The following is a 40,558-nucleotide window of genomic DNA, read 5'->3' as shown; positions in this document are numbered from 1 at the left end:
TTCTGGTTGTCGGACGGCTGGGCCACGGTACAGCGGGAAGGGTGGCAAGGGCCCGCGTACTGGATGCCCGACGACGACGATGCGACCGCCACGCGCGTGCGGCGTACGTTCGGCCTGCACGGCGTCGCGCCGCACCGCGCACCCGCGCCGTCACGGCCACCGGAACGTGTCGCAGAAGGTATCGCGCTCTATGACGGTGAGCGCCGCGCGCCGCGTTTGCCGGCCGCGTGCCTGGCGGCCGTCACATCGAACTGCTTCACTCACGGCGCAATGAACCCCGTCTTGTCGCAAGCGAGCGTCGTGCCCGACTGGTTGCACGACGCGAGCAGCTTGCCGGCTGCCGAATACGCGTGGAATATCCAGCCGGTCGCCGGGGCGGCGCGGCGTTCCATGATCAGGAAGCCGAAGCTGTTGTTGTGCGACAGCCGCTCGATCACGGCGCCCGGTGCAGGCGTCAGCCCGGCCGGGAACGGGTCGGGCAGCGCGACGTCGAGATTGTCGCCGCCGTTGCCGGACACGATCGTCGCCGGATGCCCGGACGAGAAGTTGATCGCCTGGAAGTCGTGCACGTGCCCGTGCAGCGCGACGTGCACGCCGGGCGGGTAGTACGCCTGCGCATTGAGGCTCGACATCACCGACTGCAGCGCGAGGTTGCCCGGCGCGGGCGTGCTGCCGGCGATCGGCGCGAACGCGAGGATCGGATGATGGTTCGTGAAGATCGTCGTCGTCATGCCGGCCTTCGACGCGAGCGCGGCGACCGTCTGGAACTGCTTCTGGTAGATGCCGAATTGCGCGTCGGTCGTCTTGAGCGGCGTGCGGCCGACCTTCGCGGTGTCGAACACGATCACCTGCGAGCCGCCGCCGAGCGACACCGCATAGGGTTCCGAATAGTTCGCGTTGTTGTCGTTGGCCGGATCGTCGCACGAGCGCGCGGCCGAATACGGACGCGGATCGAGGAAGCGGAACCAGCCCTGGCCCGCCCGCGCGCATTCCTCGTGGTTGCCGCGCACGACGACCCACGGCGCCTTCGCGAGCAGCGGGGCGGCCGGGCGGAACAGGTCGGCCTGCCACGTATCCCAGCCATAGCCCCACGGGCTGTCCTTGCAGCCGGCGATGTCCGGCGGGCATGCGTTTTCGCGATAGTGGTAGTCGCCGATGTGCATCACCAGATCGGGCGACAGCTTCGCGACGCTGGCCGCGATCGTGTCCAGCGGCCACACCGTCGCGTCGTTGCACGCCTGCCACGCGTTGTCGGCTTTCTTCATGCGGCAGCCGGTGTCGGCGATGATCGCGATGCGTTGCGGCTGCGCCTTCGGCAGCGGCAGCGTGCGGCCCGCGACGCTCGCCGCCTGCGCGTCGGCCGGCAGCGTCGCCTCGCAGACCGACACCGGAAAGCTCGACGGCTTCGAATCGGACGGGTCGCTGGCGGTCGGCCGCAGGGCGATGGTCGCGGCGCCCGCGCGCAGGGACATGCGCGACAGCTTGCCGTCGACGGTCAGTTGCGGGCACAGCGGATCGCCGGCCGACGCGGGCGTGTAGTTCGTGATGACGCGCGCGATCGCCTGGTTCGACTCGCCGATCTCGACCCATGCGGCCTGGACGTTGACCGACGCGCTCGCCGGATCGTCCGGCGAATCGATGTGGTTCGAGCACGCGGACAGCGCGGCGAGGGCAACAAGGGGAGCGCAGCGCACGAGCAAGGCACGCGGGAGGAGTCGTCGCATGGGAGGCACCGTAGGAAAGTCGTCAACGATACGCAACGCGAATGTAAGAAATGTGAACAAAACGGGGCGCGACGAGGGGGGCGTGGACGCGGGCCGGGTGTCGGCATGGCGGCGGCAGGTCGCGGCACGGGGGCCTTGACCTCAAGCCGGCTTGAGGCAGCACAGTGCGATGCACGATCAATGAACCAGAAGGGGAATCGACCATGGAAACCAGCCGGCCCAACGACGAACAATCCGCGCTGTGGAACGGCCCGTCGGGGCGCGCGTGGGTCGATACGCAGGCGCCGATCGACCGGATGTTCGAACCGCTGGAGAAGTTGCTGGTGGATGCGGCGACCACGTCGTCCGCGCGCAGCGTGCTCGACGTCGGCTGCGGTACGGGCGCGGTCACGCTCGCGCTCGCGCGGCGGCTCGGTGCGAACGCGCAATGCACGGGCATCGATATCTCGGCGCGGATGATCGATGCCGCGCAGGCGCGCGCCGAACGCAGCGGCGTTCGCGCCCGCTTCGTGCGCGCGGATGTGCAGACGCACGCGTTCGAGCCCGCGAGCGTCGACCTGATCGTGTCGCGCCTCGGCGTGATGTTCTTCGACGATCCGGTTCGCGCTTTTGCGAATCTGCGGCATGCGGCGCGGCCGAAGGCGCAGATGCGGTTCGTCGCGTGGCGCGGCGCGGCCGACAATCCGTTCATGACGATCGCCGAGCGGGCCGCCGCGCCGTTGCTGCCGAACCTGCCCGCGCGGCGGCCCGGCGCGCCGGGGCAATTCGCGTTCGGCGACCGGCAGCGGATCGCGTCGGTGCTGTCGGACAGCGGCTGGGCCGACATTGCGATCGAGCCGGTCGATCTGGCGTGCGCGTTGCCCGCGCCTGCGCTGGACGACTACATCACGCGGCTGGGCCCGGTCGGGCTTGCGTTGCTGGAGGTGGACGAGGCGACGCGGCGGCGCGTGGTCGACACGATGCGTGCCGCGTTCGAACCCTACGCCGAGGGTGCGGATGTGCGCTTCGACGCGGCATGCTGGCTCGTGACGGCGCGCGCACCGTCCGCATAACGCAGTGCCGTAACAAGGCGGATCACGGAGGGGGCGGCCGGTTCGCTCCGCGCGTTGCCGTTTGCGCGGGACGAAGCCGGGGCGTGTGACGTACGCGCGTCAGCGTCGCCGCGCGCGCAGCATCAGCCACGCGCAACCGCCGGCGACCAAGGCGAGGCCGAGCAGGACGGCCTCGACGCCGAGCGCAAACCCGGGCGGCATATCCCCGGTGTCCGGCATCGGCGACAGGTTGATGCCCATCGCGATGGCGCCGCCGGCGAGCAGCGCCGCGCAGACGACCCAGTAGACCTTGCCGCGCGGCGCCGCGGCCCGGATCCGCCACAGCGCGATGCCGGCGCCGCCGAGGTAGAGCAGGGCGAGCGTGCCGAGCGCGATGACGTCGGAGGCGCGGCTTTGCAGGAGGCTGGTCATCGTGCGGCTCCATCGCGGGTGGCGAACCGCCGCAGCACAACAAAGGCGGCGTTCATTCGGCCTCCGTCGCGTGTCCCGGCGCGCGGCTCAGCAGATGCGTGCGCTTGTCGGCCGCGAGCGACACGTAGCGTTCGTACTGGCGTAACACGTCGGCAATCACTTCGTCGCCGCGCAGGTATTCGACGTCGTAGCCGAGCCGGCCGTCCTCGAAGAAGGTAACGATCCCGTACACGTGTGCCCGTTCCGCTTCCGGCTCGGCCGCCTCGCGCACCAGGAACGCGGCCGCGGATTTCACCGTCACGCGCACGCCGTACACGAAATCGCGGTGGTCGGCAGTCGGCACGGTGAGCCGCACCGCGTCGTCGCTGTCGCGCTGCACGTTCGCATCGACGCCGCCCGCGCGCAGTTCGTCGGCGACTTTGCGCAGTGCGGGCTCGACCGTCTCCGTGATGAACTGGCGCGCTTCGGTTTCGGTCGTCTGCCGCAGGATGTGGGTCAGGCGGTGGCGCCAGTGCTGGCCGGTCCAGAAGCTCGTCGCGGGCGCGACGTCCTGCGAATAGTGCACGCGGTCGGCCGCGAGCCCGCGCCACAGCCCGTAGCAGAGCGCGATCATGATGATCGCGACCGGCAGCGCGGCGATCAGCGTCATCGCCTGCAACGCGCCGAGCCCGCCGGCGACGAGCAGCACCGCGGCCGTCACGCCGAGCAGCGCGGCCCAGAACAGCCGTTGCCAGACGGGCGAGTGCGCGTTGCCGCGCGTCGCGATCTGGTCGATCACGAACGCGCCCGAATCGGCGGACGTGACGAAGAACACCGCGATCAGCACGATCGCGACGATCGACAGCAGTTGCGGCATCGGCAGGAAATCGAAGAAGCGGAACAGCAGTGCGTCGACATTGGTGGCCGTCTGCGCGAGCGCGCCGGCCGCGCCGTGCGTATCGAGCCAGATCGCGCTGTTGCCGAACACGGTCATCCACACGAGATTGAACGCGGTCGGCACGAGCAGCACGCCGATCACGAACTGCCGGATCGTGCGGCCACGCGAGATGCGTGCGATGAACATGCCGACGAACGGCGACCACGACACCCACCACGCCCAGTAGAGGATCGTCCAGCCGCCGAACCAGCCTTCCTCGCGCGGCGGCGCATACGCATAGGTGCGGAACGACAGGTCGACGAGGCTCGACAGGTACTGGCCGATGTTGTCGCCGAGCGCGCGCAGCAGGAAGGCCGTCGGGCCCGCAACGACCACGAAGGCGAGCAGCAGGAACGCGAGCAGCAGGTTCAGCTCGGACAGCCGCCGCACGCCCTTGTCGAGGCCGGTCGCAGCCGATACGCCCGCGAGGATCACGACGATCGCGACGAGCCCGATGCGGAACACGTTGCTGCCGGTGTCCCAGCCGGCGACGGTATGCAGGCCCGCGCTCAGCTGCATCACGCCGTAGCCGAGCGTCGTCGCGATGCCGGCGACCGTGCCGACGAGCGCGAACGCGTCGACCGTGTGGCCGATCCAGCCGTTGATGCGCTCGCGCAGCACCGGATACAGCCCCGATCGCAGCGTCAGCGGCAGGTTGTAGCGGAAGCCGAAGTACGCGAGCACGAGCCCCATCAGCCCGTAGATCGCCCACGCGTGGAAGCCCCAGTGGAAGAAGGTCATCAGCATCGCCTCGCGCGCGGCGGCGGGCGTGCCGGGGTCGACGGTCGGCGGTTTCAGGAAGTGCTGCATCGGCTCGCCGACGCCGAAGTACATGAGGCCGATGCCCATGCCGGCCGCGAACAGCATGGCTGTCCACGACACGAAGCTGAATTCGGGTTCGGCGTCGTCGGGGCCGAGCCGGATGTTGCCGAAGTCGCTTGCGGCGATCAGCACGAGAAATACGAGGAAGCCGGTGACGGCGAGCACGTAGAACCAGTCGAAGCGCGCGATGACCCATTGCTGGCCGGCGGAGAACAGCGCGCCGGCTTCGCTCGGGCGCAGCGCGCACACGACGAGCAGCGCGCCGATGACCGCGAGCGCGGGCAGGACGACCTGTGGCTTGAATGTCGTGCGGGGCGAGGGACGGGAGTCTGGCATGGCAGGCATCCAGTTGTGGGCGCAACGAGGCGCGACGCCGCCCGGCGCGCGCGTCGCGCGTCGGACCCTGATACGGCGTGCGTCGAGTGTACCGCGGTGTCAGGACTGCAAGAAGGGGGCATGCAGAAGGGAAAACCTGACGAATTGTAAGGTATCGATGCGATCGAGAAAACCCGTGCGGCTCGCGCCGCGACCAGACGAGGCGCTTGAAAAGCCGCGGCGGCCGTATATCGGGCGCCCGGGCAGCTCGCGCGGCATGCGCGAAAGGCGCGTCGCCCGGGGCGGCGGCAGCGCGCCGAAGGCGCCGATGGATCGGATGGTGACGGCGATCCCGGCCATGCCGACGAACTGGCCATGCGTCGTCGATGGCGTGAGCTGCCGTGAATCGACGACGGTGCATTCGAACGGAACCTGCTCGGGGTTTTCCCGACGGACGAGGACGTGCGGTACACGTCACGGCGCACGGCGACCACGTGCCGAAGGCCCGTGCGGCGGGGCTGTGCGAGCGATTGGGCGATCGCCGGGCACAGGGTGGGGCGTGACAACCCTGATGAAAATTTATTTCTTTTTCGGATTGTGATTGTGTAAATTAATTTTCATCATCCTTGCAACAACCCTTCGCATGACGCCTCTCGTTCCGCACGACGCCAGTCAAGATGAACCCGCGATCGCCGAGCGGATCGCGTCGGCGATGCCGTTGATGACGCCGATCCACCGACGCATGGGCGAGTTCGTGCTCGCGAATCCGTTCCGCGCCGCGACGATGCGGATCGACGAACTCGCGCAGGCGGTGAATGCGTCGATCGCGACCGCGAACCGCTTCGCGAAGGCGCTTGGTTTCGACGGCTATCCGGCGATGCGCGCGGCGCTCGTGCGCGGCTTCGAGGCGACGCTCGGGCCGGTCGAGCGGCTGCGTTCCGCGCAGGAGCAGGAGTCCGGCGTGCGTGGCGCCGCATGGATCGACGCGGTCTTCGACCAGGCCGTCGCGAACATCGAGAACACGCGCGCGCAACTGGACGCGGCCGATGTCGAAACCGCGGTCGAGGCGATCGTCGGCGCGCGGCGCGTGCTGATCCTCGGCGCGGGGTCGAGCGCGTTTCTCACCGGACTGATGGAGCACGGGCTGTCCGTCTGTCACGACAACGTACAGTCGCTTGCGCTGCTCGGCGGCCCGTCGCATGCGGCGCGGCGTTTGTACACGGCCGATTCGCGCGATCTCGTGATCGCGCTCGCGTTTCCGCGCTACGTGACGGACACGATCGAGCTGGCCCGCCGGGCGGCGGCGCGCGGTGCACGCGTGCTGGGTATCTCCGACGGCCCGCAATCGCCGCTTGCGCCGATCGCGTCGCTGAACCTCTACGTCAAGGCCGAACGGCGCTTCGCGGCCACGTCGGAAGCGGCCGTGCTCGCGATGATCGAGGCGCTGATCGACGCGGTCGCGCTGCGCACGCACCGCTCCGCGAAATCCGCCGCCGAGATGACCGAATTCCTGCTGCCGTGGCTCGTGCAGCCGCAAGCGGCGCTGCCGGCCGCCAACCCTTCTTCTCACCGTCCGAAAAAAACATGACTTCATCCGCGATCGTTGCGATTCACGGCGGCGCAGGCACGATCCTGCGCGATGCGATGGATTCCGACACCGAACGTCAGTACCGTGCCGAACTGACCGCGATCCTGACGGCCGCGCAGCAGGTGCTGGCCGACGGCGGCAGCGCGCTCGATGCCGTCACCGTCGCGGTGCGGATGCTGGAGGACTGTCCGCTGTTCAACGCCGGACGCGGCGCCGTCTATACGGCGGAAGGCAAGCACGAACTCGACGCGGCGGTCATGGATGGCGCGACGCTCGGTGCCGGTGCGATCTGCTGCGCGACGCGCGTGCGCAATCCGGTGCTGGCCGCGCGGCGCGTGATGGAAGCGAGCGAGCATGTGCTGTTCGCCGGCGAGGGCGCCGATGCGTTCGCGGCCGCGCAGGGGCTCGAACTCGCGGAACCCGGCTACTTCGACACCGACGCGCGTCGCGCGCAGTGGGTCAAGGCGCGCGCAGCGGCGGGCGCGATGCTCGACCACGACGCGGCGACGTTCACCTTCGGCGCATCACAATCACAGCCGCAGCCGGCCGAACCGCTCGATCCGGACCGCAAGCACGGCACGGTCGGCGCGGTCGCGTGCGACTTGCATGGCCACATCGCGGCGGCGACATCGACGGGCGGCATCACCAACAAGCAGCCGGGGCGTGTCGGCGATTCGCCGATCATCGGCGCGGGCTGCTATGCGGACGATGCAACGTGCGCGGTGTCGTCGACGGGCACCGGAGAGATGTTCATCCGGCTCGCGACCGCGCATGACGTTGCCGCGCAGATCGCGTATCGCGGCGCGTCGCTCGCCGACGCTGCGCACGACGTCGTGATGAACAAGCTGCCGCGCCTCGCGGGTCGCGGCGGGATCATCGCGGTCGACGCGCAGGGCAACGTCGCGATGCCGTTCAACACCGAAGGGATGTACCGCGGCTACGCGCGTGTCGGCGAAGCGCCGGTGGTCGGCATCTATCGCGACGACGACACGGCCTGATCGCGGACCGCACGAGGAGGAGACCCACGATGACTTCGAGCCGTAACCCGTCCGGCCTGGTGCTGCCCGAGCAGCGCGTGGTGGCCGTCGACGACCTGTCGGTCACGTTCTGCCGCGAAGGCGCGACGTTCGACGCGGTGCGCAACGTGTCGTTTCACGTCGATCGCGGCGAGACGCTTGCGATCGTCGGCGAATCGGGCTCGGGCAAGTCGGTCACGTCGCTCGCGCTGATGCGGCTCGTCGAGCACGGCGGCGGCGCGATCACGAATGGCCGGATCGCATTCCGCCGGCGCGGCGGCGCGCTCGTCGATCTTGCGCAGGCCAGCGGCGCGACGATGCGCGGCATTCGCGGCGCGGACATCGCGATGATCTTCCAGGAGCCGATGACGTCGCTGAATCCGGTGTTCACGGTCGGCGACCAGATCAGCGAGGCGATCGCGCTGCATCAGTCGAAAAGCATGTCGGAGGCGCGCGCGGAAACGCTGCGGTTGCTCGAGCTCGTGCGCATCCCTGAGGCGCGTCGCGTGTTTGCGCGCTATCCGCACCAGTTGTCGGGCGGGATGCGGCAGCGCGTGATGATCGCGATGGCGCTGTCGTGCCGGCCCGCGCTGCTGATCGCCGACGAGCCGACCACCGCGCTCGACGTGACGATCCAGGCGCAGATCCTGCAACTGGTGCGCGGGCTGCAGGACGAGATGAACATGGGCGTGATCTTCATCACGCACGACATGGGCGTGGTGGCCGAAGTGGCCGACCGCGTGCTCGTGATGTATCGCGGCGAGAAGGTCGAGGAGGGCGAATCGGATCGCATCTTCGCGGCGCCCGCGCATCGCTACACGCGCGCGCTGCTCGCGGCCGTGCCGAAGCTCGGCTCGATGCAGGGCACCGATGCGCCCGAGAAATTCCCGCTGCTGAAGGTGGAGGGTGCAAGCGCGGCGGCACCGGCGGTGTCGCCCGCACCCGCGGCGAACGACGCTGCGCAACCGCCCGTCGATCAGTCTGCGTCGCCGATCCTGCGCGTGCGCGATCTCGTGACGCGCTTCCCGGTGAAGAGCGGCGTATTCGGCCGCGTGTCGCAATACGTGCATGCGGTCGAGCGCGTGAGTTTCGAATTGCGCGCGGGCGAGACGCTCGCGCTGGTCGGCGAATCGGGCTGCGGCAAGTCGACCACCGGCCGCTCGCTGCTGCGCCTCGTCGAATCGCAGAGCGGCTCGATCGAGTTCGACGGCCGCGACATCAGTGCACTGAAAGGCCCGGACCTGCAGGCGCTGCGCCGGAACATCCAGTTCATCTTCCAGGATCCGTTCGCGTCGCTGAACCCGCGCCTGACCGTCGGCTTCTCGATCATGGAGCCGTTGCTCGTGCACGGCGTCGCGAGCGGCCGCGAAGCGCAGGCGCGCGTCGACTGGCTGCTCGACAAGGTCGGCCTGCCGCCCGAGGCCGCGCGCCGCTACCCGCATGAATTCTCCGGCGGCCAGCGCCAGCGGATCGCGATCGCGCGGGCGCTCGCGCTGAACCCGAAGGTCGTGATCGCGGACGAATCGGTGTCGGCGCTCGACGTGTCGGTGCAGGCGCAGATCGTCAACCTGATGCTCGACCTGCAGCGCGAGCTCGGTGTCGCATACCTGTTCATCTCGCACGACATGGCCGTGGTCGAGCGCATCAGCCATCGCGTCGCGGTGATGTATCTCGGCCAGATCGTCGAGATCGGCCCGCGCCGCGCGGTGTTCGAGGCGCCGCAGCATCCCTACACGAAGAAGCTGATGAGCGCGGTGCCGGTGGCCGACCCCGCGCGCCGGCATGCGCCGCGCCAGCTCGCGGCGGACGAGATCCCGAGCCCGATTCGCGCGGCCGGCGACGAGCCGGTCGTCGCACCGCTCGTCGCGGTCGGCCCCGATCATTACGTCGCGACGCACCGCGTCGGCGGCGCGTATTGAACGCGCGGAGGCGGCGATGGATCGCAGTTGCGCACGTGCGAGGCAGAGACGGTTTTTTCCCGAGCGGGGGCAGTCGTTCCGCGTATCCAACCACACGTTACCGAATCATGCACAGGAGTCAGGTCACATGAGCAAGTCGCTTTCATTTCCGATGTTCCGCTCGCGCGCGCTGTTCGCCACCGCCGCGAGCGCGTTCGCGCTGTCGGCCGCGGTGCCCGCGTTCGCGCAGCAGACCGCGGTGATGGCGGTGGATTCGACCTTCACGACGATGGACCCGTACGACGCGAACGACACGGTGTCGCAGGCCGTCGTCAAGTCGTTCTACCAGGGGCTGTTCGGCTTCGACAAGGACATGAAGCTCGTCAACGTGCTGGCGACGAGCTACGACGCGAGCCCGGATGCGAAGACCTACACGATCAAGCTGCGCCAGGGCGTGAAGTTCCACGACGGCACCGATTTCAACGCGGCGGCCGTGAAGGCGAACTTCGACCGCGTGACCGATCCCGCGAACCACCTGAAGCGCTACAACATGTTCCGCGTGATCGAGAAGACCGAAGTGGTCGATCCGTACACGGTGAAGATCACGCTGCGCGAGCCGTTCTCGGCGCTGATCAACACGCTCGCGCACCCGTCGGCCGTGATGATCTCGCCGGCCGCGCTGAAGAAGTGGGGCCGCGACATCGCGCTGCATCCGGTCGGCACCGGCCCGTTCGAGTTCGTCGAATGGAAGCAGACCGACGACCTGAAGGTGAAGAAGTTCGCCGGCTACTGGAAGAAGGGCTATCCGAAGATCGACGCGATCGACTGGAAGCCGGTGGTCGACAACAACACGCGTGCAGCGCTGATCAAGACGGGCGAAGCCGATTTCGCGTTCCGCATCCCGTTCGAGCAGGCGGCCGATCTGAAGGGCAACCCGAAGGTCGACGTCGTGGAGCGGCCGTCGATCGTGCAGCGCTACGTGTCGCTGAACATGCAGCAGAAGCCGCTCGACAACCCGAAGGTGCGCCAGGCGCTGAACTACGCGGTGAACAAGGAAGCGCTCGCGAAGGTCGCGTTTGCCGGCTTCGCGACGCCGTCCACCGGCGTGGTGCCGCAGGGTGTCGACTACGCGACCAAGCTGGGCCCGTGGCCGTACGACCCGGCGAAGGCGCGCGCGCTGCTGAAGGAAGCCGGTTATCCGAACGGCTTCGAGACGACGCTGTGGTCCGCGTATAACAACTCGACGTCGCAGAAGGCGATCCAGTTCGTGCAGCAGCAGCTCGCGCAGGTCGGCGTGAAGGTGCAGGTGCAGGCGCTGGAAGCCGGCGAGCGCGTCGCGAAGGTCGAGAGCGCGCCGGATCCGGCGAAGGCGCCGGTGCGGATGTACTACCTCGGCTGGTCGTCGTCGACCGGCGAGGCGAACTGGGCGATCACGCCGCTGCTCGCCGGCACGTCGGCGCCGCCGAAGCTCCTGAACACCGCGTACTACAAGAACGACACGGTCGATGGCGATCTCTCGAAGGCGCTGGAGACGGTCGACCGCGCGAAGAAGACCGAGCTCTATACCGATGCGCAGAAGCAGATCTGGACCGATGCGCCGTGGATCTTCCTCGTGCAGGAGAAGATCGTGTACGCGCGCAGCAAGCGGCTGCAGGGTGCTTACGTGATGCCGGACGGTTCGTTCAACTTCGACGAAATCTCGCTGAAATGACAGTGGTGATGACGGCGGCTCGTCCGCCATGCGGTGCCGGCGGCGCCAGCCGCCGGCATGCTGATTCGATCGGTGCCCCATGCTGAATTTTCTCGTCAAACGCCTGTTCGGCCTGCTGCCCACGCTCGCGATCGTCGCGGTGCTGGTGTTCCTGTTCGTCCACCTGCTGCCGGGCGATCCGGCGCGGCTCGCGGCCGGGCCCGAAGCCGACGACGCGACGGTCGCGCTGGTGCGCACCGATCTCGGCCTCGACCAGCCGCTGCCCGCGCAGTTCGTGAACTTCTTCGTGAAGATCGCGCACGGCGATTTCGGCCTGTCGACCCGCAGCAAGCGGCCGGTCTCGACCGAGATCGGCGAGCGCTTCATGCCGACGCTGCTGCTGACGCTCGTCAGCATGGTGTGGGCGACGGCCTTCGGGATGGCGATCGGCATCGCGTCGGCGGTGTGGCGCAACCGCTGGCCCGACCGTCTCGGCATGACGCTCGCGGTGTCGGGCATCTCGTTCCCGGCGTTCGCGCTGGGCATGCTGCTGATGGAAATTTTCTCGGTGAAGCTCGGCTGGCTGCCGGTCGTGCCGGACGGTTCGTGGAAGAGCTACGTGCTGCCGTCGCTGACGCTCGGCGCCGCGGTCGCGGCCGTGATGGCGCGCTTCACGCGGGCGTCGTTCGTCGAGGTGCTGAACGAGGATTTCGTGCGCACCGCGCGCGCGAAGGGCGTGCGCGAGCCGATGGTGGTGCTCAAGCACTGCCTGCGCAACGCGATGATCCCGGTCGTCACGATGATGGGGCTGCAGTTCGGCTTCCTGCTCGGCGGCTCGATCGTCGTCGAGGTCGTGTTCAACTGGCCGGGGCTCGGGCGCCTGCTCGTCGACGCGGTGACGATGCGCGACTACCCGGTGATCCAGGCGATCGTGTTGCTGTTTTCGCTCGAGTTCATCCTGATCAACCTGACCGTCGACGTACTGTACGCGGTCATCAACCCGACCATCCGGTTCAAGTGAGGCGCACATGAACGCGACTGTCCAGCCCGCGGCGCCGGCCGCACCGACCGCGATCCGCACGCCGTGGCGCGAATTCTGGCGCAAGTTCCGCAAGCAGACCGTCGCGCTCGTCGCGGGCGGCTTCGTGCTGGCGCTCGTCGTGCTGGCGTTTGTCGGCCCGCACATCGCGCCGTTCGACCCGGAGAACTATTTCGACTACGACGCGCTGAACGCGGGGCCGTCGGCCGTGCACTGGTTCGGCGTCGATTCGCTGGGCCGCGACATCTTCAGCCGGATCATCGCGGGCACGCGCATCTCGCTCGCGGCCGGCTTCTTCTCGGTCGCGCTCGGCGCGGTGATCGGCACGTTCTTCGGGCTGCTCGCCGGCTACTACGAAGGCTGGTGGGACCGCATCACGATGCGCGTGGCCGACGTGCTGTTCGCGTTCCCGGGCATCCTGCTCGCGATCGGCGTGGTCGCGATCCTCGGCAACGGGATGGTCAACGTGATCTGCGCGGTCGCGATCTTCAGCATCCCGGCGTTCGCGCGGCTCGTGCGCGGCAACACGCTGATGCTCAAGCACATGACCTACGTCGAGGCCGCGCGCAGCATCGGCGCGTCGGACTGGACGATCATCATGCGGCACATCCTGCCGGGCACGGTGTCGTCGGTCGTCGTCTACTTCACGATGCGGATCGGCACGTCGATCATCACGGCCGCGAGCCTGTCGTTCCTCGGGCTCGGCGCGCAGCCGCCGACGCCGGAGTGGGGCGCGATGCTCAACGAAGCGCGCGCGGACATGGTGACGGCGCCGCACATCGCGATCTTCCCGAGCCTCGCGATCTTCCTGACCGTGCTCGCGTTCAACCTGCTCGGCGACGGGCTGCGCGACGCGCTCGATCCGAAGCTGGAGCGCCGCTGATGCGCATCGCACCGAGGTGGACGGCGACGCTGCCGGCCGGGCCGCGCGGCACGATCGCCGACGTGCCGGGCGTGACGGTCGGCCATTGCACGCTCGATGCGGACAACGTGCAGACGGGCGTGACCGTCGTGAAGCCGCATCCGGGCGACGTATACCGCAGCAAGGTGCCGGCGGGGGCTGCCGTGATCAACGGTTTCGGCAAGAGCGTCGGGCTCGTGCAGGTCGACGAACTCGGCACGCTCGACACGCCGATCGCGCTGACCAATACGTTCGGTGTCGGCGCGGTCGCGCAGGCACAGATTCGCGCGGCGATCGCGGCGAATCCGTCAATCGGCCGCGACTGGTCGACCGTCAACCCGCTCGTGTTCGAGTGCAACGACGGCTACCTGAACGATATCCAGGCGTTCGCGGTCACGGCCGCGCATTACGACGACGCGTGCCGCGCGGTATCGCGTGAGGTCGCACGCGGCGCGGTGGGCGCCGGGCGCGGGATGTCGTGTTTCGACCTGAAGGGCGGAATCGGTTCGGCGTCGCGCGTTGCTGTCGCGGCCGGGCGGCCCTATACGGTCGGCGCGCTCGTGCTCGCGAATTTCGGCCGGCTGCCGATGCTGACGCTCGGCGGCGTGCCGCTCGGAGGCATCGTCGCGCAACGGCGTGCGGCCGAGGCCGCGCACGCGGCACCGCCCGAACAGGGCTCGATCATCCTGTTGCTCGCCACCGATGCACCGCTGGACGCGCGGCAACTGTCGCGGCTCGCGCGCCGTGCGGGCGCGGGGCTGGCCCGCACGGGCTCGGTCTACGGGCATGGCAGCGGCGACATCGCGCTCGCATTTTCCACCGCATACACGATCGCGCACGACGCATCGACCATCGCGCTGCCGGCCCTCGTCGCGGATGCGGCGCTCGATCCGCTGTTCATGGCCGCGGCCGAAAGCGTCGAGCACGCGATCGCCGACGCGCTGCTGCAGGCCGTGACGGTGGCCGGGCGCGACGGCCACGTGCGGCAATCGCTGCGCGATGCGGTGCCCGATCTCGATCGCCTGTTCAACGAAGGCCACAAAGGACGTCTTACCCAGTCATGAAGATCCTGATTTCGACCGACATCGAAGGCGTCGCCGGCGTATTCGCCACCGAGCAGACGCGCGCCGGCAATCCGGAATACGAACGCGCGCGCCGCTGGATGACCGCCGAGGCGAACGCGGCGATCGAAGGCGCGTTCATGGGCGGCGCGCAGGCCGTGTGGGTCAACGATTCGCACGGCGGCTTTCGCAACCTGCTGCCCGACGGGCTCGATGCGCGTGCGCGTGTCGTGCTCGGCAAGCCGCGCACGCTCGGGATGATGGCGGGCCTCGAACAGCAGCCCGACCTCGTGTTCATGATCGGCTATCACGCGAAGTCGCAGACGCGCGGCGTGCTCGCGCACACGATCAACGGCTTCGCGTTCACGCAGGTGTGGCTGAATGGCGTCGAGCTCGGCGAAGCCGGGCTGTACGGCGCGCTGGCACGCGAATATGGTGCACACGTCGCGCTGGCCACGGGCGACGACGTGTTCGCGGAGGAAACGCAGCCGCTGTTTCCCGATGCGCATTTCGAGACGGTCAAGACCGCCGGCGGCGCATCGAGCGGCGATACGCTCACGCCCGCCGCGTCCTGTGCGCGGATCGCAGCCGCGGCGCGCGGCGCGGTGGCGCAGGCAGTGTCGGCTGGCGTGCGCGCGGGCGCCCATCGGCCCGCACCGGCCGCGTGCACGCTGCGCGTGCAGACGGCGGCGCTGGCCGACCTGTTCTGCGTGCTGCCGTCGCTCGAGCGCGTCGATGCGGTGACGCTGCGCTTCGACGGGCCTTCGGTCGAGCATGTGGTGCGCACGCTGAACAGTCTGTCGGCGATGTCGTTCATGTTGCGGTGATGCGCGTTGTTGCCATGCCGCTTGCACGCCGCGCGTCGTCAGTGGTTGCCGACAGGGTTCGCCGTCACGGCGAGCAGGAACGCTTCCATCGCCGTGACCAGCGCGAGCGGCGTCTCGTTCATCGGGTAGTGGCCGGCATTGCGCAGCACGTCGACGGTGGCGAGCGGATAGTGTCGCAGGTAGGTGCGGGCCATCAGCGCGGCGTCGAACGCCGGATCGTGCTCGCCGATCAGCACTTTCACCGGATGGATGCCCGCGATCTCGTCGCTGAAATCCGTATCGGCCCACGCGCGGAAGTACGCGCCGAACGCCGGCGGCGACGAACGGGCTGCCGAATACGCGGCTTTCCACTCGACCCAGGCGGCTGGCAGCCGGCTGCCGGTGCTGCGGTCGATGATGGTCCGGCGATCGGCGACGTGGTCGGCGGCGCGCTCGAATAGCGCGCGTTTCTCCGCGTCGAACGGCAGGCCGCCGCAAGGCACGGGCGTGATCGGCACCAGCGCGCGCACGCGCTCGGGCGCCATGACGGCGATTTTCTCGGCCGCCATCGCGCCCATCGAGTGGCCGACGACGCTGAAGGTCGCGAAATCGAGTGAGTCGGCGAGCGCGAGTGCGTCGGCGGCGATCTCGTCGATCGTGTAGTCGCCCGCAGCGTCGCGCAGGCGGCCGTAACCTCGGTAGTCCATGAAGACATAGCTGAAGTGCTCGCGCGACAGCCACGCTTCGACGGGTTCGAATGCGTGGGCGTCGCCGAACCAGCCGGGCAGTACAAGAACAGGGTGGGGGCCGTCCCCCACGCGATGAAACGTATTCGGCATGTCCGCTCCGATGCAGTGGTCAACCGGCCGATCAGGCCGACGGGTCTTGCGGCCGTCAGGTCGCGCAAGGGTGGAGCGGATCGTAAATCGAGCGAAGGAGACCCGCCTTCGATATCGGGTCATTGATGATGGAATTCGGGCCGTGAGAAATACGCTGCTAGATCCCTACGAACACATTCCGCGGAGCGTGGTCGTGACCGCCAACGACTATGCGGCCGGCACGACGTTTCCGGCGCACGCGCACGGGCGCGGGCAATTCGCGTTCGCGTCGCGCGGCACGATCAGCGTGTCGACGCCGCACGGGCGCTGGCTGGTGCCGCCGCAGCGCGCGTGCTGGGTGCCGGCCGGCGTGCGGCACGAAATGACGATGACCGGGCCGGTCACGATGCTGAACACCTTCGTGTCCGGCGATGCGGCGCAGGAAGCGGGCCTGCCCGAGCAGTGCGGCGTCTACGGCGTATCTGCGCTGCTGCGGCAACTGATCGACGATGCGATCGACCTGCCGGCCCTGTATGACGTCGACGGACGCGCGGGCAAGCTGATGGCGCTGCTGGTCGCGGAAATCGCGACGATGCCGCGCCTGTCGCTGCATGCGCCGCTGCCGGCCGACGCCCGACTGGCGAAGGTATGCCGGCACCTGCTCGCGTCGCCGTCGATCGCGGCGGATCTCGACCAGGTGGCCGCCGACGCCGGCTTGAGCCGCCGCACGTTCACGCGGCAGTTCCGCGCGCAGACAGGCGTGAGTTTTGCCGCATGGCGCCAGCAGGTGTGCATGCTCGCGGCGATCGCGCGCCTGAGCGACGGGCAATCGGTGACGCGCGTCGCACTCGATCTCGGGTACGCGAGCGCAAGCGCGTTCACGTCGGCGTTTCGCCGCATCCTGGGCGATACGCCGAGCCGGTACCTGGAGATTCGGCGCTAACCGGAAGGAATCGGCGCGCGTCACGACCGTGCGCGGGTTGCCACCAAAAAATACGCGCCTGCCAATTTCGGTCAGACGCGTTTAAAGGCACTCGGTCAGAAAAAATGCGCGCACGGCCTGCCGGACAGTGTCGCGCATTACATGCGTAATTGTTGCTTCTTCCGATTCAATCTCGTTGACTCGTTGTGGATAGCGAAGAATACGCCGCATAACGCACAAACGAAATCCCGCGGGACTCGCGACTCATGTGCGCTTGCAGCAGCATGCGTTTCAATCGTGCGTTCGATGCAGGGGCAGAAGCCCCTTGCAATGGGCGTCGGTGCTGATGACCAGGCGCGATGCGCCGCAGCATCGAATGCTGGCGACGGAGCACGAAAAACGCCGTGTGGCGCGATACCTGTCGGAATCGCGCCACACGGCGGTGCGGGAGCGGGCGATGCCGGCGTGCGCCGGCTCGCGCGTCACACGTCGAAGAACACCGTTTCGTCCGGCCCCTGCATGCGGATGTCGAAGCGGTAGACCACCGGGCGGCCCGGCTGCGCGTCGCGTTTCGCGACGAGCGTCGCGCGGCGCTCGGCCGGCACCGCGTTCAGCACGGGGTCGGCCGCGTTCGCGGCGGCTTCGTCGTCGAAGTACACGCGCGTGAACGCATGGGTGAGGATCCCGCGCATCATCACGGTCACGTTGATGTGCGGCGCTTCGTCGGCGGCGAGGCGGCCCGGCTTCACCGTCTCGACGACGAAGCGCTGCTGCGCATCGGTGCCGGTGCCGACCCGCGCGAAGCCCGTGAAGCCGGATTTCGCGATGTCGTCGCGCGACGCGGGGTAGCGGCCCGCGCCGTCCACCTGCGTGAATTCGAGCACCGCATCGCCGACGACGTTGCCGTCGCCGTCGAACACTTGGCCAACCAGCAGCACGTGCTCGCCTTCGGCGTGGGCCGTGGCGATCGTCGGCGTGAACAAGCTCTTCAGGTCGTAGTCGTATTGCTGCGGGCACAGGCCGTACGCGAAGTACGGGCCGACCGTCTGCGAAGGGGTTTGTTTCAGCGTCGTCATGGTTCAGCGCTCCATCGGGGTAGCGTCGCGGCCGCGCAGCACGATGTCGAATTCGTAGCCGAGCGCATAGCCTTCTTCGGTGATGTCCATCGAGAAGCGCGAGATCAGGCGATCGCGCGCCGCCTCGGGCGTGCCCTGGAAGATCGGGTCGTACGCGAGCAGCGGGTCGCCGGGGAAGTACATCTGCGTGACGAGACGCGAACCGAAGTAATCGCCGAACAGCGAGAAATGAATGTGATTCGGGCGCCACGCGTTCGGATGGTTGCCCCACGGATACGCGCCCGGCTTGATCGTCAGGAAGCGGTAGCGGCCTTCGTCGTCGGTCAGGCAACGGCCCGCGCCGAGGAAGTTCGGGTCGAGCGGCGCGTCGTGCTGGTCGACCTTGTGCACGTAGCGGCCGGCCGCGTTCGCCTGCCACACCTCGACGAGCGTGTTGCGCACGGGCTTGCCGCCTTCGTCGAGCACGCGGCCCGTGACGACCATGCGCTCGCCGAGCGGCTCGCCGTTCTTCACGGCGTTCTTCGTCAGGTCATGGTCGAGCGCGCCGAGATCTTCGGCGCCGTAGACCGGCGCGTACTGGTCGCGCAGTTTCTCCTTCAGCGGGATCAGCGGGCGGGTCGGGCCGCGTTTCACGGACGAACGGTACTCGGGGTGGACATAGGCCGGATGCGACGGCCAGTCGCGCGGCGTGAGGATCGTGGGGGAATCCATCGGGCGTCTCCTGATAGGTATTTCGCGAAGGGGATGGCAGGACTTTAGCCAATCCGGAAAGTTATGCAAAATGACCTTTTTTCGCGAATCGTATAACCGTTCGTTATGTTCGACGCACCAATGAAAATTCCGCCGGACAGGATGCCTGTCCGGCGGAAAAAGCGATCGGGCTTCGCGTCGTCGGTGACGACCCCGTGCACGGCCCTCCAGCCAGCCCGTCGCTGCTTTTTTGTGTTGTCGTTCTTGTTGTTATCCGGTCTCCCTGAGCGCGCCTGTTATGAATGCCGGCCGGGATCGAACACGATCCCGTCGAATTCGAGTGACAGCGTGCCGCTGCGCAGCAGTGCGGCCGGCGTCGCGTCGCGGTCGGCACCGAGCACGTCGCTCACGTAGTCCGCGCAGAACCCGCGCCGTGTCCGCAGGTTGAAGCGGTTGCCGAGCAGTGCGTCGATCCGCTGTTCCGCCGTTGCGTGTACCTGGCGCTGCGCATCAGCGGTCGGTGCCGAGACGCGGCGCGCCAGCGCGATGCGCCCGCCGTCGGTACGGGCGACGAAGCGCGACAGTGGCGTGAGCTTGGTCCACGCAAACGCGGATTCGGCGATCACGGGCTCGTCGCCCGATGTGTCGACGACGATGCCGAAGCGATTGGCCCATGCACCCGTCGAGCCCGTCGCACCTGCCGCGTCGCGGGGTGCATTCGCCGGCACGCGGATGAACACGAGATCCCCGACGTGCGCGCTGGCGGCCAGCGTGCGGACCGTGGCGAGCGGCATCGTGCGATCCGTGTCGCGGGCATCGCGCGGGGCGGTGCGATGCGATTCGTAGGCAGCGGTTTCGGTTCGGGTGGTCATTTCGGCTCCGTCGTTCAGTGACAGTACGGAGCGGATTATGCAGACAAGTACCCGAAAATGTTCATTTGCGTGTGCAGGTAGCCTAATATCTGACCTGGAGTAACATTTTTCGATACCAAAATGACCGAAACCGCCCAACTCATCGAAATGCTGAAGCGCCAGTTGAAGGCGCAAGGCATGACCTACCGCGACGTCGCGCGTGCGCTCGACGTTTCCGAGACCAGCGTGAAGCGGCTGTTTGCCAGCGGCCGCTTTACGCTGGAGCGCGTCGTGGAGATCTCTCAGCTGCTCGGCTATACGCTGGCCGAGCTCGTGCAGGAGGCGTCCGCGTCAGCGCCGAGGCTGCACGTGCTGACCGAGCAGCAGGAGGCGCTGCTCGTGTCGGACGACAAGCTGCTGCTCGTTGCCGTCTGCGCGATCAACTACTGGACCGTGCAGGACATCGTGTCGGCCTATCAGGTGACGAAGGCCGAATGCGTGAAATACCTGCTGATGCTCGACCGGATGAACGTCGTCGCGCTGTTGCCGGGCGACCGGATTCGCGTGCGCGTCGCGCGCGATTTCGACTGGCTGCCGGGCGGGCCGATCCGCCGTTATTTCCATGCACACGCGCTCGGCGATTTCCTCGACAGCCGCTTCGACGGGGAAGGCGAAACGATGACGTTTTCGCAGGGGATGCTGACGGAGGCCGCGTCCGCGGAGCTCGAACTGGAGTTGCGCCGGCTGCGCAGCAAGGCGGCCGCGCTGCATGCGGAATCGTCGTCCGCACCGCTCGCGCAGAAGCACGGCACCAGCTTGCTGATCGCGAAGCGGATGTGGGAGCCGGCCGGTTTCCAGGCGCTGCGGCGCCACGCGTGACACCTCGTCGAGTGCTTGGGGCTATTCGGAAAGTTATGCAAAATGGCATTTCATCGTCACTCGCATAACCACCCGTTATGAATAACCGTATCGCCGACGGCCGCGTCAAGTTCCGGCACCTGCAGTGTTTTCTCGCGGTCGCGCAGCTGGGCGGCGTGCAGAAGGCGGCCGAAAGCCTGTCGATCACGCAGCCGGCCGTCTCGAAGACGATCGCCGAGCTGGAGGCGATCCTCGGCGTGAAGCTGTTCGAGCGCGGCCGGCAGGGCGCGCAGCCGACCCGCGAAGCGCAACTGTTTCTGCCGCACGCGAACGCGTGCGTGCTGGCGCTGCGGCAGGGTGTCGGGCTGCTCGCGCGCGAGGGCGGGGCTGCCGCGGCGACGCTGGAAATCGGCATGCTGCCGACCGTCGCGGCATCGCTCGCGCCCGCATTGATGAAGGCGCTCGCCGAGCGCTGGCCGCGCGTCGTCGTGAGGATCGCGACGGCCGCAAACGCCGATCTGCTCGAGCGCCTGAAGTCCGGCGCGATCGAGTGCGCGATCGGGCGACTGTCGGAGCCGGAGCGGATGATCGGGCTTGCGTTCGAGCAGTTGTACAACGAGCCGCTCGTCGCGGTCGTGCGCGCCGGGCATCCGCTGCTGTCGAGCGCGGCGCCGGCGGCCGAGCTCGCGCGCTATCCGGTCGTGCTGCCGCCGTTCGGCACGCTGATTCGCCAGTCGGCCGAGCAACTGCTCGGTGCCTGCGGCGCGCCGCCGCTGGATTCGTTCATCGAGGTGCTGTCGGTATCGGTCGCGCGCGCGCTCGCGCTCGAGAACGATGCGGTCTGGTTCGTGCCGCTCTATGCGGCCGAGTACGACCTGTCGGCCGGGGCGCTGGCACGCCTGCCGCTGCCGTCAGCCGGCACCGACGAGCCGGTCGGGCTGGTGCTGCGCACCGATGCGCAGCCGTCGCCGGTCGCGCGGACGCTGATCGACGCCGTGCGCGATATCGCGCGGTCGCGGTTCGGCGAGACGCGCGCACGCGGGACGTCACGCGCGGCACGCAAGCCGGCTCGTCGCGACAATTGACCCGTCGGGCCGTGCGGCAAGCGCGGCCCGGCCCGGTACCCGGCTGCCGGATTGGCCATCCGGTCAGTAGCCGACCTCGCGGTGCTTGGCATATCGTACCGATTTTGGTACGATGGATGTCAAGACGATGACGAGACAGCAGATCCAGGTCACGCTCGGCGTGCGGTTCTTCCAGACGGCCCGTGGCAACGAGCCGGTGCGCGAATGGCTGAAGGCGCTCGGGCAAGCGGAGCGAAGGGCGATCGGTGAAGAGATCAAGACCGTTCAACTCGGCTGGCCGCTCGGCATGCCGCTGGTCCGGAAGATGGCGCGGGATCTATGGGAGATTCGCGTGATGCTGCCGGGGCGGAGCGCCCGCGTGCTGTTCACGGTCGTCGGCGAAACGATGGTCTTGCTGCACGGCTTCTTCAAGCAGTCGCGGGCCACGCCGTCGGATGATCTCGATATCACCGTCGCGCGCCTGAAAGCGCTGACGCGCGCCATCTGATTTTCCCGGTTGCGCTGGAACGCACCGTCTCCGACGGGCAGGCAGCCGGCAACGCCATGCACTGGAGTACCCCATGACGACCACGAACAACCCGCATATCGGCAGCGATTTCGATTCCTTCCTCGAGGAGGATGGCAATCTCGAAGCGGCCACCGCCACCGCGATCAAGCGCGTGATCGCCTGGCAGATCGGGCAGGAAATGAAGGCGCAGCACATCACGAAAACCGCGATGGCCGCACGGATGAAAACCAGCCGCGCCGCGCTCAACCGTCTGCTCGACGAAACCGACACGAGCCTCACGCTGGCGACGCTCGCGAGTGCGGCCGCCGCGCTCGGCAAACGGCTCAGCTTTGAGCTGGTGCCGGCCTGACGGGCGTGAAGAAGCGGCGTGCGACCGAGTCTGCATCGCGACGCGTAATGCGTGCGGCGGAATGGCCGGCAATCCGGCCCACGGCTCGGCCATGACGCGCGGGCGTGTCGCCGCAAGCGGGCGAATGTCGGCCCGCGCGCACATGCCGGGTCACTGACGCGGCGCGGCCACTTGCAGATAGAGCAGCGCACCGCCCGCGAGCAGCAGCGGGCACAGAATGTACCAGCCGGTCGTCAGGAACAGTCCGGCGACCGCGACCAGCGAAATCCATGCGCAGCGATAAGCGATCCCGCCGCGCGGCAGCAGTTTCAGCGCGGCGGCCGCACCGAGTCCATACACCATCACGAAGCATCCGGACGTAACGAGCACGAGCGGCTTCGGTCCGACATCCGACAGCGTCGTCGCGGCCAGTGCGACGGCGGCGAGCACGGCGATTACGCCGAGGCTGTGGCGCGGGACGCCGCCGACCTGGCTGCCATGCGCGAGCCACGCGGGCAACGCGCCGTCGCGCCCAAGCGCCGCGCCGAGCTTGGCCGCACCCGCGAAATACGCGTTCATCGTGCCGAGCGTGAGCAGCAGCGCGGCCACGGCAGCCAGCACCTGCGCATGACCACCGATGCCGCCCGCGATCAGCTCGGCGAGCGGCGCACCCGATGCGCCCGCGGACGGCCCGAGCACCGTCACGCTCGCGGCCGCGACCGACAGATACAGGAACCCGACCACCACGACCGCGATCCCGGCCGAGCGCGGCATGTCGTGCGCGGGCCGGCGGAATTCGGCTGCGAGATGCGTGATCGCTTCCCAGCCGGCGAAACTCCACACGAGCAGCGCTGCGGCCTGGCCGACCGCGAGCCAGCCGTGCGGCGCGAACGGATGCAGGTTCGCGGTGCGCGCATGCGGCGCGGAGGCGAGCACCGCGGCCAGCAGCAGCGTGACGAGCAGCGCCGACAACACGAGCTGCATGCGGCCCGACACGGTGACGCCGAATGCATTCGCGGCCGACACGATCGCGATCAGCGCGGCAGCCGTGACGACGACGGTCGTGTGCCCGCCGCCCGTGACGGCCGCGACGTATGCGCCACCGAACATCGCGGCAGCCGGCGCGCCGGCCGGTACCGCGAAGTAGAAGCACCAGCCGACGATCGCCGCGGCTTTCGGCCCGAATGCGCGCCGGGCGTAGGTCGAGACGCCGCCTGCGTCGGGATAGCGTGCGCCGAGTGCGGCGAAGGTGGCCGCGAGCGGCCCGGACAGCACGACGAGCGCGGCCCATGCGAGCAGCGAGGCCGGGCCCGCGACTTCGGCAGCCAGCGCGGGCAGCGCGATCACGCCTGTGCCGAGCACCGCGCCGATATAGAGCGCGGCGCCCTGGAAAATCGTCAGTGAGCCCGCGTGATGAGCGGCGGGCGAGTCGGCATGCGAGGGCATGGACAGCAGTCTCCGGAAGTCTTGTCGTGTTCGAGCGCGAGCGTCCGCGCGGAAAATCGTTCGATGCTACCCGAACGCCGGCGGTAGCGCCGCCCGGCGATCAGTAGTCCGGGCGGCGCCGCGTGTCAGCCGATGTCAGTGGTGGCGTGCGAGCCGCAGGCGGGCATCCTCGCGCGCGGTGGGCGACAGTTCGGGCGCGTAGTGGAATGCCCCCGACACCAGCGATGCGACCGGCACGCCGTCGCGGAACAGCACGCGATTGCCGGCCAGCGCCGGCACCTTGTCGCCGGGCAGCAGCGTGCCGGCAAGATTCAACGGATCGGCGCCCGTCACGCACACGTACTGTCCGTCGCCCGGTTGCCGCCGCAGTTCGCGCAGGATCGGGATCGCTTCGGGCAGCGCGAACTGTTCGCCCGCGAGCCCGGCGACGAAGCGTCCGCCGCGAATTTCGCCGCGCGCTTCGAGGCGTTGCAGCACGCGCACGAGCTCGCGCCAGTTCGGCAACCAGTCGGCTTCGCGTTCGAGCAGTCGCCAGAACACGACACCGTAGCGGCGCAGCAGCGTCCATGCGATGTGTTCGAGCGCGTCGGGGTCGGTCGCGGCCAGGCCGCGTTTCGGTGCCGGCGCATCGTCCGGCGGCGCGTGGCGTTGCACGAGTGCCCAGCGACCCGCGTCGTCCATGCCGCCGATCAGTGCGCCGCCGCGCCGCGTGCGCGGCGCATAGGTCGCGCTGCGCTTGACGACCGGTTTCAGCAGCGCGCGCAAGCCCGCATAGCTGTCTGCATTCACGAGGCCGGCCGACACGAGTTCGCCGAGCGCCTGTTCGAGTTCGACCGGCAGCATGTGCAGTTCGTCGAGCAGCGCGTCGAAGAACATCGCGCCGTGCGCGGCGAGGGCGTCGCGCACCTGGGTGGCCCGCGCGGACAGTGCCGGTTGCGCATCGGGGTCGCGCAGCGCCTGCCACGCGGAAAGGTGGCGGCGCGGCAGCAGCACGATCGGCGTCGTCTTCACGGGCGTGCCGGCCGCGCGCGCCGGCGCGCCGATGCGCGTCCACACGAGCTTGCCGGAGCGGCACAGCTCGTCGAGCCCGCCTGCCGTGTAGTCGGTGAGCCGCGCGGGCAGCAGCGCATCTTCCCATGCGCTTGCGGCGGCCTCGTAGCCTTCGAGCTGTTCGACCACGGCCGCGAGTGCGTCGCGGCCCGTGCCGCGCGTGTCGGGCGTCAGGTGCTGCCAGTGGAACAGGAAGCGCATGAAATCGGCGCGCTCGACCGGCTCGATCTCGCGACGCAGCCGCTTCACCGTGTAGCGATGAATGCGCGCCAGCAGATGGCGTTCGCACCATTCGTCCGTCGTCGTGCCCGGCGTGAACCGGCCGCGCATCACATAGCCTTCGCGCTCCAGCGCCGCGAGTGCCGTCGCGATCGACGCAGGCGGCAGGCCGAGCGGTGTCGCGATCGCGTCGAGGGCAAGCGGGCCGAAACCGGTGAGCCGCGCGCGGATCACGTCGACGAGTGCGGCATCCGCTTCCCACGGCTGCGCGCAGGCTGCCGGCACCTTGAGCGCCGGCGCGATACGCGCGTCGGGATGCAGTGCACGCAGGCACACGAGCCGTTCGACCGGCACCCACAGGGCGGCGCCGCCCGGCGCGACGAGTTTCGTTGCACGGCGGCGTTCGGCGAGTTCCGCGAGCCGGTCGGGCCAGCCTTCGCGGGTTTGTGCTTCGCTATCGGAGACGCACGCGAGCGTGAGCAGCGCGTCGTGCATTTCGTCGGCGTCGCGCACGAGCGGCCAGGCTTCGTCGCGCACTGCGTCGATCGCGTCGGCGTCGAGCGCGCCGAGATCGTCGGCCGATTCGGGATCGCTCCAGCGGCGCGACTGTACGGCCTGCGTACGGCGCTCCTCGAGCGGTGCATCGTCGAGGAACGCGTAGGGTTTCGCGTTCAGGATCTCGGCGGCGAGCGGCGACGGCGCGGGCAGGTCGCGCGCGACGAGTTCGATCGCACCGCTTTCGATCCGGCGCAGCAGCGCAAGCCAGCCATCGGTGTCCATCGCGTCGTGCAGGCAATCGTCGAGCGTCTGGTCGACCAGCGGGTGATGCGGGATCTCGCGCTCGCCGACGATGTTCTCGAGGCACGCGACCTGATCGGGAAACACGGTCGCGAGCAGGTCCTCGCTCTTCATCCGCTGCAGTTGCGGCGCGGTGCGCTTGCCGCCCGTGAAGCGCGGCAGCGCGAGCGCGGTCGTCGCGTTCCAGCGCCAGCGCACGCCGAACATCGGCGCGTCGAGCAGGGCCTGGACCAGGACGTGCTCGGCGCTGGCCGAACGCAGGTAGCGCCACACTTCGTCGAGTGCGAAGCTGTGCGCGAGCGACAGCGACAGGATGATCGCGTCGTCGGTCGCGGCTGCCTGCAGTTCGAAGTTGAAGCTGCGGCAGAAGCGCTTGCGCAGCGCAAGCCCCCACGCGCGGTTGATGCGGCTGCCGAACGGCGAATGGATCACGAGCTGCGTGCCGCCCGATTCGTCGAAGAAACGCTCCATCACGAGCGTGTCCTGCGTCGGCAGTGCACCGAGCGCGGCGCGCGTGCGGGCGAGGTAGTCGGCGATCTGGTGCGCGGCGTCCGGTGACAGATGCAGATCGTCGACGAGCCAGCGCAACGCCGGCATGAGGCGGCTGTCGGTCGGGTAGGCAGGGGCGGCACGGGTGACGTCGTTTCGTACACTGATCGCGGCTTCGGCTTCGGCTTCGGCTTCGGCTTCGGCTTCGGCTTCGGCTTCGGCTTCGGCTTCAACTCGTCGCGTCGATTTTGCACTGCCCTTGGTCCTGGCTTGGGTCGTCGCCTTGATTTCAGCCGCCGTCTTCCCGCGGATATCGTCGTCGGTGCGTTTACCGCCGCGGGCATGCCCTTGCCGCTCGCCGTCGGCGAACAGTCCGTCGAGCCGTGCGCGCAGCCGGCCGACCGCCGCCGACAGCTCGTCGCTGCGCCCCGGCGCCTCGCCGAGCCAGAACGGAATATTCGGCGACTGGCCTTGGGCGTCCTCGACGCGCACGCGGCCTGTTTCCACGCGAATGATCCGGTACGACTGGTTGCCCAGCTGGAACACGTCGCCCGCGAGGCTCTCGATCGCGAAATCCTCGTTGACGGTGCCGACCTGGATGCCCTGCGGTTCGAGCAGGACTGCATAGTCGGCCATGTCGGGGATCGTGCCGCCCGACGTGGTCGCGGTCATCATCGCGTTGCGGCGTCCGCGCACGGTGCCGCCGACCACGTCGCGATGCAGGTACGCGCCGCGCACGCCGCGCCGGCTCGTGAAGCCTTCGGCGAGCATCTTCATCACTTCATCGAAGCGCTCGCGCGTCAGCCGTGCGTACGGCGCTGCGCGCGTGACGCTCGCATACAGCGCGTCTTCCTGCCATTCCGTGCACGCGACTTCGGCGACGATCTGCTGCGCGAGCACGTCGAGCGGTGCTTCGGGTATGCGCAGCGTGTCGAGCTCGCCGCGTTGCACGCAATCGAGCAGCGCCGCGCATTCGACGAGCTCGTCGCGCGACAGCGGGAACAGCCGGCCCTTCGGCACGCCGCCCACGTGGTGCCCGGAGCGGCCGACGCGTTGCAGGAACGGCGCAATCCCGCGCGGCGAGCCGACCTGGCAGACGAGATCGACGTCGCCGATATCGATACCGAGTTCGAGCGATGCGGTGGCGACGAGCAGCTTCAGTTCGCCGCGCTTCAGGCGCTGCTCGGCGTCGAAGCGGTGCTCCTTCGCGAGACTGCCGTGATGCGCGGCGATCGCTTCCTTGCCGAGCCGGTCGGCGAGATGGCGCGCCATGCGCTCGGCGGTGCGCCGCGTGTTGACGAACACGAGTGTCGTGCGATGCGCGGCCGCGAGCCCGGCGATGCGGTCGTACACCTGTTCCCACACGTCGGTTGCCATCACGGGCTCGAGCGGCACGTTCGGCAGTTCGAGCGCGAGGTCGCGCTCGCGCGTATGGCCCGTGTCGACGATCGTGCAGTCGCGCGGCGCGTCGGCCGGGCCGCCGACCAGGAAGCGCGCGACTGCGTCGATCGGCTTCTGCGTCGCCGACAGCCCGATACGCGGCAGCGCGCGGCCGGCCAGCGCGTCGAGACGTTCGAGCGACAACGCGAGATGGCTGCCGCGCTTGGACGACGCGAGCGCATGGATTTCGTCGACGATGACCGAGCGCACGTTCGACAGCATCTGCCGCCCCGACGTGGACGACAGCAGCACGTACAGCGATTCGGGTGTCGTCACGAGGATGTGCGGCGCGCGCTTGCGCAATGCGGCGCGTTCGGCCTGCGTCGTGTCGCCGGTGCGCACGGCGGTGCGGATCGCCGGCACCGGCAGGCCGAGTTGCGCGAGCGATTCGGCGATGCCGGCAAGCGGCGCGTCGAGGTTCACGTGGATGTCGTTCGACAGCGCCTTCAGCGGCGACACGTACACGACGAGTGTCGCGTCGGGCAGCGTGCCGTCGTGCGCCAATGCATCGCGCACCAGATCGTCGAGCGCGCACAGGAACGCGGTGAGCGTCTTGCCGGAGCCGGTCGGCGCAGCAACGAGCGTCGAGCGGCCCGCCTTGATGTGCGGCCACGCGAGCGCCTGCGCGCCGGTGGGCGCGGCGAACGTGCGTCGGAACCACGCGGCGACGGCCGGGTGGAACACGTCGAGCGCACTGGTGCCAAGGCGGGTAGCGGTGACGTCCATCGGAGCGTTGAAATGGGGGGGCAAGCGCAGAAGGCGCACGCACGAATCGAATCGTCAGTGTGCCAGACGTCGCGCGTGCGTGCCGGGCAGGTGTATCGGCGATTCAGATTCAAATGGGGGCCCGCATCGCACTTTCAACGAACAGAAAGTTGCATGCGCGCCGGTACGCCGAGAGCGTGCCGAATTGCACCGAATTGCAACTAAACGCGATGTAGCCAGCCGAGCCAGTGTTCGAGCAGCGGCGCACGCGAGCACAACGACTGCGCGAGCCACAGCGTGCCGCCCCATGCGGCGGCCACGACGATCAGGTCGCAATTCCCGCTGTTCCACAGGTTGAGCGAGTGACGTCGCCAGATCCACGGCACGCCGAGCGGGTTCGGCCAGTCGGCGAGCAGGTGCATCACGCCGCCGCACGCGAAGCCGAACAGCGGCGCGGCCCACAGCGGATGCGGTTGATGGATGAGCCCGTGCCACCCGAGCGCGAGCAGGGCGATCCAGCCGATGCCCCAGTGCGTGATCGTGCGATGCGTGACCCACAGGCGGCGCTTGCGGCGCCACCAGGCGACTTCGAGCCAGTCGGGCGCGGTGCCGCCCGCGACGCCCGCCGCGAATGCGGCGAACATGCCCACATGCCACGGACCCGTGGCGCCGGTTTGTGCGACGAGGGCGGCGGCGGTGACGCCGGCTGCGAAGCCGGACGCATGATGTGCATTGCGTGATGCCATAGGAAGCGAGACGAAGAAACGTGAAGCGGCGCGTGCGAGAAAAATTGATGCAGCGCGAAAACGGGGCGCTATCTTCGCAGATCGGCTCGTGCAGTGGGAGCGACATTTGCAGATTTTTTTGCACGTGTCGCGTGGTCTTCCGCGCAGTTCGCAACTTTCGGTTTTTTTGTGCGCTGCGTGATGACGTATATGGCGGATGGACACGGCGGAAGCGCACTGTGTGCAATTTCGACCGATCCGCATGCAGGTTGAAAAGCTTCGGCATGACCGCGCGCACATAACGACTGCGCTTTCGTTGCACGTCACGTGTTCGACCCTTTTTGTCCCCCTATACTACGAAACCGGAGATGGCCGTCGGCGTGCCAGCGGCCATGAGCGGAACAGGTGCTTTTCCTGCCTGAAGGAGATCCACATGGGGGACATGCAATGACTACGCTGAATCGCTTCAAAACATCCGCTGTCGTGCTCGCGACGGTGGCCGGCATCGGTTTCCTGCCGAACGCGCCCGTCTATGCGAAGGGGCCGCAGCCGGCCGTCCTGACGAGCTCCGCGGTCGCGGTGGCCGACAAGTACAGCGCGGATGCTGCGGAGCGGATCTTCAAGGAAGGCGGCAATGCGATCGACGCGGCCGTCGCGATCGCGTTCACGCTTGCCGTCACGTATCCGGAAGCCGGCAACATCGGCGGCGGCGGCTTCATGACGATCTACAAGGACGGCAAGCCGTACTTCATCGACTACCGCGAGCGTGCGCCGCTCGCCGCGACGAAGGACATGTATCTCGACAAGGACGGCAACGTCGTCAAGGGCATGAGCCTGTACGGCCCGCGCGCGGTCGGCGTGCCGGGCACCGTCGCGGGCATGTGGGAGGCGCAGAAGCGCTTCGGCAAGCTGAAGTGGAAGCAGGTGCTCGCGCCGGCGATCCACTATGCGCGCGACGGCTTCGTCGTCGACGAGCAGCTCGCGCAGCGCGGTGTCGACGCATCGAAGGAGTTCGGCGGCAAGACCAACTTCGACAAGTATTTCTCCGGGCTGAAGGCCGGCGTGAACTTCAAGCAGCCGGATCTCGCCGATGTGCTGACGCGCATCGCGAACGACGGCGCGGAAGGTTTCTACAAGGGCAAGACGGCCGAGCTGATCGCCGCATCGATGAAGACCGGCGACGGCAACGGGCTGATCACCACCGAGGATCTCGCACAGTACCGCGCGGTGTGGCGCCAGCCGGTGCAGGCGAAGTGGAACGGCTATGACGTGATCACCGCGCCGCCCCCGAGCTCGGGCGGCATCGGCCTGGTGCAGTTGTTGAAGATGAAGGCCGACCTCAAGCAGGATTTCGAGGGCGTGAAGCTCAACTCGCCACAGTACATCCACCTCGTCGCGGAAATCGAGAAGCGCGTGTTCGCCGATCGTGCGCAGTATCTCGGCGATCCCGATTTCTACAAGGTGCCGATCGCGCAGCTGACCGACGACGCGTATATCGCGAAGCGCGCGGGCGAAGTCAACCCGAAGGAGCCGTCGGACACGAAGAGCGTGCAGCCGGGCCTCGGCACGACGATGCCGGAGAAGGCTGAAACCACGCACTTCTCGGTGGTCGACAAGTGGGGCAATGCGGTGTCGAACACGTACACGATCAACGGCTATTTCGGCTCGGGCGTGATCGCCGACGGCACGGGCATCGTGCTGAACGACGAGATGGACGACTTCTCCGCGAAGCCGGGCGTCGCGAACATGTTCGGCGTGGTCGGCAGCGATGCGAACGCGATCGAACCGAAGAAGCGCCCGCTGTCGTCGATGTCGCCGACGATCATGACCAAGGACGGCAAGGTATCGCTCGTGATCGGCACGCCGGGCGGCTCGCGGATCTTCACGTCGATCTTCCAGGTGATCAACAACATCTACGACTTCAAGATGCCGTTGAAGGAGGCCGTCGGCGCGATGCGCTTCCATCACCAGCTGCTGCCGCCGAACACGATCTTCTGGGAGCCGTACTACCCGATCGAAGGCGAACTCGCGAAGCAGATCGAGGCGCGCGGCTATACGCTGAAGGGGCAGGATTTCAGCGGCGACATCCAGGTGATCAAGATCGACGGCAAGACGCCGGAGGCGATGGCCGATCCGCGCGGGCGTGGCGTGACGCGGATCATCCACTGACGTGAAAGGGCGCGTGCGCGGTTGCGAAGGCGGCCGCGCACGCCATGTTCCGCAGCCGGGTGTCGTGCAGCCGGCTGCGGAACACACTCAGCCGGTGGTCCGGATGAATTCGGCGATGCGTGCCGCGATGGCGTCGGGCGCATCCTCGAAGCAGTAATGTCCGACGCCCGCCAGCCGCTCGACGGGCGCGGACGGAAACAGTGCCGTGAAGAGCGGCAGGAAGTGTTCGGCGCCGAGCGTTCGATCGGCGTCTCCCCAGATCGCGAGCGCGGGCTTTTCGCGTATCGCGCGCAGCGCTGCCGCATCGGGCTCCTCGAACCGGTGCGCGCCAGAGGCAAACCCGCGGGCCCATCCGATCGCGCCGAGACAGTCCGCCGGTTGCGCGAACGGCGCACCGTATGCGGCGATCCAGGTGTCGTTGACGATCGCGTGATTTTCGAACCCGTTCAGCTTCAGCGTGCTCAGGATGTTGAAGCCGAGCTGGCCGAGCACCGTCTCCAGCGTATCGTCCGCCGCCGCGCGCATGATCCACTGGAACCACGGCGCATCGCGACCGTTCGCGGTCACGCGTTCGACCAGATCGGGCTGGCCGAACGGCGTCGGCCCGTTCGCGGACACGATGCGCCGAATGCGCTCCGGATGCCGTGCGGCGAGCCCCATGCCGACCGGGCCGCCGAAATCGTGCATCACGAGCGTGATGCGATCGAGGCCGAGCGCGAGCACGAAACGCTCCAGATTGCCGATATGGTCCTGCAGCCAGTAACTGCGGTCCTGCGGCGTCGCGCTTTTGCCGAAGCCCATGTGATCGGGGACGACGACGCGGTGCGTCGGGCTCAGCGCCGCAATCAGATGACGGAAGAGATAGCCCCACGTGGGTTCGCCATGCAGGCACAGGATGGTTTCGCCGTCATGCGGGCCTTCGTCCACGTAGTGCATCCGGAAGCCGGATGCGTCGTCGAAATGCGGGGCGAATGGAAAGGTGCCATCGAACGTGGCATCGGGCCGGATCATCGAACGCTCCTTCGGATAGTCGGACAGGTTGGTTTCAAGTTGAAACCGAATCGAAGCGTAGGATATGTGGTTTCGAGTTGCAACCAAAAAGGTGGCTGGGCCAATTGCCGAATGACTGTGTCATTGGTGCGAGATGACGCACTGGAACGGAGCAGTGCCGGATTTTATAGACCGAACGTAGTGGCTTGAGTGCTAATCGGGCTCGAATCGATCGTTCTTTTCGTCGATCGCGAACAGTCGGGTGTCGTGCGATTGATCTTTCGAATGGCGAGTTTTATATTGCAACCATTCATTTCAACGGAAACGACCGCCGTTCCACCCGCATTCCGGAAACGGCGTCACCGCATGCATCGATGAACAGACGAACCACGCACGAAGACTCCCCCTGCGGCGTAGCCCGCCCGCTGGACGCGATAGGCGACTGGTGGTCGCTGCTGATCGTCCGCGACGCGTTCGACGGGCTGCGCCGCTTCGGCGAATTCCAGAAGAATCTCGGGCTGGCCAAGAACATCCTGGCCGCGCGCCTGCGCAACCTGGTCGCGCACGGAATCATGGACATCGTGCCGGCCGCGGACGGCGGCGCGCATCACGAATACGTGCTGACCGAGAAAGGGCGCGGGCTGTTTCCGCTGTTGGTCGCGCTGCGGCAGTGGGGGGAGGATTTCTTCTTCGAACCGGACGAGGCGCACGTGCTGCTCGTCGACCGGAAGACCGGGCTGCCGGTCAGGAAGCTCGAGCTGCGTTCGCAGGACGGGCGCGTGCTCGGGCCGGAGGATACGGTCGTGTTGCCGACACCGGATTGACGGGTAGCTATTGATCGCGTCGTGCTGCATCAGCAGCGTTGTCGTGTGCGCGCGGACATCACGCGTTGCTCGAGCTGTGCGATGCGGTGTCCGTATTCGTCGTGCTGGCGCATCGGCGCGGCGAGCAAGGTTGCGCGTACAACCTTTTATCGCGTACCGATGCGCATCGAACCGCATTCAACCACGGTCATTCGCCGCGTTGCTTTCGAGGAAGCTGTCCACCGCGATCAGCGATTGTTCATCGAGCGTACCGAGCACGCTTTTCAGCTTCAACTGCAGCTTCAGCGCATCGAGATAGCTGTCGAACAGCTTCTGCCGGATGCCCGAGATGTCGCGCCGCAGGTTCAGCGTTTCGTACGTCGTGCTGTAGCCGACCTGATGCGCTTTCATCGACGAATCGTACGCGAGCCGCGCGGCCTGCAGCGACTGCTGCAGCGCGCGGATGCGCTTGCCGACCGATTCGAGCGCGGACAGCGCCTCGCGATGATCGGTGCCCAGTTGCTCCTCGACCTCGCGCAGCCGGTTGCGGTACTGCTCGGTTACGTGCTCGGCCTCCACCTGTCGGTAGTACACGCTCCCGCCGGAGAAGATCGGGATCGTCACCTGCACGCCGATCGCGCTCTGATGGAAGTCCGAGCGATCGGTGAGCCCGCGCAGGTTCGGGTTGAGCCCGCGCGAATACGACGCGAACAGGTCGACGGTCGGCAAGTGCTCGGCGCTGACGCGCTTCGCGGCGAGCCGTGCGACCTGGACGTCGCGGTATGCCTGCCGGTACGCGGGGTTGTCCTGCGGTGCGTATTCGCCCGACGGAATGCGCGGCGATGAGCCGCGCATCGCGAGCCGCGGCCAGCGCGAGAAATCGATCGTCGAACCGAGCAGCGTCTCGTAGCGCGCGCGACGCGCGTCGACGTCGGTTTGCGCGAGGGCTTCGTCGGATTGCGCGAGGCTGCGGCGCGCCTCGATTTCGGCCGTATCGCCGATCGTCTTCATCCCGAGCTGCGCCATGCGTCGCGTATCGCTTTCGAGCCGGGTGAGCGCGTTCACTTCGTCGTCGGCCGACTGCAGTTTCTCGCGCGCGCTGAGCAGGTCGAAGCACGCATTCGCGACCCGCAGGATCAGGTCCTGCCTCGCCACCTCGAGTTTCTGCTTCGACGATTCCTCGTACTCGGTCGCGCGCCGCATGTCGTACAGGTAGGGCACGTTGAACAGCGCCTGCGTGACCTGCGCGGAACCGTAGGCGGCATTGCTCGACCCGCTGACATCGATGCCGAACAGGTTCGCGTGCGTACCGTAGCGTCCCCATTCGAGTTGCGCGGCAGCCTGCGGCAACATCTGTGCGCGTGCTTCCGGGAATTTCTGGCGCGCCGCGTCGTATTCGCTGCGCGCCTGCAGGTAGCGCGGATCGTGCACGACCGCGTACTGGAAGGCGGTGTCGAGGCAGAACGCGTGCGCGTTTGCGGACACTCCGATTATCGTTACAGCGAACAATGTCACGGTTGCAAGTCGGGGATTCCACCTAGTCGAAAAACTTGATAGGGAATTACCCGCACTCGGTGTCGCCGATCCGCGATTCGCGCGCCTCGTTTCAAACATGGCCGTCTCCGTCTCCTGCCCGTGCCGCAACGCATTGCGGCGGGATTTAAACGTTTTGAAATTGAAATTCAAACAGCGTGAATGCCTGCCATCCGTGACGCATCGGAAAACGCACCTGTAAGAGTGTGTCCTCCATTGAATTCCGATGCGATCGCATGATAGCCTGATTTCGGCTCGTAATCGCAGTGATTATTAGATTAACAAGTCGCTAGGGATTAAAAGCCGTTTGTCTTTCAATGAAGGTTCTTTGCATCATCTTTATTTTTTACGAGGAGAGAATGATGAAGGTCATGACGACGGAACAGGTCAGGAATGTGCATGGCGGCGGTGCGATCAGCTCGCTGGGTAGCCTCGCTGTTGACGCCGCGCCGGTGGTGACCGCGCTCGGCCAGTTCCTGCCGAGCCTCGGCAATTACCTGCAGAACCCGAAGACGTTCAATAACACCGGCAAGTAACCGCCGTGCGCGGGGAGGCGCCCCCCGCGCGAAATGCTGCGAAACAGAAGGAAAAGAATCGATCGCCGCAGTGGAAAAATCGAATCGGAAATACATTATTTCAGGTTCGGGCGATTATCAGGAGGCAGGAGTGCCGGATTATCCCCGTAATAAAGTTAACGGCCATTGAGATTGCAATTGGCTGACGGTGGCGGGCATTCCGACAATATAAAGGCCACAACAAATGCGAGACATCACGGAAGAACAGGCCCGCCAGATTCGCGGCGGCGCGTCGCTTTACTCCAATTCGGCTGCCTATACGGTCGATCTCGTCAATCAGTCGATCGGGTCCACGCTCCAGGGCCTGATGACCCAGTACCAGACCCGCGCCGTCGAACAGTTCCGGATGTCGCTCGGCTCGTCGCGCTGAGCGGCCCGCCAAGCGGCCGGTAACACCGATCTTCCGTCGCAGCCGGCAGCGTGCCGGCTGCGCCCATGCGTATCGCGCACGACCCGCCACGGGCCCGCTACCGGCAGGCCCGGGCGGCGCGTCGTCGCGCCCCGGGTGCCCGACCATGCTCTTCAATACGCGTAAAGTCCGTCCGGTCCTGCAGGACGAGGTGACGGAGTGCGGCCTGGCCTGCCTCGCGATGATCGCGTCGTGGCACGGGCGCGAAACGACATTGCGCACGCTGCGCAACCGCTATCCGGTCCGGATCGATTCCGGGCTGTCGTTCTTCGACCTGATGGAGATCTCGAACGATCTCGGCCTGCGCGCGCGCGGGTTGCAGTTCGACGCGGGCGAACTCGATGCACTCAAGACGCCGTGCATCCTGCACTGGGGGATGAACCACTATGTCGTGCTGACGAAGGTCGGCTATGGCAGCGTGCACATCGTCGACCCCGCACTCGGCGAGACGAAGCTGCCGCTCGCGCAGGCGCTCACGCACATCACCGGCTATGCGCTCGAACTGAATCCGGACATCGGCTTCACGCGGGCGGGGCAGGCCGACCGGATCCGTCTGCGCGACTACCTCGAAGGGCTGACCGGCATCCGCAAGAGCCTCGCGATCGGCATCGCGGGCGGCGTCGCCGCGCAGCTCCTGCTGCTGCTCGGCCCGTCGTACGTGCAGCTGACGATCGACGAGGCGCTGAAGAAGACCGACGTCGACATCCTGTACCTGCTGACGATCCTGTTCGCGATCGTGTTCCTGTTCGACACGCTCTACGCGAACCTCGTCGGCAACATCAAGAGCTACCTGCGCAACATCGTGTCGCAGCAGTTGTCGGCGAACATGGTCGGGCATCTCGCGCGGCTGCCGATCGGTTACTTCCTGTTCCACAACACCGGCGATTCGATCTCGCGCGTGTCGTCGGTGTCGGAGGTCGGGCGCTTTCTCGTTGACGGGCTGGTCGGCGGGCTGCTCAATATCGTCACCTGCACGCTGACGCTCGTGCTGATGCTGTACGACAGCCCGGTGCTGGCCGGCATCAGCCTGGCCGGGATGGTGCTGTTCGCGCTGAGCCGGCTCGCGATCCAGCCGCAACTGCAGGACGCGATGTCGCAGATCCTCACGCGCGGTGCCGAAGCCGACGCGCTGCTGATCGAGAACATCCGCTCCGCGCACTCGATCAAGCTGCTGTCGGCCGAGACCGCGCGCAGCAGCCTGTGGGTCAACGCGTTCACGCAGAAGTTGCAGGCGATGCGCCAGCAGGAGCGGCTGCAGTTGCTGTTCGATGCGATCTCGAAAGGGATCGTGCATGTCGAGCAGCTGGTGATCGTCACCTACGGCGCGTGGCTCGTGATGCACGGCCAGAGCACGATCGGCGTGATCTACGCGTTCATCCAGTACAAGAACCTGTTCGCCGACAAGTTCATCGACTCGATCCAGCTCTACGTGCGCCGCAAGGTGTTGCAGGTGCATATGGACCGCGTCGCGGACGTGTTGCAGACCGAGACCGAGGAGCCCGCGCCGGACGCGGTCGTGCGGCCGGTCGACGGTTTCGACGGCGCGCTGTCGATCCGTGCGCTGTCGTACACGCCGAAGGGCGGCCATCGGCCGATCCTGAGCGACATCGCGCTCGATGTGCCGGCGGGCGGCAAGATCGCGATCGTCGGCCGCACCGGCAGCGGCAAGACGACGCTGCTGAACCTGATCTGCGGGCTCGTGCGGCCCGAGCCCGGCACGCTGTTCGTCGGCGGCGTCGATCTCGCGGAAGTGAACCTGCGGCAGTACCGCAAGCATCTCGCGGCCGTCACGCAGTCCGACCAGCTGTTTCGCGGGACGATCCGCGACAACATCACGAACTTCGCGCCCGCGCCGCGGATCGGCGCGATGTTCGACGCGGCAAAGCTCGCGTGCATCCACGACGAGATCGAGCGGCTCGACCATCGCTACGACACGCCGCTCGGCGATACGCAGAAATTCCTGTCGGCCGGGCAGATGCAGCGGCTCCTGATCGCGCGGGCGCTGTATTGCGAGCCGCGCCTGCTGATCCTCGACGAATTTTCGTCGAACCTCGACCAGACGACGACGCACGAGATCTGCCGCAACGTGCTGACGCTGCCGTGCACGATCGTGCTCGTCACGCACGATGCGTCGATCCTGTCGATGGTCGACCGGATCTACGAGATGCAGGACGGCGTATTGACCGATGCGACCGACGCATGGCGTTCGGCCGAGGAGACGCGGTGATGCTCGGACGACTCTTTCTGTTCAATTCATTCTCGTATGCGTTCCTCGTGCGGCGCGCGGTGCGCGCCGTCGCGCTGCGCACGTCGCCCGCGCGCGGGCTGCGGCTGATGCGCTGGTGCTCGGGCGCATGCCTGCGCTGCTTTCCGTGCATTCGCGAGTCGATCGAGCGCGCGGTTGCATACATGCTGAGCGCACACCTGAACGACGATCCGCGACGCGTGCGGGACGTGTCGGCGGCGATCGTGCGTGAACTGTTCGAAGCCGAGTTCGCGGGGCTCAAGCTGCGGACGCACAGCCTCGAAGCGATGAAGTCGATGATCGACGGGATGGCGTGCGAAGGCGACGCGCAGCTGCAGGCGGCGCTCGCGCGCGGCGGCCCGCTGATGCTCGCGGGGCTGCACTTCGGCAACCTGATGCTGTTCGTCACGAAGCTGCGCTTCATGATTCCCGACGACCGCAAGCTGATGGTGATCCTGCACCGCGATGCGCCCGGCGCGTTCTTCGACGATGCGCTGCGGCTCGTCGCCGAATACGGTGCCGGCGAAGTCGAATTCATCGACATCGAGGAGCGCGTGCACCTGCGCCGGCTGATCACGAGCCTGCGCCGCGAGGCGCCCGTATTCCTGCTGTTCTCCGACCTGCACGGCAAGTTCGGCAAGACCAACCGCTGCCGGCTCGGCGGCCGCTGGGTGCGGATGGCCGGTGGCGGCGTGAAGCTCGCGGTCGAGCAGGGGATTCCATTGCTCGTCGCGTATGCGACGGGCGTGCCGTTCCGCGATCGCTGCGCGGTGCATTTCACCGAGCTCGCGGCCAGCCCGCTCGCGCCGATGCTCGGCGCGGACGACGACGCGTCGCCCGTGCGCGCGACGCACCAGCGCATCGTCGACCGGCTCGAGCAAGCGCTCGTGCAACAGCCCGAGCAGTGGCATTTCTGGGAACACTTCACGCCTTACCTGATGCCGGCGCCGCTGCTCGATGCGGCCGCGCGGCGTCGCTCCTGACGAGCCCGCCCCATGCCGACCTGGAACTCCGCCCTCCGAGAACAGAAGCCGTCGCGCAAGCTCGCGCGCGGCACGACCTTCGGCACCGTGATCCACGGCGTCGTCGACGTGCCGGTGTCGATGCGGTTCTTCTGCTATCTGTCGCTGACGATGTTCGCGATGTTCGTGATTGCGCTCGTCGAACTGAGCTACGCGAACACCGAGAGCGTGTCGGGGATGCTGACGCCGCGCTCGGGGCTGATCGGCGTCAGCGCGCCGCCGGGCTGGGCCGTGCGCGACATCTACGTCGGCAAGGATCAGCACGTGAAGGCCGGCCAGCGGCTGCTGGCGGTGACGCGCGACACGAGCTTCGTGAGCCAGGCGAACAACGTGCAGGGGATGCGCGCGGCGCTCGACCGGCAGCGCGTCGAGGTCACGCAGCAGATCGACGCGGCGCGGCTCGAATACAAGTCGTCGGTGCAGCAGATCAACCAGCAGATCGCCGCGCAGGGCGAGAGCAGCGGGCTGATCGGCCGGCAGATCCAGGACCAGAAGCGCATCGTCGACGAGTACGGCGAACGACGCGCGCGCGTGAAGCAGCTGCTCGACGAACAGGTCGTGACGCTCGAGCAGTACAACCAGGTCAACACGCAGTACCTGCAGGCCGGGCAGGCGTACCAGGACTTGCTGCTGCGCCGCGCCGAGCTCGCGAAGAACGCGATGAAGCTGCGCGGCGACCTCGACACGATGCAGAGCAAGTACGACGGCGCGAACGCGGAACTGAAGATCAAGCAGGAGGAGCTGAACGCGAAGGAATACAACATCGACGAGAACGTGAACCAGGTGCTGTACGCGCCGGCCGACGGGCAGATCGTGCGGCTCGACGTCGTGCAGGGCGGCGTGATCGACCCGCCGGGCACGCGCGTCGTCGAGATTCTGCCCGCGAAGGCCGACGGGCTGATCGCCGAGGTCTACATCCCGTCGTCGAAGGCCGGCTTCGTGAAGAAGGGGCAGGAAGTGAAGGTTGCGTACGCAAGCTATCCGGTCGAGAAGTTCGGCACGTATCGCGGCAAGGTGCTGTCGATCTCGCCTGTCGCGTTTTCTGCGAAGGAGCTGAACCTGCCGGGCGATGCCGCCACGCCGCAGACCTACTTCAAGACCTGGGTCGAGCTGGCCGACCGCTCGCCGGCATTCGACGGGCGGCCGCTGTCGCTGCGGGCCGGGATGATGCTGAAGGCCGACATCGTGCTGGAGCGGCGCAGCCTGCTCGAATGGCTGTTCGAGCCGCTTTACCGCATCCGTCAACGCCTGTTCGGCGTGCCGGCCTGAGCCGATGGTGAGCCGGGACAAGCACTGCCGCCGCGTGCGGCCGGGCGTCGTGCGTCCGCTGTCGCGCTGGCTCGGCGTGACGCTGTTCGCCTGCGCGGCCGCCGCGCATGGCGCACCGCAGCCGGACGGCGACGCCGAACCACGCTGAAGGCCGGGCACACGGTGCGGGTCTGGAACCGGTCGCGCGAGCGCGCCGAGCCGGGTCGGGAGAGCGTCGCGGGGGGGAAGGGTGGAGCGGGGCGGGTGGAGCAGGGGGTGGCCGGTGGGCTGATAAGAAAGAGAACAGTTGATATCGA

The 40,558-nt window shown here is 67.5% G+C and carries 35 protein-coding genes and 1 pseudogene; 23 read left to right on the top strand and 13 right to left on the bottom strand.

What is annotated here, in order from left to right; all coding sequences use genetic code 11:
• Positions 1–132: pseudogene (locus tag G3N61_RS39645) on the top strand (ergothioneine biosynthesis protein EgtB); the annotation flags it as partial.
• A gap of 128 nt (positions 133–260) precedes the next feature.
• Here the strand turns inward: G3N61_RS39645 and G3N61_RS22805 are convergent.
• Positions 261–1,724 carry a metallophosphoesterase gene (locus tag G3N61_RS22805; protein ID WP_205823645.1) on the bottom strand — a complete coding sequence of 488 codons (1,464 nt, stop codon included), beginning with the start codon at positions 1,722–1,724 and terminating at the stop codon, positions 261–263.
• Between the two features lie 203 nt (positions 1,725–1,927).
• Here G3N61_RS22805 and G3N61_RS22800 point away from each other — a divergent pair, with 203 nt between their 5' ends.
• Positions 1,928–2,776: a class I SAM-dependent methyltransferase gene (locus G3N61_RS22800; protein ID WP_205823644.1), complete on the top strand. Its 849-nt coding sequence runs from the start codon at positions 1,928–1,930 to the stop codon at positions 2,774–2,776.
• Between the two features lie 99 nt (positions 2,777–2,875).
• On the opposite strand, the gene G3N61_RS22795 is transcribed toward G3N61_RS22800, so the two are convergent.
• The 3 genes from G3N61_RS22795 to G3N61_RS22785 form a co-directional block, all read right to left on the bottom strand.
• Positions 2,876–3,187, bottom strand: a complete 312-nt coding sequence (locus G3N61_RS22795; protein ID WP_043183372.1) for a hypothetical protein — start codon at positions 3,185–3,187, stop codon at positions 2,876–2,878.
• A 52-nt stretch (positions 3,188–3,239) separates the two neighbouring features.
• On the bottom strand, positions 3,240–5,261 hold the full coding sequence (locus G3N61_RS22790; protein ID WP_205823643.1) for a BCCT family transporter: 2,022 nt from the start codon (positions 5,259–5,261) through the stop codon (positions 3,240–3,242).
• Between the two features lie 99 nt (positions 5,262–5,360).
• Complete coding sequence (locus G3N61_RS22785; protein WP_205823642.1) at positions 5,361–5,600, bottom strand: hypothetical protein; 240 nt, start codon at positions 5,598–5,600, stop codon at positions 5,361–5,363.
• Between the two features lie 283 nt (positions 5,601–5,883).
• Between G3N61_RS22785 and G3N61_RS22780 the strand changes: the two genes are divergently transcribed.
• The 8 genes from G3N61_RS22780 (at position 5,884) to G3N61_RS22745 (ending at position 15,260) form a co-directional block, all read left to right on the top strand.
• Positions 5,884–6,828 carry a MurR/RpiR family transcriptional regulator gene (locus G3N61_RS22780; protein WP_089453179.1) on the top strand — a complete coding sequence of 315 codons (945 nt, stop codon included), beginning with the start codon at positions 5,884–5,886 and terminating at the stop codon, positions 6,826–6,828.
• Positions 6,825–7,826, top strand: coding sequence for an isoaspartyl peptidase/L-asparaginase (locus G3N61_RS22775; protein WP_205823641.1), 1,002 nt, complete (start codon positions 6,825–6,827; stop codon positions 7,824–7,826). Before G3N61_RS22780 ends, G3N61_RS22775 begins: the two co-directional genes overlap by 4 nt.
• Positions 7,827–7,855: 29 nt before the next feature.
• On the top strand, positions 7,856–9,763 hold the full coding sequence (locus G3N61_RS22770; RefSeq protein WP_205823640.1) for a dipeptide ABC transporter ATP-binding protein: 1,908 nt from the start codon (positions 7,856–7,858) through the stop codon (positions 9,761–9,763).
• Positions 9,764–9,890: 127 nt separating this feature from the next.
• The gene (gene gsiB, locus G3N61_RS22765) at positions 9,891–11,453 is read left to right on the top strand and encodes a glutathione ABC transporter substrate-binding protein GsiB (protein ID WP_043183382.1); all 1,563 of its coding nucleotides are present in this window, start codon (positions 9,891–9,893) and stop codon (positions 11,451–11,453) included.
• A gap of 79 nt (positions 11,454–11,532) precedes the next feature.
• A complete protein-coding gene (gene gsiC, locus G3N61_RS22760; protein ID WP_205823639.1) occupies positions 11,533–12,453 on the top strand; it encodes a glutathione ABC transporter permease GsiC in 921 nt (306 codons plus the stop codon).
• A gap of 7 nt (positions 12,454–12,460) precedes the next feature.
• Positions 12,461–13,354, top strand: a complete 894-nt coding sequence (gene gsiD / locus G3N61_RS22755; protein WP_043183385.1) for a glutathione ABC transporter permease GsiD — start codon at positions 12,461–12,463, stop codon at positions 13,352–13,354.
• A complete protein-coding gene (locus tag G3N61_RS22750; RefSeq protein ID WP_205823638.1) occupies positions 13,354–14,436 on the top strand; it encodes a P1 family peptidase in 1,083 nt (360 codons plus the stop codon). The genes gsiD and G3N61_RS22750 overlap by 1 nt, the downstream gene beginning before the upstream one ends.
• Positions 14,433–15,260 (top strand): M55 family metallopeptidase, encoded by an 828-nt coding sequence (locus G3N61_RS22745; protein WP_205823637.1) that lies wholly within the window; start codon positions 14,433–14,435, stop codon positions 15,258–15,260. Before G3N61_RS22750 ends, G3N61_RS22745 begins: the two co-directional genes overlap by 4 nt.
• 38 nt (positions 15,261–15,298) lie before the next feature.
• Here the strand turns inward: G3N61_RS22745 and G3N61_RS22740 are convergent, their stop codons facing one another.
• Positions 15,299–16,078 (bottom strand): alpha/beta hydrolase, encoded by a 780-nt coding sequence (locus G3N61_RS22740; protein ID WP_205823636.1) that lies wholly within the window; start codon positions 16,076–16,078, stop codon positions 15,299–15,301.
• Between the two features lie 142 nt (positions 16,079–16,220).
• Here G3N61_RS22740 and G3N61_RS22735 point away from each other — a divergent pair, with 142 nt between their 5' ends.
• Positions 16,221–17,000 carry a helix-turn-helix transcriptional regulator gene (locus tag G3N61_RS22735; RefSeq protein WP_205823635.1) on the top strand — a complete coding sequence of 260 codons (780 nt, stop codon included), beginning with the start codon at positions 16,221–16,223 and terminating at the stop codon, positions 16,998–17,000.
• A 461-nt stretch (positions 17,001–17,461) separates the two neighbouring features.
• On the opposite strand, the gene pcaG is transcribed toward G3N61_RS22735, so the two are convergent.
• The 3 genes from pcaG to G3N61_RS22720 all read right to left on the bottom strand — a co-directional run bounded on the left by pcaG (position 17,462) and on the right by G3N61_RS22720 (position 19,617).
• Complete coding sequence (pcaG, locus tag G3N61_RS22730) at positions 17,462–18,055, bottom strand: protocatechuate 3,4-dioxygenase subunit alpha (protein WP_205823634.1); 594 nt, start codon at positions 18,053–18,055, stop codon at positions 17,462–17,464.
• 3 nt (positions 18,056–18,058) lie between these two features.
• Positions 18,059–18,766: a protocatechuate 3,4-dioxygenase subunit beta gene (pcaH, locus tag G3N61_RS22725; RefSeq protein WP_006489685.1), complete on the bottom strand. Its 708-nt coding sequence runs from the start codon at positions 18,764–18,766 to the stop codon at positions 18,059–18,061.
• A gap of 275 nt (positions 18,767–19,041) precedes the next feature.
• Positions 19,042–19,617, bottom strand: a complete 576-nt coding sequence (locus G3N61_RS22720) for a YiiX/YebB-like N1pC/P60 family cysteine hydrolase (protein WP_205823633.1) — start codon at positions 19,615–19,617, stop codon at positions 19,042–19,044.
• A 120-nt stretch (positions 19,618–19,737) separates the two neighbouring features.
• Between G3N61_RS22720 and G3N61_RS22715 the strand changes: the two genes are divergently transcribed.
• From G3N61_RS22715 to G3N61_RS22700, 4 genes are all read left to right on the top strand, one after another.
• On the top strand, positions 19,738–20,475 hold the full coding sequence (locus G3N61_RS22715) for a helix-turn-helix transcriptional regulator (RefSeq protein ID WP_043183393.1): 738 nt from the start codon (positions 19,738–19,740) through the stop codon (positions 20,473–20,475).
• 77 nt (positions 20,476–20,552) lie between these two features.
• Positions 20,553–21,539 (top strand): pca operon transcription factor PcaQ, encoded by a 987-nt coding sequence (gene pcaQ / locus G3N61_RS22710; RefSeq protein ID WP_043183394.1) that lies wholly within the window; start codon positions 20,553–20,555, stop codon positions 21,537–21,539.
• Between the two features lie 127 nt (positions 21,540–21,666).
• Complete coding sequence (locus G3N61_RS22705) at positions 21,667–22,026, top strand: type II toxin-antitoxin system RelE/ParE family toxin (RefSeq protein ID WP_043183397.1); 360 nt, start codon at positions 21,667–21,669, stop codon at positions 22,024–22,026.
• A gap of 73 nt (positions 22,027–22,099) precedes the next feature.
• Positions 22,100–22,396, top strand: coding sequence for an XRE family transcriptional regulator (locus G3N61_RS22700; RefSeq protein WP_043183399.1), 297 nt, complete (start codon positions 22,100–22,102; stop codon positions 22,394–22,396).
• 150 nt (positions 22,397–22,546) lie between these two features.
• Here G3N61_RS22700 and G3N61_RS22695 read toward each other — a convergent pair whose 3' ends face one another.
• The 3 genes from G3N61_RS22695 to G3N61_RS22685 all read right to left on the bottom strand — a co-directional run bounded on the left by G3N61_RS22695 (position 22,547) and on the right by G3N61_RS22685 (position 29,268).
• Entirely contained in the window at positions 22,547–23,821 is a 1,275-nt protein-coding gene (locus G3N61_RS22695) for an amino acid permease (protein WP_043183400.1), read from the bottom strand.
• A 135-nt stretch (positions 23,822–23,956) separates the two neighbouring features.
• Positions 23,957–28,543: a DEAD/DEAH box helicase gene (locus G3N61_RS22690; protein WP_205823632.1), complete on the bottom strand. Its 4,587-nt coding sequence runs from the start codon at positions 28,541–28,543 to the stop codon at positions 23,957–23,959.
• A gap of 200 nt (positions 28,544–28,743) precedes the next feature.
• Positions 28,744–29,268: a metal-dependent hydrolase gene (locus G3N61_RS22685; protein WP_175022231.1), complete on the bottom strand. Its 525-nt coding sequence runs from the start codon at positions 29,266–29,268 to the stop codon at positions 28,744–28,746.
• A 426-nt stretch (positions 29,269–29,694) separates the two neighbouring features.
• Between G3N61_RS22685 and ggt the strand changes: the two genes are divergently transcribed.
• Positions 29,695–31,416: a gamma-glutamyltransferase gene (gene ggt / locus G3N61_RS22680; protein WP_205823631.1), complete on the top strand. Its 1,722-nt coding sequence runs from the start codon at positions 29,695–29,697 to the stop codon at positions 31,414–31,416.
• A gap of 87 nt (positions 31,417–31,503) precedes the next feature.
• On the opposite strand, the gene G3N61_RS22675 is transcribed toward ggt, so the two are convergent.
• Positions 31,504–32,427, bottom strand: a complete 924-nt coding sequence (locus G3N61_RS22675; protein ID WP_205823630.1) for an alpha/beta fold hydrolase — start codon at positions 32,425–32,427, stop codon at positions 31,504–31,506.
• A 353-nt stretch (positions 32,428–32,780) separates the two neighbouring features.
• Between G3N61_RS22675 and G3N61_RS22670 the strand changes: the two genes are divergently transcribed.
• Positions 32,781–33,230: a helix-turn-helix domain-containing protein gene (locus G3N61_RS22670; protein WP_205823629.1), complete on the top strand. Its 450-nt coding sequence runs from the start codon at positions 32,781–32,783 to the stop codon at positions 33,228–33,230.
• A gap of 177 nt (positions 33,231–33,407) precedes the next feature.
• Here G3N61_RS22670 and G3N61_RS22665 read toward each other — a convergent pair whose 3' ends face one another.
• Positions 33,408–34,823 carry a TolC family protein gene (locus G3N61_RS22665; RefSeq protein ID WP_175022221.1) on the bottom strand — a complete coding sequence of 472 codons (1,416 nt, stop codon included), beginning with the start codon at positions 34,821–34,823 and terminating at the stop codon, positions 33,408–33,410.
• 281 nt (positions 34,824–35,104) lie between these two features.
• Here G3N61_RS22665 and G3N61_RS22660 point away from each other — a divergent pair, with 281 nt between their 5' ends.
• The 6 genes from G3N61_RS22660 to G3N61_RS22635 all read left to right on the top strand — a co-directional run bounded on the left by G3N61_RS22660 (position 35,105) and on the right by G3N61_RS22635 (position 40,410).
• Positions 35,105–35,278 carry a hypothetical protein gene (locus G3N61_RS22660; protein ID WP_006495012.1) on the top strand — a complete coding sequence of 58 codons (174 nt, stop codon included), beginning with the start codon at positions 35,105–35,107 and terminating at the stop codon, positions 35,276–35,278.
• Between the two features lie 223 nt (positions 35,279–35,501).
• Complete coding sequence (locus G3N61_RS22655; protein ID WP_031396799.1) at positions 35,502–35,687, top strand: hypothetical protein; 186 nt, start codon at positions 35,502–35,504, stop codon at positions 35,685–35,687.
• Positions 35,688–35,832: 145 nt separating this feature from the next.
• The gene (locus G3N61_RS22650) at positions 35,833–37,953 is read left to right on the top strand and encodes a peptidase domain-containing ABC transporter (protein WP_205823628.1); all 2,121 of its coding nucleotides are present in this window, start codon (positions 35,833–35,835) and stop codon (positions 37,951–37,953) included.
• Positions 37,950–38,954, top strand: a complete 1,005-nt coding sequence (locus G3N61_RS22645; RefSeq protein ID WP_205823627.1) for a hypothetical protein — start codon at positions 37,950–37,952, stop codon at positions 38,952–38,954. The genes G3N61_RS22650 and G3N61_RS22645 overlap by 4 nt, the downstream gene beginning before the upstream one ends.
• A 12-nt stretch (positions 38,955–38,966) precedes the next feature.
• Positions 38,967–40,262, top strand: a complete 1,296-nt coding sequence (locus G3N61_RS22640) for an HlyD family efflux transporter periplasmic adaptor subunit (protein ID WP_205823626.1) — start codon at positions 38,967–38,969, stop codon at positions 40,260–40,262.
• A gap of 7 nt (positions 40,263–40,269) precedes the next feature.
• Positions 40,270–40,410 (top strand): hypothetical protein, encoded by a 141-nt coding sequence (locus tag G3N61_RS22635; RefSeq protein ID WP_241017857.1) that lies wholly within the window; start codon positions 40,270–40,272, stop codon positions 40,408–40,410.
• Positions 40,411–40,558 lie beyond the last annotated feature (148 nt).

It is taken from the genome of Burkholderia sp. Ac-20349, assembly GCF_017104865.1.
Taxonomy (GTDB): Bacteria; Pseudomonadota; Gammaproteobacteria; order Burkholderiales; family Burkholderiaceae; genus Burkholderia; species Burkholderia aenigmatica.
The sequence above is the reverse complement of the archived record's forward strand: the minus strand, read 5'-3'. Positions and strand labels throughout refer to the sequence as shown.

Coding starts and splice junctions, on each gene's coding strand:
- G3N61_RS22805 (WP_205823645.1), bottom strand. CDS start 1,724: ATGCGACGACTCCTCCCGCGTGCCTTGCTCGTGCGCTGCGCTCCCCTT.
- G3N61_RS22800 (WP_205823644.1), top strand. CDS start 1,928: ATGGAAACCAGCCGGCCCAACGACGAACAATCCGCGCTGTGGAACGGC.
- G3N61_RS22795 (WP_043183372.1), bottom strand. CDS start 3,187: ATGACCAGCCTCCTGCAAAGCCGCGCCTCCGACGTCATCGCGCTCGGC.
- G3N61_RS22790 (WP_205823643.1), bottom strand. CDS start 5,261: ATGCCAGACTCCCGTCCCTCGCCCCGCACGACATTCAAGCCACAGGTC.
- G3N61_RS22785 (WP_205823642.1), bottom strand. CDS start 5,600: ATGGCCGGGATCGCCGTCACCATCCGATCCATCGGCGCCTTCGGCGCG.
- G3N61_RS22780 (WP_089453179.1), top strand. CDS start 5,884: ATGACGCCTCTCGTTCCGCACGACGCCAGTCAAGATGAACCCGCGATC.
- G3N61_RS22775 (WP_205823641.1), top strand. CDS start 6,825: ATGACTTCATCCGCGATCGTTGCGATTCACGGCGGCGCAGGCACGATC.
- G3N61_RS22770 (WP_205823640.1), top strand. CDS start 7,856: ATGACTTCGAGCCGTAACCCGTCCGGCCTGGTGCTGCCCGAGCAGCGC.
- gsiB (WP_043183382.1), top strand. CDS start 9,891: ATGAGCAAGTCGCTTTCATTTCCGATGTTCCGCTCGCGCGCGCTGTTC.
- gsiC (WP_205823639.1), top strand. CDS start 11,533: ATGCTGAATTTTCTCGTCAAACGCCTGTTCGGCCTGCTGCCCACGCTC.
- gsiD (WP_043183385.1), top strand. CDS start 12,461: ATGAACGCGACTGTCCAGCCCGCGGCGCCGGCCGCACCGACCGCGATC.
- G3N61_RS22750 (WP_205823638.1), top strand. CDS start 13,354: ATGCGCATCGCACCGAGGTGGACGGCGACGCTGCCGGCCGGGCCGCGC.
- G3N61_RS22745 (WP_205823637.1), top strand. CDS start 14,433: ATGAAGATCCTGATTTCGACCGACATCGAAGGCGTCGCCGGCGTATTC.
- G3N61_RS22740 (WP_205823636.1), bottom strand. CDS start 16,078: ATGCCGAATACGTTTCATCGCGTGGGGGACGGCCCCCACCCTGTTCTT.
- pcaG (WP_205823634.1), bottom strand. CDS start 18,055: ATGACGACGCTGAAACAAACCCCTTCGCAGACGGTCGGCCCGTACTTC.
- pcaH (WP_006489685.1), bottom strand. CDS start 18,766: ATGGATTCCCCCACGATCCTCACGCCGCGCGACTGGCCGTCGCATCCG.
- G3N61_RS22720 (WP_205823633.1), bottom strand. CDS start 19,617: ATGACCACCCGAACCGAAACCGCTGCCTACGAATCGCATCGCACCGCC.
- G3N61_RS22715 (WP_043183393.1), top strand. CDS start 19,738: ATGACCGAAACCGCCCAACTCATCGAAATGCTGAAGCGCCAGTTGAAG.
- pcaQ (WP_043183394.1), top strand. CDS start 20,553: ATGAATAACCGTATCGCCGACGGCCGCGTCAAGTTCCGGCACCTGCAG.
- G3N61_RS22705 (WP_043183397.1), top strand. CDS start 21,667: ATGACGAGACAGCAGATCCAGGTCACGCTCGGCGTGCGGTTCTTCCAG.
- G3N61_RS22700 (WP_043183399.1), top strand. CDS start 22,100: ATGACGACCACGAACAACCCGCATATCGGCAGCGATTTCGATTCCTTC.
- G3N61_RS22695 (WP_043183400.1), bottom strand. CDS start 23,821: ATGCCCTCGCATGCCGACTCGCCCGCCGCTCATCACGCGGGCTCACTG.
- G3N61_RS22690 (WP_205823632.1), bottom strand. CDS start 28,543: ATGGACGTCACCGCTACCCGCCTTGGCACCAGTGCGCTCGACGTGTTC.
- G3N61_RS22685 (WP_175022231.1), bottom strand. CDS start 29,268: ATGGCATCACGCAATGCACATCATGCGTCCGGCTTCGCAGCCGGCGTC.
- ggt (WP_205823631.1), top strand. CDS start 29,695: ATGACTACGCTGAATCGCTTCAAAACATCCGCTGTCGTGCTCGCGACG.
- G3N61_RS22675 (WP_205823630.1), bottom strand. CDS start 32,427: ATGATCCGGCCCGATGCCACGTTCGATGGCACCTTTCCATTCGCCCCG.
- G3N61_RS22670 (WP_205823629.1), top strand. CDS start 32,781: ATGAACAGACGAACCACGCACGAAGACTCCCCCTGCGGCGTAGCCCGC.
- G3N61_RS22665 (WP_175022221.1), bottom strand. CDS start 34,823: ATGTTTGAAACGAGGCGCGCGAATCGCGGATCGGCGACACCGAGTGCG.
- G3N61_RS22660 (WP_006495012.1), top strand. CDS start 35,105: ATGAAGGTCATGACGACGGAACAGGTCAGGAATGTGCATGGCGGCGGT.
- G3N61_RS22655 (WP_031396799.1), top strand. CDS start 35,502: ATGCGAGACATCACGGAAGAACAGGCCCGCCAGATTCGCGGCGGCGCG.
- G3N61_RS22650 (WP_205823628.1), top strand. CDS start 35,833: ATGCTCTTCAATACGCGTAAAGTCCGTCCGGTCCTGCAGGACGAGGTG.
- G3N61_RS22640 (WP_205823626.1), top strand. CDS start 38,967: ATGCCGACCTGGAACTCCGCCCTCCGAGAACAGAAGCCGTCGCGCAAG.